This window comes from Pseudazoarcus sp. NS20, assembly GCF_059703745.1.
On record NZ_BAAKIY010000001.1, the window covers coordinates 1 to 56,564 of the forward strand.

At 65.5% G+C, this 56,564-nt stretch carries 50 protein-coding genes, 3 tRNA genes and 2 riboswitches (1 of these 55 running past the window's edge); of the genes, 26 read left to right on the forward strand and 27 right to left on the reverse strand.

The genetic code is table 11. The annotated features are described in order from the left end of the window. The 4 genes from AC6H0W_RS00005 to AC6H0W_RS00020 all read right to left on the reverse strand — a co-directional run. Positions 1-111: GTP-binding protein (locus AC6H0W_RS00005; protein WP_211342506.1), on the reverse strand; the 111-nt coding region annotated here is incomplete at its 3' end. A gap of 70 nt (positions 112-181) precedes the next feature. Further along, positions 182-256 (reverse strand) — tRNA-Thr (locus AC6H0W_RS00010). Positions 257-287: 31 nt separating this feature from the next. Further along, positions 288-361 (reverse strand) — tRNA-Gly (locus tag AC6H0W_RS00015). A 61-nt stretch (positions 362-422) separates the two neighbouring features. Then, a tRNA-Tyr gene (locus tag AC6H0W_RS00020) sits at positions 423-507 on the reverse strand. Between the two features lie 124 nt (positions 508-631). Between AC6H0W_RS00020 and AC6H0W_RS00025 the strand changes: the two genes are divergently transcribed. Together AC6H0W_RS00025 and AC6H0W_RS00030 are read left to right on the forward strand one after the other, a co-directional pair. Then, the gene (locus AC6H0W_RS00025; RefSeq protein ID WP_497575057.1) at positions 632-1,411 is read left to right on the forward strand and encodes a class I SAM-dependent methyltransferase; all 780 of its coding nucleotides are present in this window, start codon (positions 632-634) and stop codon (positions 1,409-1,411) included. 92 nt (positions 1,412-1,503) lie between these two features. Further along, positions 1,504-2,199 carry a hypothetical protein gene (locus AC6H0W_RS00030; protein WP_497575058.1) on the forward strand — a complete coding sequence of 232 codons (696 nt, stop codon included), beginning with the start codon at positions 1,504-1,506 and terminating at the stop codon, positions 2,197-2,199. A 7-nt stretch (positions 2,200-2,206) separates the two neighbouring features. On the opposite strand, the gene AC6H0W_RS00035 is transcribed toward AC6H0W_RS00030, so the two are convergent. Next, positions 2,207-2,836 (reverse strand): response regulator, encoded by a 630-nt coding sequence (locus AC6H0W_RS00035; protein ID WP_497575059.1) that lies wholly within the window; start codon positions 2,834-2,836, stop codon positions 2,207-2,209. 152 nt (positions 2,837-2,988) lie between these two features. On the opposite strand from AC6H0W_RS00035, the gene AC6H0W_RS00040 reads away from it, so the two are divergent. Both AC6H0W_RS00040 and AC6H0W_RS00045 read left to right on the forward strand, forming a co-directional pair. Further along, positions 2,989-4,926 (forward strand): ATP-binding response regulator, encoded by a 1,938-nt coding sequence (locus tag AC6H0W_RS00040; protein ID WP_497576168.1) that lies wholly within the window; start codon positions 2,989-2,991, stop codon positions 4,924-4,926. After that, complete coding sequence (locus AC6H0W_RS00045) at positions 4,923-5,315, forward strand: PhaM family polyhydroxyalkanoate granule multifunctional regulatory protein (RefSeq protein ID WP_497575060.1); 393 nt, start codon at positions 4,923-4,925, stop codon at positions 5,313-5,315. The genes AC6H0W_RS00040 and AC6H0W_RS00045 overlap by 4 nt, the downstream gene beginning before the upstream one ends. Positions 5,316-5,328: 13 nt before the next feature. On the opposite strand, the gene AC6H0W_RS00050 is transcribed toward AC6H0W_RS00045, so the two are convergent. From AC6H0W_RS00050 to cadR, 4 genes are all read right to left on the reverse strand, one after another. Next, positions 5,329-5,982 carry a DsbA family protein gene (locus AC6H0W_RS00050; protein ID WP_497575061.1) on the reverse strand — a complete coding sequence of 218 codons (654 nt, stop codon included), beginning with the start codon at positions 5,980-5,982 and terminating at the stop codon, positions 5,329-5,331. Then, positions 5,979-6,413 (reverse strand): disulfide bond formation protein B, encoded by a 435-nt coding sequence (locus AC6H0W_RS00055; RefSeq protein ID WP_497575062.1) that lies wholly within the window; start codon positions 6,411-6,413, stop codon positions 5,979-5,981. Before AC6H0W_RS00055 ends, AC6H0W_RS00050 begins: the two co-directional genes overlap by 4 nt. 147 nt (positions 6,414-6,560) lie before the next feature. Beyond that, on the reverse strand, positions 6,561-6,872 hold the full coding sequence (locus AC6H0W_RS00060; RefSeq protein ID WP_497575063.1) for a DUF2946 family protein: 312 nt from the start codon (positions 6,870-6,872) through the stop codon (positions 6,561-6,563). Positions 6,873-6,924: 52 nt separating this feature from the next. Then, positions 6,925-7,356: a Cd(II)/Pb(II)-responsive transcriptional regulator gene (gene cadR / locus AC6H0W_RS00065; protein ID WP_497575064.1), complete on the reverse strand. Its 432-nt coding sequence runs from the start codon at positions 7,354-7,356 to the stop codon at positions 6,925-6,927. A gap of 183 nt (positions 7,357-7,539) precedes the next feature. Between cadR and AC6H0W_RS00070 the strand changes: the two genes are divergently transcribed. Beyond that, positions 7,540-9,690, forward strand: a complete 2,151-nt coding sequence (locus tag AC6H0W_RS00070; RefSeq protein ID WP_497575065.1) for a heavy metal translocating P-type ATPase — start codon at positions 7,540-7,542, stop codon at positions 9,688-9,690. On the opposite strand, the gene AC6H0W_RS00075 is transcribed toward AC6H0W_RS00070, so the two are convergent. Further along, positions 9,687-10,577, reverse strand: coding sequence for an AEC family transporter (locus AC6H0W_RS00075; RefSeq protein ID WP_497575066.1), 891 nt, complete (start codon positions 10,575-10,577; stop codon positions 9,687-9,689). The two genes, AC6H0W_RS00070 and AC6H0W_RS00075, sit on opposite strands and share 4 nt — an antisense overlap. 98 nt (positions 10,578-10,675) lie before the next feature. On the opposite strand from AC6H0W_RS00075, the gene AC6H0W_RS00080 reads away from it, so the two are divergent. Beyond that, positions 10,676-11,179, forward strand: a complete 504-nt coding sequence (locus AC6H0W_RS00080; protein WP_497575067.1) for a VOC family protein — start codon at positions 10,676-10,678, stop codon at positions 11,177-11,179. A 15-nt stretch (positions 11,180-11,194) separates the two neighbouring features. Here the strand turns inward: AC6H0W_RS00080 and accC are convergent, their stop codons facing one another. From accC to AC6H0W_RS00105, 5 genes are all read right to left on the reverse strand, one after another. Then, positions 11,195-13,183: an acetyl-CoA carboxylase biotin carboxylase subunit gene (gene accC, locus AC6H0W_RS00085; RefSeq protein ID WP_497575068.1), complete on the reverse strand. Its 1,989-nt coding sequence runs from the start codon at positions 13,181-13,183 to the stop codon at positions 11,195-11,197. Positions 13,184-13,420: 237 nt separating this feature from the next. Further along, positions 13,421-14,953, reverse strand: a complete 1,533-nt coding sequence (locus AC6H0W_RS00090; protein WP_497575069.1) for an acyl-CoA carboxylase subunit beta — start codon at positions 14,951-14,953, stop codon at positions 13,421-13,423. Between the two features lie 155 nt (positions 14,954-15,108). Continuing rightward, positions 15,109-16,086 carry a methylmalonyl Co-A mutase-associated GTPase MeaB gene (gene meaB / locus AC6H0W_RS00095; RefSeq protein WP_497576169.1) on the reverse strand — a complete coding sequence of 326 codons (978 nt, stop codon included), beginning with the start codon at positions 16,084-16,086 and terminating at the stop codon, positions 15,109-15,111. Further along, positions 16,083-18,245 carry a methylmalonyl-CoA mutase gene (gene scpA, locus AC6H0W_RS00100; RefSeq protein WP_497575070.1) on the reverse strand — a complete coding sequence of 721 codons (2,163 nt, stop codon included), beginning with the start codon at positions 18,243-18,245 and terminating at the stop codon, positions 16,083-16,085. Before scpA ends, meaB begins: the two co-directional genes overlap by 4 nt. 343 nt (positions 18,246-18,588) lie before the next feature. Continuing rightward, a complete protein-coding gene (locus AC6H0W_RS00105) occupies positions 18,589-18,864 on the reverse strand; it encodes a DUF5666 domain-containing protein (protein WP_497575071.1) in 276 nt (91 codons plus the stop codon). Between the two features lie 284 nt (positions 18,865-19,148). Between AC6H0W_RS00105 and trkA the strand changes: the two genes are divergently transcribed. Together trkA and AC6H0W_RS00115 are read left to right on the forward strand one after the other, a co-directional pair. After that, a complete protein-coding gene (gene trkA / locus AC6H0W_RS00110) occupies positions 19,149-20,537 on the forward strand; it encodes a Trk system potassium transporter TrkA (protein ID WP_497575072.1) in 1,389 nt (462 codons plus the stop codon). Beyond that, entirely contained in the window at positions 20,534-21,982 is a 1,449-nt protein-coding gene (locus AC6H0W_RS00115) for a TrkH family potassium uptake protein (protein WP_497575073.1), read from the forward strand. The genes trkA and AC6H0W_RS00115 overlap by 4 nt, the downstream gene beginning before the upstream one ends. 18 nt (positions 21,983-22,000) lie before the next feature. Here AC6H0W_RS00115 and AC6H0W_RS00120 read toward each other — a convergent pair whose 3' ends face one another. The 4 genes from AC6H0W_RS00120 to AC6H0W_RS00135 are packed head-to-tail and all read right to left on the reverse strand — an operon-like array spanning position 22,001 to position 27,027. Continuing rightward, positions 22,001-23,104 carry a DUF1513 domain-containing protein gene (locus tag AC6H0W_RS00120; RefSeq protein ID WP_497575074.1) on the reverse strand — a complete coding sequence of 368 codons (1,104 nt, stop codon included), beginning with the start codon at positions 23,102-23,104 and terminating at the stop codon, positions 22,001-22,003. Continuing rightward, positions 23,104-24,213: an imelysin family protein gene (locus tag AC6H0W_RS00125; RefSeq protein ID WP_497575075.1), complete on the reverse strand. Its 1,110-nt coding sequence runs from the start codon at positions 24,211-24,213 to the stop codon at positions 23,104-23,106. The genes AC6H0W_RS00120 and AC6H0W_RS00125 overlap by 1 nt, the downstream gene beginning before the upstream one ends. Positions 24,214-24,220: 7 nt before the next feature. Continuing rightward, positions 24,221-25,711 (reverse strand): di-heme oxidoreductase family protein, encoded by a 1,491-nt coding sequence (locus AC6H0W_RS00130; RefSeq protein WP_497575076.1) that lies wholly within the window; start codon positions 25,709-25,711, stop codon positions 24,221-24,223. Positions 25,712-25,755: 44 nt separating this feature from the next. Beyond that, entirely contained in the window at positions 25,756-27,027 is a 1,272-nt protein-coding gene (locus AC6H0W_RS00135; protein WP_497575077.1) for an imelysin family protein, read from the reverse strand. Between the two features lie 168 nt (positions 27,028-27,195). Here AC6H0W_RS00135 and AC6H0W_RS00140 point away from each other — a divergent pair, with 168 nt between their 5' ends. Next, positions 27,196-28,395: an MFS transporter gene (locus AC6H0W_RS00140; RefSeq protein WP_497575078.1), complete on the forward strand. Its 1,200-nt coding sequence runs from the start codon at positions 27,196-27,198 to the stop codon at positions 28,393-28,395. A 27-nt stretch (positions 28,396-28,422) separates the two neighbouring features. Here AC6H0W_RS00140 and AC6H0W_RS00145 read toward each other — a convergent pair whose 3' ends face one another. Continuing rightward, entirely contained in the window at positions 28,423-29,766 is a 1,344-nt protein-coding gene (locus tag AC6H0W_RS00145; protein ID WP_497575079.1) for a carbonic anhydrase, read from the reverse strand. Between the two features lie 124 nt (positions 29,767-29,890). Next, positions 29,891-30,063, forward strand: a riboswitch (yybP-ykoY riboswitch). A gap of 45 nt (positions 30,064-30,108) precedes the next feature. Here AC6H0W_RS00145 and AC6H0W_RS00150 point away from each other — a divergent pair. Both AC6H0W_RS00150 and thiD read left to right on the forward strand, forming a co-directional pair. Beyond that, positions 30,109-30,699, forward strand: coding sequence for a TMEM165/GDT1 family protein (locus AC6H0W_RS00150; RefSeq protein WP_497575080.1), 591 nt, complete (start codon positions 30,109-30,111; stop codon positions 30,697-30,699). A 60-nt stretch (positions 30,700-30,759) separates the two neighbouring features. Then, a riboswitch (TPP riboswitch) is annotated at positions 30,760-30,861 on the forward strand. A gap of 56 nt (positions 30,862-30,917) precedes the next feature. Further along, entirely contained in the window at positions 30,918-31,751 is an 834-nt protein-coding gene (thiD, locus tag AC6H0W_RS00155; protein WP_497575081.1) for a bifunctional hydroxymethylpyrimidine kinase/phosphomethylpyrimidine kinase, read from the forward strand. 71 nt (positions 31,752-31,822) lie between these two features. Here the strand turns inward: thiD and AC6H0W_RS00160 are convergent, their stop codons facing one another. Next, positions 31,823-32,554 carry a S1 family peptidase gene (locus AC6H0W_RS00160; RefSeq protein WP_497575082.1) on the reverse strand — a complete coding sequence of 244 codons (732 nt, stop codon included), beginning with the start codon at positions 32,552-32,554 and terminating at the stop codon, positions 31,823-31,825. Between the two features lie 67 nt (positions 32,555-32,621). Then, a complete protein-coding gene (locus tag AC6H0W_RS00165; RefSeq protein WP_497575083.1) occupies positions 32,622-34,421 on the reverse strand; it encodes an SLC13 family permease in 1,800 nt (599 codons plus the stop codon). Between the two features lie 184 nt (positions 34,422-34,605). On the opposite strand from AC6H0W_RS00165, the gene AC6H0W_RS00170 reads away from it, so the two are divergent. The 3 genes from AC6H0W_RS00170 to AC6H0W_RS00180 are packed head-to-tail and all read left to right on the forward strand — an operon-like array spanning position 34,606 to position 35,970. Beyond that, the gene (locus AC6H0W_RS00170) at positions 34,606-35,127 is read left to right on the forward strand and encodes a DUF2478 domain-containing protein (protein ID WP_497575084.1); all 522 of its coding nucleotides are present in this window, start codon (positions 34,606-34,608) and stop codon (positions 35,125-35,127) included. A gap of 7 nt (positions 35,128-35,134) precedes the next feature. After that, positions 35,135-35,389, forward strand: coding sequence for a YkgJ family cysteine cluster protein (locus AC6H0W_RS00175; protein ID WP_497575085.1), 255 nt, complete (start codon positions 35,135-35,137; stop codon positions 35,387-35,389). After that, entirely contained in the window at positions 35,389-35,970 is a 582-nt protein-coding gene (locus tag AC6H0W_RS00180) for a YqiA/YcfP family alpha/beta fold hydrolase (protein ID WP_497575086.1), read from the forward strand. The genes AC6H0W_RS00175 and AC6H0W_RS00180 overlap by 1 nt, the downstream gene beginning before the upstream one ends. Before the next feature lie 4 nt (positions 35,971-35,974). On the opposite strand, the gene AC6H0W_RS00185 is transcribed toward AC6H0W_RS00180, so the two are convergent. Further along, a complete protein-coding gene (locus AC6H0W_RS00185; protein ID WP_497575087.1) occupies positions 35,975-36,613 on the reverse strand; it encodes a Z-ring associated ZapG family protein in 639 nt (212 codons plus the stop codon). A gap of 61 nt (positions 36,614-36,674) precedes the next feature. Further along, on the reverse strand, positions 36,675-37,196 hold the full coding sequence (locus AC6H0W_RS00190) for a DsrE family protein (protein WP_497575088.1): 522 nt from the start codon (positions 37,194-37,196) through the stop codon (positions 36,675-36,677). Positions 37,197-37,360: 164 nt separating this feature from the next. Between AC6H0W_RS00190 and AC6H0W_RS00195 the strand changes: the two genes are divergently transcribed. The 5 genes from AC6H0W_RS00195 to mgtE all read left to right on the forward strand — a co-directional run bounded on the left by AC6H0W_RS00195 (position 37,361) and on the right by mgtE (position 43,420). Next, entirely contained in the window at positions 37,361-39,274 is a 1,914-nt protein-coding gene (locus AC6H0W_RS00195) for a ribonuclease catalytic domain-containing protein (protein ID WP_497575089.1), read from the forward strand. Positions 39,275-39,281: 7 nt separating this feature from the next. Beyond that, a complete protein-coding gene (locus tag AC6H0W_RS00200; protein WP_497575090.1) occupies positions 39,282-40,355 on the forward strand; it encodes an energy transducer TonB in 1,074 nt (357 codons plus the stop codon). Between the two features lie 2 nt (positions 40,356-40,357). Continuing rightward, complete coding sequence (gene aroE, locus AC6H0W_RS00205) at positions 40,358-41,191, forward strand: shikimate dehydrogenase (RefSeq protein ID WP_497575091.1); 834 nt, start codon at positions 40,358-40,360, stop codon at positions 41,189-41,191. Next, positions 41,188-41,883 carry a monofunctional biosynthetic peptidoglycan transglycosylase gene (mtgA, locus tag AC6H0W_RS00210; RefSeq protein WP_497575092.1) on the forward strand — a complete coding sequence of 232 codons (696 nt, stop codon included), beginning with the start codon at positions 41,188-41,190 and terminating at the stop codon, positions 41,881-41,883. The genes aroE and mtgA overlap by 4 nt, the downstream gene beginning before the upstream one ends. A 91-nt stretch (positions 41,884-41,974) precedes the next feature. After that, a complete protein-coding gene (gene mgtE / locus AC6H0W_RS00215) occupies positions 41,975-43,420 on the forward strand; it encodes a magnesium transporter (protein WP_497575093.1) in 1,446 nt (481 codons plus the stop codon). A gap of 21 nt (positions 43,421-43,441) precedes the next feature. On the opposite strand, the gene hemL is transcribed toward mgtE, so the two are convergent. Continuing rightward, complete coding sequence (hemL, locus tag AC6H0W_RS00220) at positions 43,442-44,728, reverse strand: glutamate-1-semialdehyde 2,1-aminomutase (RefSeq protein ID WP_497575094.1); 1,287 nt, start codon at positions 44,726-44,728, stop codon at positions 43,442-43,444. A gap of 13 nt (positions 44,729-44,741) precedes the next feature. Next, positions 44,742-45,365 carry a thiamine phosphate synthase gene (thiE, locus tag AC6H0W_RS00225; RefSeq protein WP_497575095.1) on the reverse strand — a complete coding sequence of 208 codons (624 nt, stop codon included), beginning with the start codon at positions 45,363-45,365 and terminating at the stop codon, positions 44,742-44,744. Positions 45,366-45,518: 153 nt separating this feature from the next. Here thiE and AC6H0W_RS00230 point away from each other — a divergent pair, with 153 nt between their 5' ends. The 6 genes from AC6H0W_RS00230 (at position 45,519) to AC6H0W_RS00255 (ending at position 54,795) form a co-directional block, all read left to right on the forward strand. Further along, positions 45,519-45,671 (forward strand): rubredoxin, encoded by a 153-nt coding sequence (locus tag AC6H0W_RS00230; RefSeq protein ID WP_497576170.1) that lies wholly within the window; start codon positions 45,519-45,521, stop codon positions 45,669-45,671. 150 nt (positions 45,672-45,821) lie between these two features. Next, positions 45,822-46,211: a response regulator gene (locus AC6H0W_RS00235; RefSeq protein WP_497575096.1), complete on the forward strand. Its 390-nt coding sequence runs from the start codon at positions 45,822-45,824 to the stop codon at positions 46,209-46,211. Positions 46,212-46,234: 23 nt separating this feature from the next. Further along, the gene (locus AC6H0W_RS00240) at positions 46,235-46,600 is read left to right on the forward strand and encodes a response regulator (protein ID WP_497575097.1); all 366 of its coding nucleotides are present in this window, start codon (positions 46,235-46,237) and stop codon (positions 46,598-46,600) included. A gap of 3 nt (positions 46,601-46,603) precedes the next feature. Further along, entirely contained in the window at positions 46,604-47,119 is a 516-nt protein-coding gene (locus AC6H0W_RS00245; protein WP_497575098.1) for a chemotaxis protein CheW, read from the forward strand. Between the two features lie 46 nt (positions 47,120-47,165). Further along, positions 47,166-49,295, forward strand: coding sequence for a methyl-accepting chemotaxis protein (locus AC6H0W_RS00250; protein WP_497575099.1), 2,130 nt, complete (start codon positions 47,166-47,168; stop codon positions 49,293-49,295). 13 nt (positions 49,296-49,308) lie between these two features. Next, positions 49,309-54,795 carry an Hpt domain-containing protein gene (locus AC6H0W_RS00255; protein WP_497575100.1) on the forward strand — a complete coding sequence of 1,829 codons (5,487 nt, stop codon included), beginning with the start codon at positions 49,309-49,311 and terminating at the stop codon, positions 54,793-54,795. Positions 54,796-54,833: 38 nt separating this feature from the next. Here AC6H0W_RS00255 and AC6H0W_RS00260 read toward each other — a convergent pair whose 3' ends face one another. Then, complete coding sequence (locus AC6H0W_RS00260) at positions 54,834-56,285, reverse strand: cryptochrome/photolyase family protein (RefSeq protein WP_497575101.1); 1,452 nt, start codon at positions 56,283-56,285, stop codon at positions 54,834-54,836. Positions 56,286-56,377: 92 nt separating this feature from the next. On the opposite strand from AC6H0W_RS00260, the gene AC6H0W_RS00265 reads away from it, so the two are divergent. Next, positions 56,378-56,564 carry the beginning of a YqgE/AlgH family protein gene (locus AC6H0W_RS00265; RefSeq protein WP_497575102.1) on the forward strand. It continues 380 nt past the right edge of the window, so 187 of the gene's 567 nt are visible here — the first part of the coding sequence; it begins with the start codon at positions 56,378-56,380; the stop codon falls past the right edge of the window.

A 56,564-nucleotide genomic window follows, 5' to 3' on the forward strand; every position in this document is an offset into this window, starting at 1 on the left:
CGACAGAATCGTCGTGATCGCAGCCGTCAGCGTCGTCTTGCCATGGTCAACGTGGCCAATCGTGCCTACGTTCACGTGCGGCTTCGTACGTTCAAACTTGCCCTTAGCCATGTCAACACCTCTTGTACAGAATCAGAATTAACGGACAACGCCGTGGCGACCCAACCGGATCGATAAAACGTGGTGCCCTTGACGTGGATTGAACACGTGGCCTCTCCCTTACCAAGGGAGTGCTCTACCACTGAGCTACAAGGGCTCTTCAAAACTTAAAACCATTACGCCCGTTTTGGAGCGGGTGAAGGGAATCGAACCCTCGTCGTAAGCTTGGAAGGCTTCTGCTCTACCATTGAGCTACACCCGCACACGACGCGAACGACTCGCATCACTTGCAAACCGCAAGAATCACTTCATGCGGCAAAAACTGGTGGAGGGAGAAGGATTCGAACCTTCGAAGGCTGAGCCGTCAGATTTACAGTCTGATCCCGTTGACCGCTTGGGTATCCCTCCGGGCGACAAGCCGCGCACTATAGAGCCTATCCAAAGGGATGTCAAACACGATTGCACGCTAATCGCACGACACGCAATTGCCCTTCTGCTAAGGTTTCCAGCTTCTCATCACCGACACCCGCCAATGCCGCACCCAGCGATCGAACGTCGGCGCATTCCCAGTTGGCTTGCCGCACTGGGCGCGCAACTGGCAGGCTGCGGGCTGGCAGTCGCACTTGCCTTTGCAGGCACACCGGGGGCGCCGTGGTCATTGCTGGCGGCACAGGCGATCGGGGCGGCAGCCACATCACAGCTGATGCGGCGCGAGTATTGGTGGGCCCTCATCCATTTGTGCTTCGTACCGCTGGTGGCTGCCACCCTGGCAACGGATGTCGACCCGCGCTGGTATCTGGGCGCATTCATTTTGCTGCTGCTGACGTTCTGGGGCACGCTCGGCACACGCGTACCGCTCTATCTATCCGGAAGCGATGCAGTGGATGCCGTAGAGACGTTGTTGCCACCGAGACGCCCTCTGAAAGTGCTCGACATCGGTTGTGGCACCGCTGCCTTGCTGGCGCCACTTGCCCGTCGCCACCCCGACGTGCTTTTCTTCGGACGTGAATCGGCCCCACTGCCTTGGGCAATTGCCCGTATGAGCACGTACGGCCAGCGCAATCTGCATATCGCACGCGGAGATTTTTTCAGGATCGACTGGAGCGGCTACGACGTGGTGTACGCCTTTCTGTCACCCCATCCGATGCCCCAGGTGACCGACAAGGCGCGCCGTGAATTGCACCCGCAAGCCATGCTTATCAGCAAAGACTTTCCCGCACCAGAGCTCACCCCCGTGCGCACCATCGACCTGCCGGGCGGCGGCACACTGTATTGCTACCAGCCGGGCGCCCGCCCTGCCGAAACCGATTAAAGGGGCAAATCCACCGTTTTTCCGGAATTCACCCGCGACGCCGGCCCGGATAATGCACAGCATGGAAAACTCCTCTGAGGCAACGGGGCAGCATGGCTCACATCATTTGCGTCATCGGTAACAAAGGCGGCACAGGCAAGACCTCGATCTCGCACATGCTGAGTCAGGGCCTGGGGCTGCTCGACCATCGGGCTGCCTGCGTACTGACCGACACCTCTCGCGAACCGCTAAATCCGGCAGGCCGGCGCTACATCACGGCGGACGCACGGACACGCGAGGCGCTCACCAAGGTGGTCGACAAGCTGCGTACCTTAGAGAACTGGATCGGAGTGATCGACGGCGGCGGAAACCGCACGGAGATGGATCGCAAGCTGTACGCGATGTCCGACATCGTGCTGCTGCCGTTCCGCGAATCTCATGAAGACATCCGCACCGTCCTGCGCGATCTGGAGATGTTTCCGCGTGCCTATGCCGTGCCGTCACAGTGGCCTAACAACGCCTGGCAACGCGAAGCGGCTGACCGCAACGTGCGCACGCTGATGCGCCCGTACCGTCACCGCATCCTGAACCCGGTGAATGCTCTTTCGGCCAGCAAGCTGCTGCTGCAGAAAGACGCGCCGGAGCAATTGCCCACACCATTGGCCAACGCCTGCCGAGCCTTGGCCCGTCAAGTACTGGAGGTGCTGGAGATCGATGTACCGACGCAGGACGTGAACGCGCTGGCCGTGGTCAGCGCCGAGAACCGCATCGCTTCGGACGAAATGCCGCTGCGCCTCGGACGCCGCTGAGCCGCCTTCAGGCGCGGGCGGAGCCGCGCGACAGTGCCACCAGCGCCTGGGCACGATTACGCACGTTCATGGCGCGAAAGATGGCCGACATGTGTACCTTCACCGTACCTTCGGACAAACCCAGCAGATCGGCAATTTCGCGATTGGTCTTGCCTTGCCCGAGCAGTTCGGCCACCCGGGTCTGCGCCGTCGTGAGGCGGTAGCGCTGTTCCAGCGTGCGGCCCGCTCGCCGCCCTTCCTCAGGCACGTCCTGCGGGGTGAAATACGCGCCACCGTCGAGCACCGTGCGCACGGCCAGTCGTAGCTCATCGCCCGAACTGCTCTTGGAGACGAAACCCGAAGCGCCGACCTTGATGGCGCGGCGCAGCGTGGCTGGATCGTCCAGAGCCGAGACCACGATGGTCGGCATGTCCGGGAAGCGCTTTGCCAGCACCCCCAGCAAGGAAAAGCCCGACATGTCAGGCAACATCAGATCGATTACAGCCAGATCCCAGTCTCCCCCTTCGCCGAGCAGCGACAAGGCCTCTTCCGATCCGCGCGCCTCCACGCATTGCAGGCCTTCCTCAACACGGTTCAAGGTCTGCGCCATGGCTTCTCTTACCAACGCGTGGTCTTCGACGATCAAAACCTTTGTCACCTTGCCGTGTTCTCCTGCGGGTGGGTTTGCTTGAATTGCAACCAGCATAGCATCGCCGGATGCCGCACACGCGTCGCGAGCGAGGCAGAAACATTGCACAATCGCGAACTGTGGCCACCGACGTGGTGCGTGCGGAGAATTGAGGCGTGGCAATGAACTGGGGGGTCAGATCGCGGGTTCTGCTCGTAGCGGTACTGCCGATGCTGGTGGTCGCGCTGCTGCTGACCGCGTTCTACACCAGCTCGCGCCTTGCCGACTTCGAAGAAGCCCACGTCGCGCGCGGCAAGGCCTACGCCCGACAACTGGTTGCCGCCAGCGAATACGCCGTGTTCTCCGGCAACCACGATGCGCTGCAGAGGCTCACCGAAGCCAGCCTGGCCGAAGAAGGCATGACCGGGGTCATGATCATCGACCTGTTCAGCGAGGTACTCGCTCGCAGCGGCCGACTGGACCACACCCTCCCCACGCGCCAGGAATTGTTCGACACCTCGTTCTATGCGAGCAACGGCGCGACCATCCGCATCATCGAGCCGATCTACGCCAGCCAAGCCTCGCTCGGCATCGAATTCGCTCAAGAAGACGACGGTGCCAGCACTCCTCCGCCGGCGCCGATTCTGGGCAACGTCATCGTCGATCTCGGCCGTGACGCGGTCGAGAACAAACGACAGGACTTGCTGCGCACCGGCATGCTCACCGTTTTCGCCGCTTTGCTGATCACGCTGCTGTTGGCCACGTCGATGAGCCGCAGCGTCAGCGGGCCCATCCGCCGCACCGCCGCTGCGGTGTCGCGTATCGGCAAGGGGCAGTTCGATGAACGCTTGCCGCTCGAAGGCGGCGGCAGCCTGCGCATGCTGGCCGAGGGCGTCAATCAGATGGGCTCGGAGCTCGCCAGCATGCACGCGCAGATGAGCGCCCGCATCGACGAGGCCACCGCCGAACTGCGCCGACGCAAGAACGAAGCCGAGCGCGCAAACACCGCCAAGTCGCGCTTTCTCGCCGCCGCCAGCCACGACTTGCGCCAGCCCATGCACGCCCTGGGGCTGTTCATTTCCGAACTGACGCAAGTACCTCTGGACCCGCCTGCACGCCACCTCGTCAGCAAAGTGGCGGCCTCGGCCGAGGCCATGGAAGATCTGCTCGACAGCTTGCTCGACATCTCTCGCCTGGATGCCGGCGTACTCGAACTCAACGTGCGCGCCTTTGCCTTGCAACCGATTTTCGAGCGCATCAGCACCACACAGCGCGCGGCGGCAGTTGAAAACGGCGTTCAACTGCGCGTACGTCCGACCTGGGCATGGTGCATCAGCGACCCGATTCTGCTGGAGCGCGTGCTGACCAACCTGGTGAGCAACGCAGTGCGTTATTCACCGGGCGGCAGCGTGCTGCTGGCGTGCCGCCAGCGCGACCGGCAATGGCGCATCGAGGTGCGCGACAGCGGCATCGGCATTCCCGCCCACGCGCAGGGCATCGTCTTTCAGGAGTTCGTGCAACTGCAGAACCCCGAACGTTCGCGCGACAAAGGCCTCGGGCTGGGCCTGGCGATCGTGCGCCGTCTCACCGACATGCTGCATCACCCGCTGGACCTGCGCTCAGCCCCGGGCAAAGGCTCCTGCTTCAGCCTGACCGTGCCGGCGGGCAAGGTCGAAGAGCTTGATCCGCGGGAAGAAGAAGGCCGCGAACCCGGCTATCTGGGCGGGCTGTGCGTTGCTATTGTGGATGATGACCCGCTGGTGCTGAGCGCCATGGAGAGCCTGCTCGCATCATGGGGCTGCGACGTCGTGGCCGCGCCCGATCTGCGCTTCGCGCTTGCGCGCTTCGAAGCACTGGACAAGGCGCCGCAAGCCATCATCAGCGACCATCGCCTGGCGCGTGGCGCCACCGGGGTAAGTGTCATCCGCGGTCTGCGGCAACGCTTCGGGCTGGAGTTGCCGGCGGCGCTGATCACCGGCGACACCGGCGCCGACGCGCTGGGCATGGCCGAGCGGGAAGGTTTTCCGGTGTTGCACAAGCCGGTCCGCCCGGCGCGCCTGCGTGCCCTGCTCAACCGCTTCGCCGCAAGCCACCAGCACAATCAGGAGGACGCACCATGAGCGACAAGCAAGGCAACGCCACCGACCCCCTCGAAATGCTGCATCAGATGTGGAGCGCCGCCGGCGTACCACTGCCGGGCATGGTGGCCCCCACGCTGGACATCGACGACCTAGACAAACGCATCAAGGACCTGAAGACCGTCGAGAACTGGCTGGCCATGAACCTCAACATGCTGCAGGCCACCATCCAGGGGCTGGAGGTGCAGCGCTCCACGTTGACGGCACTCAAGGCCATGAGCGAACAGACCGCGGCCGGCGCCCCTGCGGGCACGCCGCCCAATCCCTTCGCGCAGGCCATGTGGCCATGGAACCTCACACCGGCTGAGCCTCCCTCTGCCGCCGACACAGACAAGGACGGGACGCCCCCCGCCGGCAAGAAGGGCAAGTGACGCCCTTGGCCGTTCAGCGCGAAAGCACTTCCGTGACCTGGGCATTCAGCCCTTCCGGCCCGAAATTTCGCAGCGGCTGGCCGTTCACGAAAAAGGTCGGTGTCTGGCGGATATTCAGTGCCGTGATATCGGCCTTGTCCTGAGCAATCAGCGCGGCGATGCGCGGGTCGTCCATATCCTTGCGCGCACGCTCGACATCCAACCCCGTACCCCCAAGAAACTCCCACACCCGACGCGCTTGCGGGCGGGCGTGATCAGCCCAGTGCGGCTGTGCGGCGAGCACCGCTTCGAGCACGCGCCAATAAATGTCATCCCCTTGCATGCGCGCCGCCTCAAGCACTTTCACGACGTACTCCGAGCCCTCGTGAAAGGGCGCGTAACGCACGATCAGACGCGCCTTGCCGGCGTGCGCATCAAGAATCTGCTTCACGTACGGATGAAAGGCGCGGCAGCTTTCGCAGGCCGGATCGAAGAACTCCGTGATCTGGGCGCGCGCCATCAGCGGCCCCATGGAAGGCGCACCGGGACGGTGAAAGACGTTCTCGTTGCGCGCTGCCGCCTCCACCTTTTGCGCCACTTCCTGATCCTTGTACCACCACGCGGCAGCGATGAAGGCCACCAGCAGTGCAGCCACGGTGCCGAATACCAACCAATACTGTTTTTTCATTTTCGAGATCCTGTATGCACCGCCCACAGCAAGGCAGTGATGGAGAAGAAGGCAAAGAGGGAGAGCAGCGGGATGGTCACGAAGCCCGCCAGCTCAATGCTGGTTTCGGCGCATGACACACCTTGCGTGCACGGCTGCATGCCGGCCGGAATGAAGCCGAGATAGAGCAGGCAGTGATACACCGCAATCGCCAAGCCGCACACGGCAAGCGGCAAGGCGTAGCGCACGCAGCGCGGATCGGACGACAGCAGCCCCACACCAAGCACGAGCGGCAACGGGAACATAAAGATGCGCTGGTACCAGCACAGCACGCACGGAATGCGCTCCATCACCATGCTGAAGAACAAGGCCCCCAGCGTAGCCACGCACGCCAGCAGCCATGCGGCAAACAACGGCGCCAGCCAGCGCCGTGAATCAATGGCGGCGCTCATGCGGCACCGCCAGCAAGATGCTCGGCCATGCGGCACGGAGCACCATGAATCGGAATGTTCATGATTTATCCGGAAGGAAAGCTTACGGAGCGCCGCAACACCTCGGTGCGTGGCGCACGTCGACATCGGCCGCAAAAGCGGGCCGGATCAGCTACCTGGAACGGGCACCCATTTCGGGCGTTCGGGACGGGAGGGTGGCACACTCGGCAGGGCGCCGTGCGCCAGAAGGGGCAGACCAATGGAAGTCTTGGGCGGCAGGGGCAAGGTGACATTGCCGAGCAATTTGGCTTGGCAATACGGGCACGCATGACGCTCGTGCGAGGAAGCGGCCGAATCATCGTCACTGACTGCATCGGCGCAGACCATGACACCACCCGCACATGGCATGTCACCGCCTGCAAGCACGGCCGGCACAGGCAACAGCAGCAACACGAGGAAGACGATGAGCAGGCGTTTCATGACTGGCGCAGGCTAGCAGAGAGCGCCTTGCCGAGGCAACGGCGCTCGTGCTTCAGCCCAGGTGCGTGTGACGCTCAGGCCGGGTCTCGCTTTCCATCTCGGCGATGCCCTGCAGGATGCCGCAGTCACCCACCGGCTGCTCGTGTTCGCAACGACGGCGCAGCGCCGCCAACGAGACGCGCAACTGCTCCAATTCGCGAATACGCTCATCCACGTGAGCAATGTGTTGATCAAACACCGCATTCACCGACCCGCATCCGGCGGCCGGCTGGTCGGCCAGCGTGAGCAGGCTGCGGATTTCCTCGTGACTCATGTCCAGCGCGCGGCAGTTGCGGATGAAGCGCAGCCGCTCGGCATGCTCGTTGCGGTAATCACGGAAGTTGCCCGCAGTTCGCCCCGGCGGCGGGAGCAACCCCTCCCGCTCGTAGTAGCGCACGGTCTCGACCGTGCAACGCGCTGCATTCGCCAGATCACCGATTTTCATCTCGCTCTCCCGAGGTGTTGACCCTGTAGGCACTACAGGGTGTCGAATGGTTCCACACCTGTATTGGAACGCACAATGAAGTACGCACAATCCTCCCGAAAGCCTTCGCACACAGGCTGCTGCGGGCACGAGCACACACCTGCGCACGCTCACGTCGCGCACAGCTCAGCCCGCCACGACGGCGTGACGGCTTTGCCCGCCGACGATGCCGATCTCGCGCCCGCAATGGGAGAGGTGCAGACGCGTATCCGCATCCTGCAGATGGACTGCCCCACCGAAGAAGCCCTGCTGCGCAAGAAGCTCGGCGGCATGGAGGGCGTAGGCGGGCTGGGTTTCGACCTGATGCAGCGCGTTCTCACCGTCAATCATCAGCCTTCCCGGCTGGAGGCCGTGCTGGCCGCCATCCGCACGCTGGACTTCACGCCCGAGCCGGTCACTGGCGATCAACCGCCTACGGCCGCCGACACCCCGCACAAACCCTGGTGGCCGCTGATTCTCGCTGGCGTGGCCGCGCTCGGCTCGGAAGCCACGCATTGGCTCGAAGCCCCTGACGCACTTTCCGTCGCGCTGGCCGTGCTGGCCGTGTTCGCCTGCGGCACGACCACCTTCCGCAAGGGCTGGATTGCCGTGCGCAACGGCAACCTCAACATCAACGCCTTGATGAGCATTGCCGTAACCGGCGCACTGCTCATCGGCCAATGGCCGGAAGCCGCCATGGTCATGGTGCTGTTCACCATCGCCGAGCTGATCGAGGCACGCTCGCTTGATCGTGCGCGCAACGCCATCCGCGGCCTGCTCGATCTGGCGCCCGACCAGGCCACCGTGCAGCAGCCCGACGGCGAGTGGCTGCGTGTGGCCGCGGCCGATGTAGCCGTGGGCGCACTCGTACGCGTGCGCCCCGGTGAGCGCATCGCCCTCGACGGCACGATTCGCGAGGGGCACTCGAGCATCGATCAAGCCCCCATCACCGGCGAAAGCCTGCCGGTGGACAAATCCGTCGGCGACGTCGTGTTTGCCGGCACGATCAACCAGACCGGCTCATTCGACTACGCAGTGACGGCGCCGGCCAGCAACAGCACGCTGGCGCGCATCATCCACGCCATCGAAGCCGCGCAGGGTGCGCGGGCACCCACGCAGCGCTTCGTCGACGCCTTTGCCCGCATCTACACCCCCGCCGTGCTGGTCATAGCGCTGGCCGTGGCGGTGCTGCCTCCGCTGCTGGCTGGCGGCGAATGGCTGGCCTGGATCTACAAGGCGTTGGTGCTGCTGGTCATCGCCTGCCCGTGCGCGCTGGTGATCTCGACACCTGTCACCATCGTCAGCGGCCTCGCCGCCGCAGCCCGGCAGGGCATCCTGATCAAGGGCGGCGTGTATCTGGAACTCGGACGCAAGCTCGACTGGATCGCGCTCGACAAGACCGGCACGCTGACCCACGGCAAACCCGCCCAGACCGACTTCGCGGCGCTGTCGGAGCAAGACGCTGCGCGCTCACGTGCGCTGGCCGCCAGCCTGGCCGCGCGCTCCGACCATCCGGTGTCGCTCGCCGTGGCCGAAGCCGCGCGCCGGAGCGACATCGTGCTGCGCGATGTGACGTCTTTCGAAGCCTTGCCCGGCCGCGGCGTGCGCGGCCAGATCGAAGGGCGTGATTGGTGGCTCGGCAACCACCGTCTTATCCACGAACGCGGCCTGTGCGACGACACGCTCGAAGCCCGCCTCGCTGCGCTCGAGGCACAAGGCAAGACCGTCGTGCTGCTGGCCGACGACACGCGCGTGCATGCCTTGTTCGCCGTGGCCGACACCGTGCGCGAGCACAGCCGCGAAGCGGTCGCGGATCTGCACCGACTCGGCATCCGCACGCTGATGCTGACCGGCGACAACCAGCTCACCGCCTCCGCCATCGCCGGGCAGGTGGGCATCGACGCGGCCCACGGGGAGCTGCTGCCCGAAGACAAGTTGGCGCATATCGAAGCCCGAGTCACCGGCGGTGAAGCGGTGGGCATGGTCGGCGACGGCATCAACGACGCACCTGCGCTGGCGCGCGCCGACATCGGCTTTGCGATGGGTGCCGCCGGCACCGGCACGGCCATCGAAACCGCCGATGTCGCGTTGATGGACGACGATCTCAGAAAGCTGCCGCAGTTCGTGCGCCTGTCACGCCGCACGCATGCCTTGCTGGTGCAGAACATTGCCTTTGCGTTGGGCATCAAGGCCGTGTTTCTGGCGCTCACGCTGATCGGGCTGGGCACCATGTGGATGGCGGTGTTCGCCGACGTCGGCGCCAGTCTGCTGGTGGTCGCAAACGGCCTGCGCCTGCTGCGCGGGACGTACCGTTAGAGCAGTGCGATCCAGAACGCCAGCGTGGGCACGGCCAGGATGGTTGTGGCCGAAATCAGCCACGCCACGCCCGCGCCGTCGCCGCCCATGCGCATCGCCAGAATGTAGGCCGAGCTGGCCGACGGCATGGCGGCGAACAACACCAGCATGTCGAAAGTGATGCCGGTCATGCCCAGTTGCCGCCCGAGCCACCATGCCAGCACAGGCAGCAGCATCAGCTTCACCGTCACCAGCCAGGCCGAGCCGAGCATGCTGCCGCCAGCCGACCCCCAGCGCAGCGCAGCGCCCACCGCCAGCAGCCCCAGAGCCACCGCGGCATCACCCAGCCTGCGCAGGAAAGCGTCCACGGGCACCGCCAGCTCACCGCCGAGCAGATTGAAGGCCAGCCCCGACAGTGTCGCGATCACCAGTGGATTGCGCACCAGTTCACGCACGATGCCGCCCTGCCCGTGGCGCGCCAGCATGCCCACCGCCATCACGTTGGCGAACGGCACCATCATGCCGCACAGCGCGCCCATCAAGGCCAGCCCGGCCGGGCCGTGCACCTGGCCGGCAATCGCGATGGCGATGTAGGTGTTGAAGCGATACGCGCACTGCAGACGCGAGGCGAAAGCGATGCCCGACAGCCCCATCAGCGGGCGCCCCGCAAGACCCAGCAGAAAACCCGCGAACATCACCAGCACGCCACTGCCGACCAGCGGCAGGGTCGAGGCCATGTCGATGGGCACCGAAGCCAGCGCGCGGAAAAGCAAGGCCGGGAACAACACGAAATAGACGATCTTCTCGACGCCGGTCCAGAAACCGACATCGGTCACCAGCCAGCGGCGCAGCAAGACCCCGAGCAGGATCAAGGAAAAGTCGGGAAGGAGAAGGAGCAGACTTTGCATGGGCCGCTAGCTTAGCGAGTTGCGGCGCGCCGACCTATCAGTGTCGACCGCAAGAGCGGCTCACCGCACAATGGGCGCATCTACAGCAGGAGCTTTCGATGAGCACCCGCCCTTTCCGCATTCTCGGCATTCAGCAGGTCGCCATTGGCGGCCCCGACAAGCAGCGCCTGGCGAAGTTGTGGGTCGAACTGTTCGGCCTTGAGCGCGTCGGCACTTTCCAAAGCGAGCGCGAGAATGTGGACGAGGACACCTGCGCCATCGGCACCGGCCCGCTGCGCGTCGAAGTCGATCTGATGCAGCCACTCGACCCCGAGAAGAAACCGGCCGTGCACGCCACGCCGCTGAACCACATCGGGCTGTGGGTGGATGACCTGCGCGCCGCCGTCGCCTGGCTCAGCGCGCAAGGCCTGCGCTTCGCGCCGGGCGGCATCCGCAGCGGCGCAGCCGGTCACGACATCGTCTTCGTACACCCCAAGGCCTGCGACGAATTCCCGATGAGCGGCGAAGGCGTGCTGATCGAGCTGGTGCAGGCACCGCCGGAGGTTATCGACGCTTTCTCAACACTTGCTGCCTACAACCGCCCGCGTGGCGAAACGCTCTGAGGTCACAACGGCGCATCACTCGAATTCGAGGATCAGCTCATCCACCGCGAGGCTGGCACCGACCGCGACATGAATGCGCTTCACACGTCCGTCGCGCTCGGCACGCAAGACGTTCTCCATCTTCATGGCCTCGATCACGGCCACTTTCTCGCCGCTCTTGACGTCCTGCCCCTCGCCCACCGCCAGCTCGCGCAGCAAGCCGGGCATGGGTGACAACACGCGGGACGACAGATCCGGCGCCTCCTTCCGCGGCATGCGGGCGAGCATGGCTGCCGCGCGCGCGCTGATCACCAAGGCCTCGATCTGCAGCCCGAAGTGACTGATGGCGTAGCGCAGCCCGCGGCGCTCGACCTGCATGCACACGGCACAGCCGTCGATCAGCCCGACGAACAGCACGTCATTGAAGCCCCAGGCGGATTCCACACGCAGCGTGCGCTCGCCCTCGCGCACCTGCAGCGCGCCGTCCGCGCATTCGGCCGACAAGCGGTACTCGCGCTCACCCACCACCACCGACCAGTCACGCGGCGGCGTGTAGTGCGCGCCGTCCAGTTGGCCGCTGATCGAGGCATCGCGCTCGGCACGCCGCCAGTGCACGAACATTGCCACCACCACGAGCTGCAACGGGTCGGCGTGCGGCACGTTCGAGGCATCGAAGCCGCCGCCGTACTCCTCTGCGATGAAGCCGGTGTTGAAGTTGCCCGAGCAAAAGCTCGGATGCTGCAGCAGCGCGGCCTGAAACGGGATGTTCGACGAGATGCCGCGGATCACGAAGGCATTGAGCGCGTGGCGCATGCGGGCAATCGCCTCGGCGCGGTCGCGCCCATGCACGATCAGCTTGGCGATCATCGAGTCGTAGAACATCGGAATCTCGCCGCCTTCATACACGCCCGTATCGACGCGCACCTCGCCCGGCACTTCGACTGGCAGACGGAACTTCACCAACCGCCCGGTCGACGGCAGAAAGCCGCGGAACGGGTCTTCGGCGTTGATGCGGCACTCGATGGCCCAGCCCTCAAGCCGCACATCGACCTGCGTGAAGGACAGCCTTTCACCCGCCGCAACGCGGATCATCTGCTCGACCAGATCCAGCCCGGTGGTGAGTTCCGTCACTGGATGCTCGACCTGCAGCCGCGTGTTCATTTCCAGGAAGTAGAAGGACTTGTCCGCACCGACCACGAACTCCACCGTGCCGGCGGACTGGTAGCCCACGGCCTTGGCCAGCGCCACCGCCTGCTCGCCCATGGCCTTGCGGGTGGCCGCATCGAGGAAGGGACTGGGCGCTTCCTCGATGACCTTCTGGTGGCGACGCTGGATCGAGCATTCGCGCTCGTTCAGATACACCACGTTGCCGTGCGCGTCGCCCAGCACCTGAATCTCGATGTGGCGCGGTTCGACGACGAATTTCTCGATGAACACCCGATCGTCGCCGAAAGCGTTGGCCGCCTCCGAGCGGCACGAGGCGAAGCCTTCGCGCGCCTCTTCGTCGTTGTTTGCCACGCGCAGGCCCTTGCCGCCCCCGCCGGCCGAGGCCTTGATCATCACGGGGTAGCCGATGTCGCGTGCGATCTCCACCGCGCGCTCGGGCGTTTCGATGGCGTCGTTCCAGCCGGGAATGGTGTTCACCCCTGCCTCGGCCGCCAGCTTCTTGGAGGCGATCTTGTCGCCCATCGCCGCAATCGCCGCGTGCTTGGGGCCGATGAAGACGATGCCGGCCTCTTCCAGCCGGCGCGCGAACGTCTCGTTCTCCGACAGGAAGCCGTAGCCGGGATGCACGGCTTCGGCGCCGGCCTCGCGACAGGCCGCGATGATCTTGTCCATCACCAGATACGACTGCTTCGACGGCGCGGGGCCGATGCACACGGCCTCGTCCGCCAGCTCCACGTGCAGCGCGCCGGCGTCAGCCTCGGAATACACCGCAACCGTGGCGATGCCCATGCGGCGGGCGGTCTTGATGACGCGGCAGGCGATTTCGCCGCGGTTTGCGATCAGGATTTTCTTAAACATGCCCAGCCTCCGCGGCGAAGCCGCCTGCGTCCGCTTCGCGTAGGCGGCGATGTGACTTCGTCGCTGCGCCGCTTCGCGGCTGGTCGCCGCGGTTTGCGATGAGGATTTTCTTGAACATTGGCCAACCTCAATCGAAGTGAAGTGCCTCAGGTCGCGATGAGCGCAGCAACTTGCGACAGCAGCCGGTGCATCGTCGGCGTCGCAATTCGCCTCCGGCTCATCGCGACCTACGCTCCGTCACAGGGGCATATTGCCGTGCTTGCGCCACGGGTTATCGAGCTGTTTGTTCTTCAACATCGCCAGCGACCGGCACACGCGCTTGCGCGTCTCGTGGGGCATGATCACGTCGTCAATGAAGCCTCGACTGCCCGCCACGAATGGGTTGGCGAAGCGCGCCTTGTACTCGGCCTCGCGCGCGGCGATCTTCGCTGCATCGTCCTTCTCACCGCGGAAGATGATCTCGACCGCGCCCTTCGGCCCCATCACCGCGATCTCTGCGGTAGGCCACGCAAGGTTCACGTCGCCGCGCAGGTGCTTGGAGCTCATCACGTCATACGCCCCGCCATAAGCCTTGCGCGTGATGACGGTGACCTTGGGCACGGTGCATTCGGCATAGGCGTACAGCAGCTTGGCGCCGTGCTTGATGATGCCGCCGTACTCCTGTGCGGTGCCGGGCATGAAACCGGGCACGTCGACGAAGGTCACCACCGGGATGTTGAAGGCGTCGCAGAAGCGCACGAAGCGCGCGGCCTTGATGCTGCTCTTGATGTCGAGGCAACCCGCCAGCACCAGCGGCTGATTCGCGACGATGCCGACCGTCGAGCCGCCCATGCGCGCCAGGCCGATGACGATGTTCCTGGCGTAGTCCGGCTGCAGCTCGAAGAAGTCGCCGTCATCGACGATCTTGGCGATCAGCTCCTTCATGTCGTAGGGCTGATTGGGGTTGACCGGCACCAGGGTGTCGAGCGATTCGTCGCAGCGATCCGCCGGATCGGTGAGCGGCAGTGCAGGCGGCGCCTCGCGGTTGCTGGCCGGCAGGTAGTCGATCAGCCGGCGCGTCATCAGCAACGCCTCGACGTCATTGTCGAAGGCCAGATCGGCCACGCCGGATTTGGCGGTGTGCGTGCCCGCGCCGCCCAACTCCTCGGCGGAGACCTCTTCGTGCGTGACCGTGCGCACCACCTCCGGGCCGGTCACGAACATATACGACGAGTCGCGCACCATGAAGATGAAATCGGTCATCGCCGGGCTATACACCGCACCGCCCGCGCACGGCCCCATGATCAGCGAGATCTGCGGGATCACCCCGGAAGCCAGCACGTTGCGCTGGAACACGTCGGCGTAGCCGCCGAGCGAATCCACGCCCTCCTGAATGCGCGCACCGCCCGAGTCGTTCAGGCCAATCACCGGCGCGCCGACCTTCATGGCATGGTCCATCAGCTTGCAGATCTTTTCGGCGTGGGTTTCGGACAGCGAGCCGCCGAACACCGTGAAGTCTTGCGAGAACACGAACACCAGCCGGCCGTTGACGGTGCCGTAACCCGTCACCACGCCGTCGCCGGGAATGGTCTGGCCCGCCATGCCGAAGTCGGTGCAGCGGTGCTCCTTGAACATGTCCCACTCTTCGAAACTGCCGTCGTCGAGCAGCAGTTCGATGCGCTCGCGCGCGGTGAGCTTGCCCTTGGCGTGCTGCGCGGCGATGCGCTTTTCGCCGCCGCCCAGACGCGCACGTTCGCGCTTCTCTTCGAGTTGCCGGATGATTTCCTGCATCTTCCCTCCCCCGCTTCAGCACCGCTTCAGACAGCGTCCAGACGTTCAAGCTGCTCGTAGGGCGGATTAGCGCAGCGTAATCCGCCGGATGCTCGGCCCGATTCGGCGCAATGCGCTTTGCTTATTGCGCCCTACGGTTGGCTTCCGCACTACACTTAGCCATCGAGATGCCCCAACAGCCGCGCCGCCGCCACGGCTGGCGTCACGTTTCCGTTCTCCACATCGGCCTGCAACTCAGGCAGAGCCGCATGCACCTTGCTGTTGGCGCGGAAGCGCGCGCGCAGTTCGTGATCGATCAGCTCCCACATCCACGCGCCCGCCTGACGCCGCCGGCGCGCTTCGAAGGCGCCGTTGGTGGTCATGGTGTCGCGGAATTTCAGTACGGTGCTCCAGAAGGTATCGATGCCCTCGGCCTTGAGCGCCGACACCGGAATCACCGGCGGCGTCCAATCCGGGTGGGCGTGTCGCACCAGCGCCAGCGCGCCCCGCATCTGAGATTGCGCGCGGTGCGTGGCGGCCTTGTCGATATCGGCCTTGTTGATGGCCACCAGATCGGCGATCTCGACGATGCCTTTTTTCATGCCCTGCAGGTCGTCACCGGCGTTGGGCAATTGCAGCAGGCAGAAGATGTCGGTCATGCCGGCCACGGCGATCTCGCTCTGGCCGACGCCGACGGTTTCGACCAGCACCACGTCGAAGCCGGCGGCTTCGCACACCAGCATGGCTTCGCGCGTGCGATTGGCCACACCGCCCAGCGCGCCGGCCGACGGGCTGGGGCGGATGAAGGCTTCGGTGCGGCGCGACAGCAACTCCATGCGCGTCTTGTCACCGAGGATGGAGCCGCCATGCACCGACGAGGACGGATCGACCGCCAGCACCGCAACGCGATGGCCCTGCTCGATGAGGTACAGCCCGAGCGCCTCGACAAAGGTGGATTTGCCCACGCCCGGCACACCGGAGAGGCCGACGCGCAGCGCGCGGCCGGTATCGGGAAGCAGCGACTCGACCAGCGCGCGCGCTTGCTCGCGGTGATCGGCGCGCGTGGATTCGACCATGGTGATGGCCTTGGCCAGCGCACGGCGCTTGCCGGCGCGCACGCCTTCTGCGAGAGCCTGCGTGTCGCTCACGGTCAGGCCTTCAGGGCCTTGCGGATTTGCTTGAGCACTTCGCGCGCGGCGTCGGGAATCGGCGTACCCGGCCCGAAGATGCCGCTGGCGCCGGCGTCATACAGCATCTGGTAATCCTGCTGAGGAATCACGCCGCCGACAAAAACGATGATGTCGTCGGCCTCTTCGGCGCGCAGCGCATTGACCAGCTCCGGCACCAGCGTGCGGTGCGCGGCGGCCAGCGTGGAGATGCCGACGGCGTGCACGTCATTCTCCACCGCGTGGCGCGCGGCCTCCTCGGGCGTCTGGAAGAGCGGGCCGATGTCCACGTCGAAGCCCAGATCGGCGAAGGCCGAGGCCACCACCTTGGCGCCGCGGTCGTGGCCGTCCTGGCCGAGCTTGGCGATCATGATGCGCGGCCGGCGGCCGAAATCGGCCACGAAGGCGTCGATGTCTTTCTGCAGCACCTGCCAGCCCTCCTCGTTCTCGACCACCTTGCCATACACGCCCGATACGGTCTGCGTGTCGGCGCGGTAACGGCCCCATACCGCTTCGAGTGCATCGGAAATCTCGCCCACCGTGGCGCGCGCACGCACGGCTGCGATGGACAGCGCCAGCAGGTTGCCTTCGCCACCCTTGGCGCATGCGGTCAGCGCCGCCAGCGCCTGCTCGACGGCAGCGGCGTCGCGTGTGTCTCGAATCTTCTTGAGCCGCGCGATCTGCGACTCGCGCACCGCGTGGTTGTCGATGGCGAGGAAGTCGATGGGCTCTTCCTTGTCCAGCTTGTACTTGTTCACGCCGACGATGACGTCCTTGCCCGAATCGATGCGTGCCTGCTTCTCGGCGGCGCATTCCTCGATCTTCATCTTGGCCCAGCCGGATTCGACGGCCTTGGTCATGCCGCCCATGGCCTCGACTTCCTCAATGATGCTCCAGGCCTTGTCGGCGAGATCCTGCGTGAGCTTCTCCATCATGTACGAGCCGGCCCACGGATCGACCACGTTGGTGATGTGTGTCTCTTCCTGAATCACCAGTTGGGTGTTGCGCGCGATGCGTGCGGAGAACTCGGTCGGCAGCGCGATGGCTTCATCCAAAGCGTTGGTGTGCAGCGACTGCGTGCCGCCGAACACGGCTGCCATGGCTTCGATGGTGGTGCGCACGACGTTGTTGTACGGGTCCTGCTCGGTCAGCGACCAGCCGGAGGTCTGGCAGTGCGTGCGCAGCATCAGCGAGCGCGGGTTCTTCGGCTCGAACTCCTTCATGATGCGCCACCACAGCAGGCGCGCCGCGCGCAGCTTGGCCACTTCCAGATAGAAGTTCATGCCGATGGCAAAGAAGAAGGACAGGCGCCCGGCGAAATCATCCACATCCAGCCCGCTGCCCAGTGCGGTGCGCACGTACTCGCGCCCGTCGGCCAGCGTGAAGGCCAGTTCCAGCGCCTGCGTCGCCCCCGCTTCCTGCATGTGATAGCCGGAGATCGAGATCGAGTTGAACTTCGGCATGTTGCGCGCGGTGTAGCCGATGATGTCGGCGATGATCTTCATCGACGGCGCAGGCGGGTAGATGTAGGTGTTGCGGACCATGAACTCCTTGAGGATGTCGTTCTGGATGGTCCCCGAGAGCTGGTCCTGCGCCACGCCCTGTTCCTCGGCCGCGACGATGTAGCCCGCCAGCACTGGCAGCACGCCGCCGTTCATGGTCATCGACACCGACACCTTGTCGAGCGGAATACCGTCGAACAGGATCTTCATGTCCTCGACCGAGTCGATGGCCACACCGGCCTTGCCGACGTCGCCCACCACGCGCGGGTTATCCGAGTCGTAGCCACGGTGCGTGGCCAGATCGAAGGCCACCGACACGCCCTGCCCGCCGGCGGCCAGCGCCTTGCGGTAGAACGCATTGGAGGCCTCTGCGGTGGAAAAACCGGCGTACTGGCGAATGGTCCACGGCCGCACAGCGTACATCGTGGGTTGCGGCCCGCGCACGAAGGGCTCGAAGCCCGGCAGCGTGTCGGTGAAGGGCAGCCCCTCAAGGTCGGCTGCGGTGTACAACGCTTTCAGCTCAAGGCCTTCGGGCGTGTACCAGGTGAGGTTCTTGACGTCGCCCGCCGGAGCGTGGCGTGAGGCGGCACGCGCCCACTGCGTGGGGTCGGACGGCGGGCACGGCGGAAAATCGGATTTCGGCATTTCTGTCTCCGGTAGTCATGGCGCGGAGCCATGCCGCCGGCTCCGATCCCGCGTTCACTCTGGGTTGAACTGCTGACATGTTACACCAGCGACTGCCGCCCCACATTGCGCCGCAACATGCTGGTGCCAAGGAGAAAATGCACGAGCGCAATGCGCGCAGTGCGCACTCGCCAGAGGCTTTTGAAGCCAGTACTCAAGCCCGGAAAACGGGAAACGCCCGAGCACAAAAACATCACCCGCAGCGCGGTGCCTTCACAGGGAAGGCACATTCGCAAACTGCGGGTGATGCGGGGGTAGGCAGAGCACCGCCACAAGGGCAGGGCTTCACGCTGACATCAGTCGATCAGTTCTTGAGCTCGATGTCGTCGGCGATGTGGCGACCGTCTACGAAGTCGAAATCGATTTCGATGCGCTGGCCGACTTTCATGTCTTCGAACTTCTTCAGACCGTCGTCGTAGTCGGTGCGGTCGGTGGTGTGGAACACGATGCCCTGCACGGTCACCGTACGCGCGTGGCTATCCACTTTTTCGATGACGCCCGTGAGGTCATCCGCCTGAGCTACACCGGCGGCGAGAGCCAGACTTGCGGCAGCGACGAAATATCGGAATTTGCGTTTCATGAGAGCTCCTTTTCTTTCTTATCGAGGGCTGTTTCAGCCCGGGTTCATCATGGCCGCGGCTCGTTCCCGAGCGGCTTGCGACGAGCTCATCTTCCACGACAAATGCCTGAACAGTCGTTTCGGAACGTATCCATGGCGATGCGCCGACGCAACGCACAGCGCGCAAACTTGCGGCCTGACGATGCAATTCACATGATCTGCGCTATCGTTGCGAAGCTCTTCGGCATCTTCCGCCACAACGTCTGCTCTGCCCGTCGCGAGAGCGCTTCCGCAGGACGCTGGCCGTGAAAATCATCATCCTCGGTGCAGGGCAGGTAGGCACTTCGGTGGCCGAAGATCTGGCCTCCGAAGCCAACGACATCACCTTGGTCGACACCGATGCCGACGTGCTGCAACTCGCCCATGAACGCTTCGAACTGCGTGTGGTGCGCGGCAGTGGCGCCTCGCCCACGGTACTGCGCGAAGCCGGCGCCGACGATGCCGATCTGCTGGTGGCTGTGACGGCTTCGGACCAGGTCAATCTGAGCGCCTGCCGCGTCGCCAAAACCCTGTTCAACGTTCCCACCCGCATCGCCCGACTGCGCTCAGGCGATTTCATCGACTATCCGCAACTGCTGGCGCGCGACAATTTCGCGGTGGATTTCTCGATCTGCCCGGAACAGATCGTCACCGAATACATCCAGCACCTCATCGCCTTCCCCGAAGCGCTGGACGTGCTCGAGTTTGCTGGCGGGCTGCTCAGCCTGATCTGCGTGCGCGCCGTCGAAGGCGGCCCGCTGGTGGGCCACCCGGTCGGCGATCTGCGCCGCCATCTGCCGCAGATCGAGGTGCGTATCGCGGCCATCTATCGCCACGGCGAGGCGCTGATCCCCGACGGCGATACGGTGATCGTGGCGGGTGACGAAGTCTTCTGCCTGTCCGCCACCGTGCATGTGCGCAAGGTGATGCGCGAACTGCGCCAGCTCGACAACCGCATCCGCCGCGTGATGATCGCGGGCGGAGGCAACATCGGGCTGCGGCTGGCCCGCGCCATCGAGCCGCACTGCAACGTCAAACTGCTCGAGCGCGACAAGCGCCGCGCCCAGTTTCTCGCCATCAACCTCAACCGCACGCTGGTGCTGCGCAGTGACGCCACCGACGAGAATCTGCTGGAGAACGAGAACATCGACGGCATGGATCTGTTTGCGGCGCTGACCAATGATGAAGAGGCCAACATCATGGCCGCCTCGCTGGCCAAACGCATGGGTGCGCGGCGCACGCTGGCGCTGATCAACCGCAAGCGTTATGTCGAGCTCGTGCAGGGCGGCCTGATCGACATCGCCATCTCACCAGCGCAGATTTCCATCGGCTCGTTGCTCGCCCATGTGCGGCGGGGCGACGTGGTGGCGGTGCACAGCCTGCGCCGCGGCGCCGCCGAGGCGCTCGAGATCATTGCCCGCGGCGACCGCCGTCATTCACGCGTGGTGGGGCGATGCATCGACGAAATCGCCCTGCCGCCGGGCGCCACCATTGGCGCCCTGGTGCGCGAGCGCGCGGGCGTTTCGAGCGTGGTCATGCCGCACCACGACACGGTGATCGAGCAGGACGACCACGTGGTGGTGTTCTGCACCAGCAAGGCTGTGGTGCGCGAGGTAGAGGTGCTGTTCCAGGTCACGCCGGGCTTTCTCGGATGAGCAATCTGCTGTCGGTCCTCAACGTGCTGGGCCGCCTGATGGCCTTTTTCGGGCTGGTGTACGCCATTCCGATTGCTGCCTCGATGCTCTTCGACGACGGGCTGGTCATCGACTACGTCTACGCCATGGTGCTGACTTGCGGCGGCGGCACGGCACTGTTCCTCGCCACCCGACGCCATTACCGTGAATTGCGCGCTCGCGACGGCTTCGTGCTGGTGTTTGCCGCCTGGGTGCAGATGGCGGCCATCGCCACCATCCCGCTGCTGCTGGTACGCGACATGTCGTTCACCGACGCCTTCTTCGAAACCATGTCGGCGCTGACCACCACCGGCGCCACGGTGATGACCGACCTCGATCGCACTGCGCCGTCGCTCAACCTGTGGCGCCATCTGCTGCAATGGCTGGGCGGAATGGGCATCATCGTGCTGGCGGTGGCGGTGCTGCCGCTGCTCGGCGTGGGCGGGCGCGAACTCTACAAGGCCGAAACCCCCGGCCCGGTGAAGGATGCACGCCTGACCGCGCGCATCGGCGACACCGCCAAAGCGCTGTGGTTGGTGTACTGCCTGTTCACGCTGGCCTGCATGCTGGCGCTGAAGCTTGCCGGCATGAGCTGGTTCGATGCGCTGTGCCATGCTTTTTCAGCGCTCAGCCTGGGCGGTTTTTCCACGCGCGACGCCAACATCGGCGCCTTCGAAAGCGTATGGATCGAGGTGGTGCTGACTCTTTTCATGGCGCTGGCGGCGCTCAACTTCGCCTCGCATCTGGCGGCATTGCAGCGCCGCAGCCTGCGCCCCCTGTGGCGTGACGTGGAGGCGCGCGGCACCTTGCTGCTGCTGGTGCTGTCGGTGCTCGGCGTGGCCGTCTACCTGTACGACAACGGGGTGTATGCCGACTTCGCTTCGGCGCTGCGCCACACCAGCTTCAATCTGGTGTCCATCGCCACCGACACCGGCTACATGACGCAGAATTTCGATGCCTGGCCACCGTTCGCCACCATCTGGATGTTCTACCTGTCGTGCATCACGGTCAGTTCCGGCTCCACCGGCGGCGGCATCAAGATGATCCGCACGCTGGCGCTGGCCAAGCAGGGGCATCAGGAGCTGATGCGGCTCATCCACCCGGCCATCGTCAATCCCATGCGCATCGGCGATCTGGTGCTGCCGGTCAGCGTGGTGCAGGCCATGCTGGGCTTCATCTTCCTGTACTTCGCCACGGTGATGGCATCGACCTTCCTGCTGATGCTGGGCGGGCTGGATTTCGTCAGTGCGCTGGCGGCCACACTGGCCTGCGTGAACAACATGGGTCTCGGCCTGGGCGAGGTGGCCGTCACCTTCGCCGGTCTGAGTGATTTCCAGAAGTGGGTGTGCACCGCCACCATGCTCATCGGCCGGCTGGAGGTGCTGTCGGTGCTGGTGCTGTTCACCACCGGTTTCTGGCGGCGCTGAGGGGCTGCGACGTCTCGCTCAGGCGCCCGGCAGATCGAGCAGGTGATTGTCCCAGCGCGCTGCATCCAGTAAGGCTTCGCCCGTCATGCGGGTGGCGACACCCTCGCTCACGCGGCGCATGCCGCCCAGCCCGCTGCCCACCACGAAGCCGCCGCTCCCGTCGCTGCCCAGCGCACAGCCATCCGCCACGTCCACCAACGCTACCGGCCTATCGGCCTCCACGTCGTGAAACAGCGCCACACCGCCGCGCGGGCTGGTCAGGCCGAGGATGCGGCCCGAGCCGTCGAAGGCCACGCTGCCGACATAGTTCGCCAGCCGTGACTGCAAGGCCAGCTCCAGCGGCTGCAGCGCCTTGCCGGGGCGCAGCAAGGCCACCAGCGGCACGTCATCGGCGCGCGGGCCTTCGTACTGGATGCCCACGGCGATGGTGCCGCCGTGGCCGGCAGCCATGTGGCGCAAGCCCAGCCGCTGCAGCTCCGGCGCCAGGCGGTGAACGGCCTCCAGCCGGCCATCGCGCGCATCCATCAAGGCCAGCGAAGAGTTCATGCTGTCCGGGTTGAGCACCACGCCGGGCGCATCGGGGTGCGTCAGCAGCCCCCCATTTGCTATGGTCAGCGTGTCGCCGATGGCCAGCAACTGATGCGGATCATGCCCGCCGGAGGGAAACTCGCCGACGCGCGCATAGCCCGCAGCCGGGTCGTACACGCCGATCAGGCCGTTGCCGATCTCGGGCGGGTCGTCGGCCACCAGCGTTTCGGTGGCGAACATCAGCCCACGCGCGAAGACGGCATGGCCGTTGAAGAAGCGCTGCGGCGCGGCGGCCACGCGATGGCGCAGCACACCGCTGCGCGCGTCCACCACCAGCAGGTAGTCACCTGGCCGGCGCGACACCACGACGATTTCGCTGCGTGCAGGCGAATACGCCGCGCCGTGTGCGCGCGCAGGCAGGGGGATGTCGAAACGCAGCTCGCCATCGGCGTCGAAGCGCAGCGCGTGCGCGCGCCCTTCAGCGTCGAGCCGCGCACCGATCCAGCCGTGCGAGCCAGCGGCGGCGAAGGCCTGCGGCCAGACACCGACGGCCAGAGCCGCCAGCGATGCGCCGAGGAAGTCGCGACGCCGCATCAATCGCCGTCCATCGAATTGAAACCCAGCGGAATGCCCAGCGCGACGGTGAGGCGCTGGGCCAGCAGCGTCTTGAGTGCAGCAGCCTCACGTGCCAGCTTGGCGACTTTCTTGCGCTCGACCGCGTCACTCACCGCCTCTTCGAGCGGCATCGCAATGCTGTCGGCCGTGGCGCGCGTTTGCTTGAAGGCACGGCGCAGCAGATCGTCAAGCGCGACGTCACCGGCCACTTCGCGCACCATCTGCGAGAAGCCCCCATCCTTCCCTGCCTCGCCCAGATACAGGGCTTCGGCCGAGGCCAGATTCACACGGATGTTGTCGAGCGAGCGCTTGCTGCGCCACGACTCGGCCAACTGCGGCCGGGCGGCCTGGGGCGAATCGCCCAGCGGACGCATCAGCTTGTGCTCGGCGACGAGCTCCATCAGGCCATGCAGGCTCTTGAACAGCGCCTGCGTGACTTCGCTGTCGTTCTGGTAGTGCGAAGTGCCCTCGGCCACCGTCGCCACCACCTCGCGATAGGGCTTGTCGCCCGCGCTCCAGTCGTGCGAGATGTCGGCCGCCATGGTCGCCACGTTTGCTGCCACGGCCTGCAGCACGCCGCAGCGGTATGCATCGCTGGCGGGCTCGGCGGCGTCGGTGAGCAGACGTTCGATCACCGGAAAGCCCTGCACGCCGATGCTCAGGCGCGCGACACGCTCGGGCGTCAGCACGCTCTCGTCGCGCGCGGCCAGTACCTCGTCAAGTTGCCGACTCACGGTATTGCGCGGATCAGGCCAGAACTGCATGCGCATGCTGCGCATGAACAGCTCGCTCGGGCCGAAACGCAGGTGCTGCACGCCCTGCCACGCATCGAAGGCCTGCGCCCAGGCCGCGCGCAACGGCTCGACGCCTTCGGCCCCCGGCGCGCGGCAGTAGCGCGTGACGCTCTCTTCAAAGCGCGCCGTGGTAGCCGCTAGGGTGGCGTAACGCGGCAGCACGTATCCATCGACCACGTTCAGGTTGAGCGTGCGGTAATCGGCCGCCGCAGGCTCTGCAGCATGGGCACCCAGGCAGGCGCCCACCGTCACGGCAGCCAGCGCAAGTTGAGCGAGACGAGTCGTCGATTTCATGTTTGCCTCACAGGGAATTGAGGAAGGTGAGCAGCGCTTCGCGCTCGGCGCGGGGCATGGCCACCACGCGGTCGCGCGCGGCCTGCGCTTCGCCGCCGTGCCACAGGATGGCTTCCAGCGCGTTGCGGGCACGGCCGTCGTGCAGCAGGAAGGTGTGGCCGCTGACCGTTTCGGTCAGGCCCAGCCCCCACAGCGGCGCCGTGCGCCATTCGCGACCGCTGGCATCGCCTTCGGGGCGGTGGTCAGCCAGCCCTTCGCCCATGTCGTGCAGCAGCAGGTCGGAGTACGGCCAGATCAACTGGAAGGATTGCTCGGGCTCGATCGAGTCGCGCTGGGTGACGAACTTAGGCTGATGGCACGACACGCAGCCGCTCTCGTAAAACGCCTTCTTGCCGGCCAACACATCGGGCGCATCGACATCGCGGCGCGCCGGCACGCCAAGGTTGCGCGAGTAGAACACCGTCAGGTCGAACATCTGGCGGGTGACTTCCACGCCCTCGTCGGGGTGCAGACCGTGCGGTGCTTCGCGGCAGGCCGTCTGGGCTGCGGTGCAATCCCCCCACGGCGAATTGACCAGATGCGAAGAGATGCCGATGTCGCCGGCGAAGGCGTGCGCGCTCTGGTCGGCAATGCCGGCCTTGCCGGCCTTCCAGCCAAAGCGGCCGAGCGCCACACGGCCAAGCTCATCGCTCCACACGAAGTTGGGGCGGCCGGAAATGCCGTCGCCGTTGGCGTCGTCCGGGTCGGCATTGGCCAGAATCGCGGCCTCGGGAATAGCCTCCAGCAAACCCATGCCGATCATCGGCGGCGCCACGCGCGGCGACAGCATCGCCTCGGGATGCATCGGACCGTAGTTGAGGTCAGTGGCGCGGTAGCTGGGTTTGCGCAGATGCACCACTTCACCGTCGGCAAGCGTCACGGCCACTTCGTCGTACTCGATGGCCATGCGCCCCTCGGCCGGCACACCCTGCACGGAGAAATTCTGCAGTTGGCCGCCGTAAGTCGGCTCGGGGATGACGGCCTTGCGGCGGCTCTCCAGCGCGGCGCGATCGGCGTCGGTCTGCGGCGGAATCGACAGGCGCAGGAACATCGACACGGCGGCCTCGTCACCCTGCGGCGGTGCGCCGCGCCCGTCCTTCACGTGGCATGACTGACAGGAACGGGCGTTGAACAACGGCCCGAGGCCGTTGGACGACTGAGTGGAACTAGGCGCCGACACCCACAGCTTGCGGAAGATGCCATCGCCGATGCGGAAGTCGAGCTGCCGCTCGAAGCTCATGTTGCCCGAGGGGTGCGAAAAGCTGCTGGTATTGATGATCCCGGAAACGGTTGCAGCGCCGGCAGGATTGCGCTCGAAGGCTTCGGCGCTGGAAAAGTCGGTGGTGGGCGCCGTGACGCGCGCGATGCGCGCCGCCTCTTGCGGGTCCACGGCGGTTGGGGAAGCCTGCAGGGCACAGGCAACGAATACGGCTACAAACGGCAGGGTATGGAGTTTCATGCGTGCGAACGAAAACGGGCGCGACTTGCGCGCCCGTGAATGGATTACTGGAATACGGCTTCCGGGTCGTCGAGGCTGTCGGAGCCCTCGAAGGCGATCGGCTGCAAACCCAGCGTCGCAACCACACGCTCGATGCTGCGTGTTTGCTCGGTCAGCGCGTCGATGGCGGCTTGCACCACGGCGTTGCCCTCGGCATTGCCCTCACCGATCATCTGGTCATAGGCCTCGACCGTTTCTGCGCGTTTCTTCATGGCTTGCATCGCGGCATACGTGGCGTCGAGGCGCGCCTTCAATTCCTCGGCCAAGGCCTTGTCTTTCGCTGCCACCAGGTCCGCCAGCGCCGGCCCCTTGAGTTGGCTGCCATTGATGCGCTTGTAGTTGCCGAAGTACATCGCACGCATGCCGACGACGTTGTAGTAGTGCGCGTTGTGGGTGTTGTCGGAGAAGCAGTCGTGCTCCTCTTCCGGGTCGTGCAGCATCAGGCCGAGCTTCATGCGCTCGCCCGCCAGCTCCCCGTACGACAGGCTGCCGAAACCGGTCAGCATGGCAGCCAGCGCCTTGTCGACGCCGCCTTCACTCAGCGCGCTGCGCGCTTCGCCCTTGGCACCCCACTGCGCGGCCATCCACTCAAGGTCGTCGATGAGCAGTTGGGTGGCGACCTCCAGATAACGCGCACGGCGGTCGCAGTTGCCGTTGGTGCACTGCTTGCCCTGAGCGAAGTCGGTCCACGGCCGATCTCCGGCGCCCGGCCCGGTGCCGTTCAGATCTTGGCCCCACAGCAGAAACTCGATGGCGTGATAACCGGTGGCCACGTTGGCCTCGACGCCGCCGATCTCGTGCAGATCTTCGCTCAGCAGTTCGGCAGTGATCTCGCTGGCGTCGATCACATCTGCGCCGAAGCGGATCTGCTTGTTGCCGATGACGTTGGCGATGTACAGGGGGTTTTCGTCCGATGCCGTGCCGTACGAAGCATCGACGTAGTCGATCAGACCTTCGTCGAGCGGCCAGGCATTCACGCTGCCTTCCCAGTCGTCCACGATGGGGTTGCCGAAGCGGAACACTTCGGTCTGCTGATACGGCTCACGTGCCGTGATCCACGCCTTGCGCGCCGCAGCCAGGCTCTTCTCGCTCGGCTTGGCAGTCAGTTGCTTCACGGCCTTCTGCAGGCTCTGCGCACTGGTCAGGGCGTCGGAGTACATGGCCTGAGCGGTGTCGGCGTAGTGGCTGACCACCGCCTCGCGCGTGTCGGCGGCCAATGCGGGGGTCATGCACAACAGCGCGGCGGCAAAGACGCCACCTGAAAGTCGGAGCTTCATCGGATGGGGATCTCCCTGAAAAAGCACCGCAGGCAGCACGGCGCGTCTGAAATGAGCGCGGATATTATCACACTAGTGATACGCATTCTCATTACGATGCGCGTTTGCACAAACCTCCGCTCAGAACACGCGCGCTAAAATGCCTCGTCCCCTTCAGGCGTAGCCCTCGTGCCCCCCTCCTCCCCCCCTTCGCCCAGCAGTGACGGCCCGTTGTGGGCGCCCGTGGCCATGCTTGGCACGACGCAGATCATCGCCTGGGGCACGCTCACCTATGGCATCGCAGTGCTCGCGCCCTCCATTTCGACCGAGCTCGACATGAGCACCGGCATGGTGTTCGGCGCGTTCTCGCTGGGGCTGGGCTTTTCCGGCCTGGCCGCTCCGACGGTCGGCCGTGCCATCGACCGCATCGGTGGTGGCAAGGTGATGGCGGGCGGCTCGGTGCTGGCTGCGCTGGCCATGGCGCTGGTGGCGCTGGCGGATGGGCCGCTGCTGTTTTTCCTGGGCTGGATCATTGCCGGCCTGGCAATGTCCGCCAACTTGTACGACGCTTCATTCGCCGCTCTTTCGCAGTTCGCCGGCACGCGTTATCGCCAGGCGCTTACAGCCTTGACGCTGATGGGCGGGCTGGCCAGCACGGTATTCTGGCCGCTGGCCTGGTGGATCGAGGGGATTGCCGGCTGGCGTGCAGCGTTCTGGGTGTTCGCGGCCTTGCACCTTGTGGTGTGCCTGCCGCTGCACTGGCTTCTGCCCAAACCGAGGCCACTGCCCACTCCCGCAGCCACTGCAGCGCCGTCGGCCGAGGCCAGCGCTGCCCAGCGCACACAGCTGCTGTGGCTGGCGACGGCGTTCACCCTGGCAGCCTTCGTGGTGTCGGGCATGGCGGCGCACGTGGTGGGCGCGCTGCGCGCAAGCGGGCTGGAGGCGGCAACGGCCATCGCCGCTGCTTCGATGATCGGCCCGATGCAGGTGGTCGGCCGTATTCTGGAATTCAGCTTCGCGCGCGAGCTGCCAGCGGTGCGCGTGGGGCTGGCTTCATTGGTGGTGATGCTGCTCGCCATGCTGCTGCTGAGCCTGGCCGGCGCGGCTCCCATGCTGGCCTTTGCCTGCGCATGCGTCTATGGCCTTGCCAATGGCGTGTTGAGCATCGTGCGCGGCACCGTGCCCGCGGAGCTGTTCGGGCGCGCCACCTACGGCAGCCTGATGGGCCGGCTGGCCCAACCGGCATTCTTCGCCAAAGCCGTGGCACCACTGGCAGTGGCTTTGCTGATCGGCGCAAACGAGGCCTATGGTCGCATGGCTTGGTTGTTCATGCTGTTGATGGCCGCGGCCATCGCGGCCTATCTGATGGCCACCACAAAGCGCCGTTGAAACGGCACCCGAGCCACACACTGCCGCTCAGCGCGACTCCAGCACGCGGCGGTCGAAGCCGTCCTGCAGCGGACGGGCGCTGGGCGGATGCAGACGCGAAATCACGCCAAGCTGCTCCCACGAAACCTCCATCGGCTGCTTCATCACCACGCGCAGCACGCCCTCGGTGCACGGCGGTGAAGTCAGCGAACCCGAATACATGAAATGCGCCGGGTCAGCCGGTAACAAGGGGCGCAGGTCGATGCTGAAATCCGGCCCGTACTGAGCGCCGCGCTCCAGCGGCAGCGCCGACAGCAATGTGGTGAGCACCGGATTGGGCGCCGTGCCGGCTCGGAACTGGACCGACACCACGGCCATGCGTCCGTCGGCCGAACGGTGATGCAGATCCACCGACAGGTCGTGCACAACGCCATCCACACGCTCTTGCCCGGGGCGATGCACCTCGACGTAAATCAGCTCGTAACGCTCGCCGCGGATACGTGCCCCCAGCCCCGCTCCGGTCTGGACGCGCAGCAACCGACCGGTGTCGATGACGCGGAACAACGTCGGCGCATAGTCGAACTCGACCGGCTCGAGTTGCACCACCAACCCCGACTGCAGCTCGATCGGCGACTGGCGCTTGCCCTCCCTGCACACCGCCCAGTCCGGCCGCATCAGCCCCCACTGCTGGGGGCCGTACAGGTCACCGTAATCCCAATCCGGCAGCGGATGGCGCGGGGCAACCCGGGGGGAGCTGGACGGCGCTGGAGGCGCTGCAGGTTGAGGAGGCGCGGGCGGGGGCACAGCCGCGGCAGGCGGCACGACGGCCGGCGCTGCAGGCGCGGAAACGCCTGGCTCGGGCGCGGCGGGTGCCGGGCCGGCAACCGGCACCGGAGCGGCCGTTGCAACGGTCACCGGCTTCGCAGACGGCAATGTTTCGAGTGCGGCGGCGATGCGGTCGGCCTCGCCGGCCAGCGACACCAGATCGCTGCTGGACGGCGGCCGGCAGATCTCCCGCCACAGCCGATCATCCACCCCACCGCGAGCCACCGGACGCATGGTCTGATCACGCACCTCTTCCTCGCGCAGCACCACATTGCGCTCGTCGATGTAACGACGACGCACCGTGAGGAAGCCCCGATTCAGGCAATCAAAGCGGTTCAGCGCCAGCACCGCGGTGTAGCCGGCACGTTCGGCTTCCTCGGGCGCCATCACCATGCGCGCCCAGGCGATCTTGGTGCCCGCATCCGACGGAATCACGCTTGCCCGGTCCACCTGGATCTCCCGACTGCCGTCGCGCGAGATCGTCACCCAGTCGTCGTCGACGGCTGAGGCAGCAAGCGGCAAAGCCAGCGCTAACGCCGCAAAGGCACGGCCGAGGCAAGAGTGCATGTCGATTCGTCGGTGAATGAATTGGGTACCCGAGTGCTACAACGGCGCGAAGCGCGCATTTCTTTAACGCAACGCATGGATTCGAAAGATTCCGTGCGCACGAATTCATTCCTCGGATAGAATTCGCACCGTCATCGGGGAGTAGCCGCTTCCGCCCCGGCGGAAGGGACGCGTCAACATACTTGTCCATCGGACATGGCGCATTCAGCCCGAGGTGTCGCCTCCGCAGTTTTCAACTACTGCGAGCGCCCTCCAGCCTGGCAAGACCGCTGACCGACGCACTCCGCTGTTCGGGCCGGGAGCGCGCCGGTCATCGGTTAACGCTACGGCCCGGAGGACATCATGAATTTCCCTGACTTTCCGTTCGAAGCCTTTCTCGTTTCCACCGGCATCGTTGCGCTGGCCGAAATCGGCGACAAAACCCAACTGCTCGCCTTCATGCTCGCCGCTCGCTACCGGCGTGCCGCGCCCATCGTGCTCGGCATCTTCGTGGCGACGATCGCCAACCATGCCTTCGCGGGTGCCGTCGGCACCTGGCTCACCAGCGTCATCGGGCCGGACACGCTGCGCTGGATCCTCGGCATCGGCTTCATCGCGATGGCCATCTGGACGCTGATCCCCGACAAGCTCGACGACGCAGACGTGCAGGTCAAAAGCGGCCTCGGCATCTTCGGCACCACCCTGATCGCCTTCTTCCTCGCCGAAATGGGCGACAAGACGCAGGTCGCCACGGTTGCCCTCGCCGCGCAATACGAAGCTTTCGTGGCGGTCGTGGTGGGCACCACGCTGGGCATGATGATCGCCAACGTGCCCGCCGTACTGATCGGCGACCGACTGGCGCACCGCATGCCGACACGCCTGGTGCATGGCATAGCCGCCTGTCTTTTCGCGGTACTCGGCGTGATCGCACTGTCCGGCGTGTGGAGCAGCTGAGCTTCGCCGCGCAGCGGGCCGCCTGCGGTTGTCACGACGGGGCGGCTGCGCTAACCTGCGCAGCTTCGTTGGGGGTGCCCGCCGTCGCTGCGGCAGGCTGAGAAAATACCCTTGGAACCTGACCCGGTTAGCACCGGCGTAGGAAAACGCTCCATGCGCACCTGCACCTGTCGGCCCGGCAGCACCCCACAGACTGTCTCTAACCGGGGAGCGCGCTCATGAGCCGCAGCATTCCGAACGTAGTCAGCATCGCCGGCGTCGACCCCAGTGGTGGCGCCGGCGTGCTGGCCGACCTCAAGGCTTTCTCGGCGCTGGGCGCCTATGGCTGCGGCGTCATCGCCGCCTTGACCGCGCAGAACACGCAGGCCGTCACCGGCGTGCACACGCCGCCCGTCGACTTCCTCAAACTGCAGATCGACACGCTGTTTGCCGATGTCGCCATCCATGCCGTCAAGATCGGCATGCTCGGCACCGCCGACATCGTGCGCACCGTGGCCGACCGTCTGGAGCAGCACAAGGCGCCGTTCGTGGTGTGCGACCCGGTCATGGTGGCCAAGAGCGGCGACCACCTGCTGGCGCGCGAAGCCGTGGCGATGCTGCGCGAGGCACTGATGCCGCAGAGCTTCATGATCACGCCCAACCTACCCGAAGCCGGCGTGCTGCTCGAATGCAGTGAGCCCGATTCGTTGAAGAGCATGTATCGCGCCGCAGAACGCCTGCGCGACATGCTGCCGACTTCGTCCGAGCGCTGGGTGCTGCTCAAGGGTGGCCACCTGCCCGGCGGCGATCTGACCGATCTGCTGTTCAACGGCGACCGCATGATCGAACTGCAGGCGCAGCGCATCGAAACCAAGAATACGCATGGCACCGGCTGCACGCTGTCTTCCGCGATTGCCGCACTGCTGCCGCAGTCGGCTGACACCCTCGCGCCGGTGGAGAGCGCCGTGCGCGTGGCACGCGACTACCTGCTGCGCGGCATTGCCGCATCCGGCCAGCTCACGGTGGGCAGCGGACACGGCCCGGTGCATCACTTCCACGCATTGTGGCGCTGAGCACCCGAACCTGAGAGCACACTTGAAACGGGCTGCCTTGCGCAGCCCGTTTTGCTTCAGACACCGCCCTCTCAGGACGCCGTAAGCGCCATCACCACATCGGCGTACCACGCACAGTTGAGGCCCAGCGCCTCATCCAGCTCGGTGTCGCGCGAGCCCACATCGAGGCGTGCCGAGTGCACACCCAGCAACCGCCACGGCAGGCTTTGGCCCGCAGCGTCGGCATCCGGCTTGCGCATCACCACCGGCGCGCCGCTGGCGCCGCGGTGGGTGCGCGCATCGGTCAGGAAATAACCCTCACCCTGAAAGCGCAGGCCGAACGACGAGGCGATGCCGGCATGGCGCACCACGGGCAAGTGATGCAACGTGTCGTGGAAACCCAGCGGAAAACCCACCACCAGCACCGACGAGCCGACCTCGACGCGATCTTCGGGCTGCCACAGGTGCTCCGGCCCGAAGGCTTCCAGCACGGCGCTGGGCGGCAAGGCCGGGCGTTCGATCTCGATGACGGCCACGTCGATCTCGCCGGCCTCGTCCTCACCCTGGCGCCACAACGATGCGCCGTCCCGGTACAGCGGAATCGAGTATTGAACGGAATCCGCGACGTTGTCGGCATCCACATGAACTTCGATCTCGATGCGATCCGGCGCGTGCCCGCTCGGCCCGTCGAAGAACACGTGCCGGCTCGACACCAGAAACAAGCGCCCGTCGCGCTCGAAGAAAAAGCCGGTGGCGTTGGTCAGCGTAGTTGCACCGTTGAAGGTGAGGATGCGCGCGACGCTGAGCAGTATGGAATCGATCATGCGGGATGTTCTCCTGAAAGCCGGGCTCTTCGAACAATGCCCACAGCCGCTCTCCGGCTGGCCCCGATCACACCGGCTGCAGCGGCCAGAACACGGGAATCAGCACGCTGGCCAGCACCCACACGACGAGGTTCATGGGAATGCCGATGCGCGCGAAATCGGTGAAGCGGTAGTTGCCGGCGTTGTACACCAGCGTGTTGGTCTGATAGCCGATCGGCGTGGCGAAGCTGGCACTCGCCGCAAACATCACCCCGACCACGAACGGACGCGGATCGACGCCGAGTTGCTGCGCCACGCCGATGACGACCGGAGTGAACAGTACCGCGACGGCGTTGTTGCTGACGAATTCCGTGGCAATCGAAGTCAGCAGAATCACCAGCGCCAGCATCATCCACGGATTCATGCCGTCGCCTGCCCACACCAGACCGCTCGCCATCAGGTCCGCCAGACCCGATTCACGCATGGCGATCGACAAGGCCAGCATGCCGAAGATCAGCACGATGATGGGCCACTCGATGGCCTTCCAGGCCTCGTCCGAGCGAATGCAGCCGGTGGCGATCACCACCGCCGCACCGATCATCGCCAGGCCTTCGATGGGCATCACGTTGAAGGCCGCCAGCAGCATCACGCCGACGATGGTCGCCAGCGCGATGGGGGCCTTGGCCTGACGGTTGGCCGGCGCCTTGCCGTCGGTGATGGCGAACAGATCGCCGTTGTCGCAGAAGCGCTTGATTTGCGCCGGCGTGCCTTCGACCAGCAGCACATCGCCGAACTGCAGTTGGAAGTCGTCACCGATGTCTTCGATGGAGGCGTCCTTGCGGTGCACGGCAATCAGGTGAATGCCGTAACGCGCCGCCAGATCGAGATCGCGGATCGGGCGCTGCACATAGCGCGAAGTCGAGCCCACGATGGCCTCGACCATCACCACGCCACGGCGGCGCAAGGTCTCCAGATCGTGTTCGCCGCCGCCTGCCGACTGCAGCCCGACCAGATCGGTGCTGCGCAGGTCCATCATGCCCTTGCTGCGGCTGTGCACCACCAACCGGTCGCCGGTTACCAGCAACATGCCGGGCGAAGGCGCGGAGTATTCGTCGTCCCCGCGGAACAACGTCAGCACCTTGATGGTGCCGTTGGACAGGCGCGCGTCCTTGAGCGTGCGCCCGGCCAGCCGCGAGCCTTCGGGCACGAACAGCTCGGTCATGAACAGGCGATCACCACTACCGGTGAATTGCTGCGTCAGCGTCTCGCGCGAAGGCAGCAGCCGCGGCGCAAAGAAGTACATGAAGATGCAGCCCACCAGGGCCAGCACGATGGCCGGCGCACTGATCTCGAACATGTGGAAGGGCTCGAGCCCCATGTTGCGCGCCACGCCGTCGACCAGGATGTTGGTCGAGGTGCCCACCATGGTGATCAGCCCGCCCAGAATCGTCGCGTAGGACAGCGGGATCAGCAGGCGCGAGGGCGCGATGCCACGCCGCGCACAGATGGCGATGACGGCAGGAATCATCACCATCACCACCGGGGTGTTGTTGATGAACGGCGACACCAGCACGCCGACACCCAGCATGGCCAGCAGCAGACGCCGCTCGCTGTTGCCGGCCAGCGCGGCGAGCCAGTCGCCCAGACGGTCCACACAGCCGGTGCGCGACAAGGCTCCGCTGATGATGAACAGACAGGCGATCGTCACCGGCGCACTGTTGCCGAACACCCCCAACACCTGCCCCGGCTGCAGCAACCCCAGCGCCAGCAGCAGCGCCACCGCGCACATCACCGCCACTTCCGGCTTGAGCCATTCGCGCACGAACGCGACGAACAGTGCGATCAGGACGAAACCGACAAAAGCAGCGTGCAAGGATTCGGGCAGCATGAGGCGCCTGCAAGGCGAGTGTTGGGCAGGATTGGCACGGTACCCGCAGCGCCTCAGCTTTCAAAAGAATTTGATATTCAGTTTTTATGCTTTAAACGACATATGAAAGAAACCCCACTCACAAGCAGTCGCGCGCACTGCGCTGCAGTGCGACAATCCTCACATCCGACGCCCACACACGGCCATGAACGAAACCCCTGCCCCGCTCGCTGCCATTCTGTACACACCAGAAGACGCGCTGGAAGACCTGATGCTGGAGGTGGCACACGCCCTCGCTCAGCAAGGCGTGAAGCTCGGTGGCGTGCTGCAGCATGATGTGGGCATGGCCATCGACGACCCGTGCGGCATGGAACTCGAGAACCTCAGCGATGGACAACGCTTTTCGCTGTCGCAAGCGCTTGGCAAGGGCTCGGAGGCGTGCCGGCTCGACCCGGCCTCGCTGGCGCACGCCGCAGTAGCCATCCGCCGCGCCGTCGATGAAGGCGCCGAGCTCATCTGCGTGAACAAGTTCGGCGCGCAGGAAGCGCTCGGCAGCGGTTTGCGTGAAGAAATCGGCCTGGTGGTGGCCGCCGGGATTCCGCTGCTCACCGCGGTGGGCGAACGCTTCATGCCGGAGTGGCAGGAGTTTTGCGGCGGCTACGGTGAATTGCTGCCGCCCGAGCGTGAGGCCATTCTGGCGTGGTGGGCACGCGTCAGCGCAGCCTGAACCGGGCATGGAGTGCCGACCCGGCTGCGCCGCCTGCTGCACGGCGCCCTCGATTTCCAGCCCCATCCCCGGCATGCCGCACGGCAAGCCGGCCGGCATCGCCTGCGTTCAACTCGATGAAGAACTGCGCTGTCGCATCTTCGGCCAGCCCGAGCGCCCGGCCTGCTGCAGCGGGCTCTCGCCGTCGCCCGAAATGTGTGGCGAGCAACGCGAATACGCCATGACCTGGCTGACCCGTCTCGAATCCTTGACCCGACCCTGATGATCATCTACCTGCACGGCTTCCGCTCCGCCCCCGCCTCGCACAAGGCGCAAGCACTCAAGCGACGCATGGAACAGCGCGGCCTCGGCCACGCCTTCTGGTGCCAGCAATTGCCACATGTACCGGCCCACGCCATCGCGCTGATCGAGCGCGCCATTATGGAGGCGCCCGAGCACACGCCCGGCATCGCGCCCACGCTGGTCGGCAGCTCTCTAGGGGGCTACTACGCCACCTTCATGGCCGAACGCCACGGGCTGCGTGCCGTGGTGGTGAACCCGGCGGTGGTCGCGCCGCTGGATCTGGCGCCGTGGACGGGCGTGCAGACCAATCTGTATTCAGGGGAAAGTTTTGACTTCACGATGGAGCACGTCGATCAGTTGCGCGCCATCGACACCACGACGCTGAGCGATCCGACACGCTACTGGCTGCTGGCAGAGACCGGCGACGAGGTGCTGGATTACCGCCATGCAGTGGCGAAATACCGCGGCGGCCGCCAGACCGTGCTGGAAGGCGGCGACCACGGCTTTTCACGCTGGAACGACTATCTCGACGAAATCATCGAGTTCGCCGGACTGAACTGAACGCTCAGCCCTTGCGCACCGGCTCGGCCGGTGGAACTTCAACGTCGGATGGAGCATCAGCAGCTTCCGGCAACGCATGCTCCGCCGGCTCACGGCGCTCGGCGTCCATTGCCGCAGCCGCCTCGGCATCGGCCTGCACCGGATCGACCTTCTGCGCTTCGCGCTCTTCGGATTCGGCCATGTCGGCCGGCGCCACCGGGCCGGACTCAGGCTCCTTGAGGAAAGCCTCCGCCTCGGACTCGGGCTGGGACTCGGGCACTTCATCGGGCACTGCCGTGGCAACGAAGTCTGCCGGCTCCGGGGTTTCCGCGACCACGGTGGCGGCCGGCGGACCATCGAGCAGCAGCGTGGCGACACGCTCGCGGAAGAGGTCGCGTGAAGATTGATCGGACAGACGCTCGTAGCCAGTCGACAAGTGCTCGAACAAGGATTTGTACGACCCCGCCATCGACATGAAAAGGGTGGCGGTCTTGTCGAAGTGGGCATCCACTTCCTGCTTGTAGCTGGAGATCTCGGCATCCTTGCGCGCCAGTTCGTGCTCGGTTTCACGCAACTTCTGCTGCATGCCCTTGGTGCTCACACGCCCGAAGAAAAATCCCAGCAGCGCAGCGGTGATGACCGCAACGATGATCAGTGCCCACATGGCTTGTCCAGACATACTCTTCCCTTTTTACTTGAAAACCTGACAATCGACGGGCCGGCCGTCACTCGATCTTGATGTAGGCAAAACCCTCTTTCTGCTGCAGCTCGGCAATGCGCACCACGCCCGACTTCACCATCGTCACGCCCTCATAGAGCTTGTCCTCGGCCAGTCCGATCTGCGCGCGGGTGATGTCGCACAGCTCCAGCCTCACGCCCTGCACACTGTTCAGCGCCTTGAGGCGGCTGGCGTTGTTCTCGCGCCGTTCGGCCATCTCGGCATCTTCCTCGAACGGCGTACCGGCCAACTTGTCGTCCGTCACGAAGCGGATGCCATGCGCCACGAAAACGATGCGCACGTCGTAATCGACGAGTTCGTTCTGATAATGCGTCACCATGTTGTTGATGCTCGTGAGCATCGCGCTGAAGCGCCGCGGGTCGGAAAAATCGGCGTGATAAACCACTTTGGGCTCATCGTCGGCATGCGCCGGCTGGGCCAGCAAGGTCAGCGCCAGCAACATGCCGGCAAACACCACGAACAGGCTGCGTTGCAAGGGGGTCGCGGAAACGGGGCGACAGGCGGGCATGGGCTTCTCCTGAACGAATCGACGGTGTTTTGCGGCGCGGGTTCCCGCAGCAGGCTGGGTGGGCGGCAATACGCAGTATACGTGCGCAAATACGGGGCTGGCGCGCCGGGCGGACGGCAACGACCCTGCTAAACTAGCACGCTCATTTCCTCTCGGCGACCCGGATGTTTGTCCTTTTCGAAGACAGCGGCGCGTTCAAGGCAGGCACGATCCTGACCGACAACGACGCCTCCCTGCAGATTGAAACCACCCACGGCAAGCGGCTCAAACTGAAGAGCTCGCACGTGTTGATGCGCTTTCGTGAGCCGGCTCCGGGCGAGCTGATGGAACGTGCCGAGCGCGATGCCGAAGCGCTGGAAACCGATTTTCTGTGGGAAGTCTGCGGCGACGATGAATTCGATTTCGCCACCTTCGCGGCCGAGTATTACGGCCACACGCCGTCCGCGGTGGAGTCCGCCGCGCTGCTGCTGCGCCTGCATTCGTCGCCCATCCACTTTCACCGCAAGGGCCGTGGCCGCTTCCGCAAGGCACCACCGGACATCCTGCAAGCCGCGCTGGCCGGGCTGGAGAAAAAGCGCCTGCAGGCCGAAGCCATCGAGCGCATGCGCGCCGAGCTGGTCGCCGGCACGCTGCCGGCCGAGCTGCAGGGCATGGTCGAGCAAGTGCTGTATCGCCCGGACCGCAACCGCTCCGAGGTAAAAGCACTGGAGGCCGCCTGCGTCGACACCGGCCTTTCGGCGCCACGCCTGCTGCTCAAATGCGGTGCGCTGCGCTCGAGCTACGACTTCCACTACAAGCGCTTCCTGTTCGAGAACTTCCCCGAAGGCGAAGCCTTCCCGGAGTTCGAACTGCCCGATGTCGATCTGGCCGAGCTGCCGCTGGCCCAGGTGGCCGCCTTCTCCATCGACGACGCCACCACCACCGAGATCGACGACGCCTTCTCGGTCACGCCGCGTGACGGCGGCGGCTGGCGCATCGGCATCCACATCGCCGCGCCGGGCCTGGGCTTCGAGCGCGGCTCGGCGCTTGACGCGATTGCGCGGCGGCGCCTGTCGACGGTGTACATGCCGGGCAACAAGATCACCATGCTGCCCGACGCCGTGGTCGAGCGCTTTACGCTGGCCGCCGGCCGCGAGTGCCCGGCGGTTTCGCTGTATCTCGACGTCAGCCCGGCGCTGGCCGTCACCGCCTTCGAAAGCAAGGTCGAACGCATTCCGGTGGCGGCCAACCTGCGCCACCACGACATCGAGCCGTTCTTCAACGAAACCACGCTGGCTCAGGAGAACGTGCCCGACTTCCCGTGGAAGCGCGAACTGGTGCTGCTGTGGGAGTTGGCCACGGTGCTGGAAGCTGGCCGCGGCAAGCCCAGCGCCAATTCGGATCAGGTCGACTACAGCTTCTTCGTGGACTGGACGCTCGACACCGCCGACGGCCCCGGCCGCGTCACCATCAGCGATCGCAAGCGCGGCTCACCGATGGACAAGCTCGTGGCCGAGCTGATGATTCACGCTAACGCCACCTGGGGCAAGATGCTCGACCAAGCCGGCGTGCCCGGCCTGTATCGCGTGCAGAACGGCGGCAAGGTGCGCATGAGCACGCACGCCGAGCCGCACGACGCGCTGGGTGTGGATTGCTACGCATGGTCCAGCTCGCCGCTGCGCCGCTACGTCGACCTCGTGAACCAGTGGCAGATCATGGCGGTGATCCGCTCCGAAACGCCCACCTTCGCGCCGCGCTCGACCGAATTGATGGCGGCCATGCGCGACTTCGAGTTGACGTATTCGGCCTACGCCGAATTCCAGCGCATGATGGAGCGTTACTGGTGCCTGCGCTGGCTGCGTCAGCGCGAAGAGCCCGACATCACCGCCCGCGTGCTGCGCGACAATGTGGTGCGCATCGACCACACACCGATGGTCGTCAAGGTGCCCTCCATGCCACTGCAGATGCCGGGCGCGCAGGTGCGTCTGGCGCTCGAAGGCAGCGACCTGGTCGACCTGGAGCTGGACGCCCGCCACCTCGAAACGCTGTCCGAGCCGGACCCCGAGGAAGTGGGCGAGGCTCTTTTCGAAGGCAACTGATCCGTCCATGACGCTCCTGGCCCGTGTCCCGCTGCTCTCGCGCTCGCGCGCGAACACCCGCGACCACGGGGCCGGCCTGCCTCTGCCCATCGCGCTGCTCATTTCGCTGCTGCTGCATGTCGTCGCGCTGAGCATCCACTTCTCGAAGCCCGCGACGCCGCCACAACGCCAACAAGCGCAGCAACTTGAAGTCGTGCTGGTAAACGCCAAACGCGAGCGAGCGCCCGACACGGCCGACGTCCTCGCACAGGCCAACCTCGACGGCGGCGGCACCAGCTCCGAAGAGGCACGCCCCTCGACCCCCACGCCACCGCGCCAGCAAGACGCACCCGGCGACGCGCTGGCCGATGCACAAAGCGCAGCCCCGGCGCCGGCCGCGGCATCCGACCTGCCCGAAAGCACGGCCCCGGAATCCGCCGCCGCCCCGGCGACACCGTCGGAGCCGACACCCGTGCTGACAAACCCGGATCGCCCTGCACGTGCACCCGCAACCGCCGAAACACCGCAACCGGAAACCAGATCCGAGCCTCCGTCCGCGACCAAACCGGCCACGGCCCCGGCGCCCAAGCCGGCACCAAAGTCCCCGCCCGCCCCGACGCCGCAACCCGAGGCCGCCCCCAAGCCCGCGCCGCGCTCGCTGTCCGGCCTTGATCTGCAGGATTCGGTGGCTGCCATCGCGCGCCTCGAAGCACAGATCGACCGGCGCCTGGACGAGTTCTCGAAGCGCCCGCGCAAGGTTCAGATCGGAGCGCGCGCGCGCGAGCACCGCTTTGCCCAGTACGCCGAAGACTGGCGTCAGAAGGTCGAACGCATCGGCACGCTCAACTACCCGGAAGCTGCGCGCGGCCAGACCTACGGCACACTGGTGCTGACCGTGGCGATTCGCGCCGATGGCACGGTGGAGCGTGTCGAGGTGGACCGCTCCTCGGGTCACGACGTGCTCGACAAGGCGGCCGTCAACATCGTGCGCATGGCCGCGCCTTACGCCCCGTTCCCACCCGACATCCGCGCCGACACCGATATCATCGAGATCACCCGCACCTGGTCCTTCACCAACTCCAACCAGCTGAGAACACGCTGACCATGGACCGCTACGCAGTCATCGGCAACCCGATTGCCCACAGCAAATCACCGCAGATTCACGCCGCATTCGCGGCCCAAACCGGCCAGCGCCTGAGTTACGAGGCGCTGCTCGGCCCGCTCGACGGCTTCGTTGCCACGGTCGAAGCCTTCGCCCGCAATGGCGGCCGTGGCCTGAACGTGACCGTGCCCTTCAAACTCGAAGCGCACGCGCTGGCCCGCACGCTGTCGCCGCGTGCCGAGGCCGCCGGTGCGGTCAACACACTGCGCTTCGACGCCGAAGGCATCTACGGCGACAACACCGACGGCGCCGGGCTGGTGCGCGACCTGATGCACAACCTGGGCCACCCGCTGACCGGCACACGCGTGCTGCTGCTGGGTGCGGGCGGTGCGGCGCGTGGCGCCGTCCTGCCACTGCTCGCCGAGCAGCCGGGCGCGCTGGTAATCGCCAACCGCACCGTGTCGCGCGCGACGGAACTGGTCGAGCGCTTCACGGCACACGCCGGCGACACGGCCTTGTCGGGCTGCGGCTTCAGCGACCTTGCCGGCCAAAGCTTCGATCTGGTCATCAACGCCACCGCTTCCAGCCTGTCCGACCAGGCGCCGGAACTGCCAGCCGGCGTGTACTCACCGCAATCGCTGGCCTACGACATGATGTACGGCCGCGGCGACACGGCGTTTCTCGCCGCCGCACGATTGGCCGGCGCCGCACGATTGGCCGACGGACTCGGCATGCTGGTCGAGCAGGCCGCTGAAAGCTTCCTGCTGTGGCGCGGCGTTCGCCCACTCACCGCACCGGTGCTGGCTGCCCTGCGCAGCCAGCTCGACGCGCGATGAAACGCAGCCTGCGCCGCGTGGCGCTCGCCTTCGGGGCCATCCTGCTCGCGCTGCTGCTGATACAGGCGTGGTTCTTTGCGCAGGTGTTGTGGTGGCGCACCAACGACCCGGACACGACCAGCTTCATGCGTATCCGCCTTGCCGAACTGCGCGAGCAGAATCCGCGCGCCACGCTCGACCACCGCTGGGTTCCCTACCGCGGCATCTCGACGCATCTCAAACGCGCCGTGGTGGCCGCCGAAGACGACCGCTTCATGGAGCACTACGGCTTCGATTGGACCGGCATCCAGCGCGCCATCGAGCGCAATCGCTCGCGCGGCACCCGCGCCTCGGGCGGCTCGACCATCACGCAACAACTGGCCAAGAACCTCTTCCTGTCGCCCAAGCGCAGCTACGTGCGCAAAGTGCAGGAAGCCATCATCACGGTGATGATCGAAACCACCTGGAGCAAGCAGCGCATTCTCGAGGTGTATCTCAACACCGTCGAATGGGGCGACGGCGTCTTCGGCGCCGAGGCCGCCGCGCGCGCGCATTACGGCATATCGGCCGATCGCCTGGGCCCGGTCGAGGCCACTCAAATGGCCGTGATGCTGCCCAACCCGCGGCGCTATGCCGATGCCTTCGGCCCGCGGCTGGCCTCGCACGCCGAAAGCGTGCGCAGGCGCATGATCTACACCCGCGTTCCCGACTGAGCGCACGCGAGACCCGCAACATTCTGCGGTCGCTTCGCAACGCACAAGTCCGTAAAATCGCGCCTGCAGCCACGCACGCGCCGAGAGCCTCATGTCCGCTGAAGAGCAGCAGCACTACCCTGATGACGTCCAGCAGCATCTGCGCGCGGTGCAGGAGCTGCTCGCGCGCCATCGGCTGGTCGAAAATCTGGTGCACCGCCAGGACATGGCTCGGCAGGACATCGTCGAAGGGCTGATCCACCGCCAGCATCTGGGCGAGTTGCAGGATCTGCTCGAGGGCATGCACCCTGCCGACATCGCTTACATCCTCGAGGCGCTGCCGCTCGAAGACCGCCTGTTCGTGTGGAACCTGGTCAAGGCCGAGCGCGACGGCGAGATCCTGCTGGAAGTCTCCGATGCGGTGCGCGAGTCGCTCATCGAGACGATGGACTCCGACGAGCTCAAGGCCGCGGCCGAAAGCCTCGATGCCGACGAGCTTGCCGACCTCGCACCGGACCTGCCACCGGAAATCATCCAGGACGTCTATCAGTCGCTCGACACCGAAGGCCGCGAGCAACTGCGCGCGGCCATGTCCTACCCCGAGGACACCGTCGGCGCGCTGATGGACTTCGACATGGTGACGGTGCGCGAAGACGTCTCGCTCGAAGTGGTGCTGCGCTACCTGCGCCGCTTCGAAGAGCTTCCCGACCACACCGACAAGCTCTTCGTGGTGGATCGCGACGAGCACCTGCGCGGCATCCTGACCCTCGAGAACCTGCTCATCCACGACCCGGAAATGGAAGTCTCGGAGGTCATGGGCACCGAGCCGGTGATCAGCTTCGTTCCGGAAGATGACGCTGGCGAGGCGGCCCAGGCCTTCGAGCGTTACGACCTGGTTTCGGCGCCGGTGGTGGATTCCGAAAAGCGCGTCATCGGCCGCCTCACCGTGGCCGACGTGGTGGACTACATCCGCGAAGAGAGCGAGCAGGAAATCCTCAGCAACGCGGGTCTGCGCGAAGAAGAAGACATCTTCGCCTCGGTGTGGGATTCGGTGAAGAACCGCTGGGCCTGGCTGGCCATCAACATGGTCACCGCCATCGTCGCCTCACGCGTCATCGGCATGTTCGAAGGCTCGATCGAAAAGCTCGTGGCATTGGCCGCGCTGATGCCCATCGTCGCCGGCATCGGCGGCAACTCGGGCAACCAGACCATCACCATGATCGTGCGCGCCATCGCCATGGGTCAGGTCGAGCAGAGCGCCATGCGCCGCCTGCTGCGCAAGGAAATGGGCGTGGCGCTGTTCAATGGCGTGGTATGGGGCGGCTTTCTCGGCGTGATGGCCTGGTGGCTGTACGAGAGCTGGCAGCTCGGCGTGGTCATGACCTCTGCCATGACGCTGAACCTGCTGCTCGCCGCCAGTGCCGGCGTGCTGATTCCGATGATCCGCATGCGCCTGGGCAAAGACCCTGCGCTGGGCGGTTCGGTGATGGTCACCGGCCTGACCGACTCCGGTGGCTTCCTGATCTTCCTCGGGCTGGCGACGATCTTCCTGTTGTGAGCGGCGCCAGCCGCTGCAGCTTCAGCCCGCCATCTGCTCGAACACGCGGGCAGCCTGCCCCAGCGTGGCGTCGATGTCCTCATCGCTGTGGGCGATCGACACAAAGCCAGCCTCGAATGCCGACGGCGCAAAGTAATGGCCGGCGTCGAGCATGGCATGGAAGAAGCGGTTGAACGCTTCCTTGTCGCACGCCATGACTTCAGCGAACGAGGCCGGCACCGCGTCGGCAAAATACACGCCGAACATGCCGCCCACACCATCGGCAGAGAAACGCAGACCGACGCGATTAGCCGCCGCCTGCAAGCCCGTGACGAGACGATTGGTGCGCGCTTCGAGGCGCTCGTAAAAACCCGGCTCACCAAGAATCTTCAGCGAGGCCAAGCCGGCTGCCACCGCCACCGGGCTGCCCGACAGCGTGCCGGCCTGATAGACACTGCCCAGCGGGGCAATGCACTGCATGATGTCGCGCCGCCCGCCGAACGCGCCCACCGGCATGCCACCACCGATGACCTTGCCCAACGTGGTGATGTCCGGCGTCACGCCGGTAAGGCCCTGCACACCCTGGGGGCCTACGCGAAAGCCCGTCATCACCTCGTCGAAGATCAACACGGCGCCGTACTGCGTGCACAGCTCGCGCAGGCCTTCGAGAAAACCGGGGCGCGGTTTGATCAGGTTCATGTTGCCGGCGAACGGCTCGACGATGATCGCGGCGATTTCGTCGGCGCGCGCCTTGAACACTTCCTCCACCTGATCGAGATCGTTGTAGTCGAGCACGATGGTGTGCTTGGCGAAATCGGCCGGCACGCCCCCCGAAGACGGGTTGCCGAAGGTCAGCAGACCCGAACCGGCTTTCACCAACAGGCTGTCGGCGTGGCCGTGGTAACACCCTTCGAACTTGATGATGGCGTCGCGCCCGGTGAAACCGCGGGCCAGACGGATCGCGCTCATCGTGGCTTCCGTGCCCGAGCTGACCAGCCGCACCATCTCCACCGACGGCAAGCGCTCGCAGATGGCCTCGGCCATCTCGATCTCGCCCTCGGTCGGCGCACCGAACGACAAACCATTCAGGGCGGCTTCACGCACCGCTTCGACGATGGCCGGATGGGCGTGGCCGGCAATCGCCGGCCCCCACGAGCCCACGTAATCGATGTAGGCCTTGCCGTCGGCATCCCACACTTTCGAGCCTTCTGCGCGGGCGATGAAACGCGGCGTGCCGCCGACCGACTTGAAGGCCCGCACGGGTGAATTGACGCCGCCGGGGATGGTGCGCTGGGCGCGCTCGAACAGGTTTTCGTTTTGCTTGGTCATGGCTCTCGCAGAATCAGTCGTACAGGGCCTGGATGGTGGCCGCGCGCGCGGCGGGGTCCGGCGCCTTGAACACATCGGAAATCACTGCCAGCAGGTCGGCACCGGCTTCGACCAGCTGCGGCGCGTTGTCGAGCGTGATGCCGCCGATGCAGCACACCGGCACGGCCAGCTCGGCCTTGGCACGGCGTACCAGATCGATCGGCGCCTGCACCGCTTCGGGCTTCACGGAAGACGAGAACATCGCACCGAAGGCCACGTAATCGGCACCGGCTGCCACGGCCTGCTCGGCACGCGCCCATTCGTTGTAACACGACACGCCCAGAATGCGATTGGCCCCAAAGGCGCTGCGCACGGCAGCGATGTCGCCATCGTCCTTACCGATGTGCACGCCGTCGGCCCCGACATCCAGCGCCAGCTCGACACTGTCGTTGACGATGAACAGGGCACCAGCGGCATGCGCCAGCGCCGCAGCGGCAGCCGCCTGCTCGCGCTTGGCTTCTTCGCTGGCAAGTTTGTTGCGGTACTGAACGATGGCTGGGTGACCGCCCAGGGCGTCTTGCAGGCGGGCGAGCAATTCACCGGTGTCACGGCAATCGGGGGTCACGAGGTAGAGGCCTCGGGCGAGAATTTCAGACATGAGGAAACTCCGGAAACCCCGCGCAACATGGCGCTTTTCCATGGTTCTGGCTGCGCTGGCGGGGGCTGGAAAATACGGTAAGATGCCCCGGATTCTACCGTCAAACGCCACGGAGCACCCCGCCCGATGAGTAATCCCGAGTTCAAGAAATACATGTGTCTGATCTGCGGCTTCATCTACGACGAGGAAGCCGGTCTGCCGGGCGAAGGCATCGCCCCCGGCACCCGCTGGGAGGATGTCCCCCCCAACTGGACCTGTCCCGAGTGCGAAGCGCGCAAGGAAGACTTCGAAATGGTGGAGATTTAAGGCGCTTCCTCACGCCTGCGTTGCTAATTCACAGCAACTTGTAGCAAGACATTGCGGAGGGGGCGTTTCTGCCGCATAGTCGTGTCAAAGCTGACGGCATATGCCGTTGCCCGTAAGGCCTTCCAGCCAACGTGTGACGAGGATTTGTACATGGATCTGACCGGCCTGAGGGTAATGGTCATTGACGACAGCAATACCATCCGCCGCAGCGCCGAGATCTTTCTCGGCCAGGCTGGCTGTGAAGTCGTGCTGGCGGAAGACGGCTTCGACGCGCTTGCCAAGATCGCCGACCACCACCCAGATGTCATTTTCATGGATATCATGATGCCGCGCCTGGACGGGTATCAGACCTGCGCATTGATCAAGCGCAATGCGCGCTTCTCTGCCACTCCGGTGATCATGCTTTCCTCCAAGGACGGGCTTTTCGACCGCGCACGCGGGCGCATGGCCGGCTCCGACGAATACCTCACCAAGCCATTTACCAAGGACAGCCTGCTGAAGACCGTCGCTCAGCATGCCGGCCAGAAACAAACCGACTGAATGTCAGTAGTGGGATGAATGAAATGCCGATCAAGAAAATCCTCGTCGTCGACGACTCCCCGACCGAACGCTTCGCACTGACCGAAGTGCTCACCGCCAACGGATACGAAGTGGTCACCGCCGAAAACGGCGAAGACGCCATCGTCATCAGCAAGGCCGAGTTGCCCGACCTCATCCTGATGGATGTGGTCATGCCCGGCATGAACGGCTATCAGGCCACCCGCACGATTTCGCGCGACGAAGCCACCCGCGCCATCCCGATCATCATCTGCACCACCAAGGGTCAGGAAACCGACCGTATCTGGGGCATGCGCCAAGGCGCTCACGACTACCTCGTGAAGCCGCTGGATCACCCCGAACTGCTGTCCCGCATCAAGAGCCTGGGCTGACGCATGGCACGGCGCGTCAGCCTGCGCGAATTCCAGGAGAGTCTTGCGCGACGGCTCGCGGAATCCCGCGATAGCGAGCGCCGCACGCTGCTCGGCCTGCAGACCCCTTCCGAAAACTGGCTGATCGACCTCGCCGACACCGGCGAAGTACTGCCCGTGCCGCCGATTGCCGGCGTGCCGATGACGCAGCCGTGGTATCGAGGGCTGGTCAACGTGCGTGGCAACCTGTGCGGCGTCATCGATTTCTCGCTGTTCCAGTCAGGCGAGGCGATCGCCCCCGGCGGCAGCGCGCGCGTGCTGCTGGTCGGCGCGAGTCACGGCAGCGGCATGGCCCTGCTGTTCACCCGCGCCGCCGGCCTGCGCAGCCCCGAAGAATTCACCCCCGAGGATGAAGCCGACCCGAGACCCTGGGTGAGCACCGTCCTCAGCGACGTGCAGGGTCATCGCTGGCTCAAGCTCGACGTCGCAACACTCGTACGCAATCCGGCCTTCCTCGAGGCCGGCATCCTCGAATCCTGAGGTATCCACGCATTTCCTGAGCACCTTTTCGCTGCGGAGCAAAAACATGGGATTCACGTTTTCGAAACTCTCTTCGGGCAGCGCTGCGAAGAAAGACGCCGACTCGTCCGACGAGACCATCCTCGAAACCGGCAGCAAACCCCGCGCGGCAGCCAAACCGGCCGGAGCGCCTGACGAGCGCCCGGTGTCGGAGCGGATGCGAAACCATTTCATCCTGTTCGCCCTGCTGGTGGTCGGCGCCGCAGCGCTGCTGACGCTACAGAACCGCCAGGCCAGCCACGCCACCCTGTACGTCGCGGCGGCAGGCGAACTGCAGATGCTCTCCCAGCAGATTGCCAAAGCCGCCCAGCGCGGCATCCAGGGCGACCCCGACGCCTTTGCCGAACTGCGAACCGCCAGTCAGCAATTCACCTCCACGCTGCAAACCCTGCGTCGCGGCGGCGTACTGCAGGGCAGCCGCGTCCCGGCCAGCCCGGAAAGCGTACAACCGGCACTGGTCGCACTGAGTGAGCGCTGGACGCCGATCGAGCAGGACGTGCAATGGCTGCTCGAAGGTGAAGAAAGCATCACCACGCTCGACCGCTCGGTGGCCATGATCAACGCCTTCAACCCGCTGCTGTTCGACCTGACCCAGGCCATCGCACGCCTGAAGGCCGAAAGCAACGCCTCGATCCGCGAGATCACGCTCGCCAACAACGCCGTGCTGCTCACCCAGCGCATCGCCAAGAACGCCAACACGCTGCTGGTCGGCGAGGCCGTCGACCCGGAAGCCGCCTTCCAGCTCACGCAAGACCCGGACGGCTTCAACAACACCATGGCCGAGTTGCTGCGCCTGTCGTTCGCCGATGCAGCCACCCAGCAACGTCTGCGCGACATCGAGTGGTACGCCGAAGAAAGCCTGGCAGCCGTCGCGCGCATCAACGACAACATCCAGAACCTGACGCAGGCCAAACAGACCGGCACGCGCATGTTCAGCGCATCGCCCGCCCTGCTGCAGGACACGCGCAACGTATCGACCGCCTTCGACAGCAGCTACCGCGGCGCCAACCCGCTGATCATCGGCATCATCTTCACCAGTCTGGCCGCGCTGCTCGTCATCGCGCTGATCGTCAAGGCATACAACGCCGACCTTCTGCGCCGCCGCAGCGCTGCCGAACAGCAGCGCCAGGAAGCCCAGGACGAACGCAACCTCGCCCAGCAGGCCATTCTGCGTCTGATGAACGAGATGGGCGACCTCGCCGACGGTGACTTGACCATCCGCGCCACGGTGTCGGAAGACATCACCGGCGCCATTGCCGACTCGGTGAACTACACGATTGAAGAACTCTCGGTGCTGGTGCGCCGAATCAACGATGCGGCCACCCGAGTCACCGCGGCCACCGAATCCGCCCAGAAGATTTCCGGCGAACTGCTCGACGCTACCGAGCGCCAGTCGCAGGAGATCGAGGAAGTCGGCTCGACCGTCGAGCGCATGGCCGCGTCGATGACTTCTTCGTCCGAGCGTGCGCTGCAGTCGGCGCAGGTTGCGCGCCAGTCACGCGACGCTGCCCAGAAAGGCACGACCGCCGTGGAAGACACCATCCGCGGCATGAACGACATCCGCGAGCAGATTCAGGAGACCTCCAAGCGGATCAAGCGCCTGGGCGAATCCTCGCAGGAGATCGGCGAAATCGTGGAGCTGATTTCGGACATTACCGAACAGACCAACGTGCTCGCGCTCAACGCCGCCATTCAGGCCGCTTCGGCCGGCGAAGCAGGCCGCGGCTTCACCGTGGTTGCCGAAGAAGTGCAGCGCCTGGCCGAACGCTCGGCCGAGGCGACCAAGCAGATCGCCTCGATCGTGAAGTCGATTCAGACCGACACCAAAGACGCCGTGGCCGCCATGGAAACAGCCACCCGCGACGTGGTCGAAGGCGCCCAGCTGACCGACGCCGCCGGCCAGGTGCTGTCGGAAATCGAGCGCGTTTCGACCGAGACCGCCGAGCTGATCGAACAGATTTCGGGCGACATCCAGGAGCAGGCCGCCACCGCCGGCCGTGTCGCCGGCACCATGAAGGAAATTCTCGCGATTACCGACCAGACCACGCGCGGCACGCAGCAGACGGCCGTTTCCGTCGGCGAGCTCGCAGACCTTGCTGTTGAACTGAAAGGCTCAGTGTCGGGCTTCAAGGTCTGAACGGGGCAAGCTCATGACGCAATCGCAGGAACTGGACATCGGGCCGCTCAGTTGGGTGCGTGGTGAAATCGATCAGGCGCTGAGCCTCGCGGCAGAAGCCATCGACCGCGCCGAAGCCGACCCCGAGCAGAGCGGGCAACTCCAGTTCGCCCGCACGCACGTGCACCAGGCGCGCGGTGCGCTGTCCATCGTCGGCCTGGACGGCCTGTGTCATTTCATCAGCACGCTCGACGACCTGCTGGTGCGCATGTCGGCGGCTCAGCCGCTCGACCCCGCACACGCCAAACTCGCCCGCCGCGGCTGCTCGGCGGTCGCCAACTATCTGGGGGAACTCGTCGGCGGCTCGGGCGATCAACCACTGCGGCTGTACGCGCTGTACCGTGAGATCGCCACCGCCAATGCTCAGGAAGAAATCAGTCCGGCCGATCTCTTCTACCCCGACCTGAGCAGACGCCTTCCGCGCCGCAAACTGCACAACGCCCCAAAACCCGACAGCGAAGCCGGCACCAACGCCATGCGCGGCGCGCGCGCAGCGCTCGAGCGGGGCTTGCTGCAATGGCTCAGGAGCCCGGCCGACCGCACCGGCCCGGACACCATGCGCGATGCCGCCATCGCGCTCGAATCCCAGCAATCCAGCCCGGCGTCATACACGCTGTGGCGCGTTGCCCAGGCCTTTTTCGAGGCCCTCGCCAATCAAGACCTCCCGTCGTCCGAGATGCGCATCAAGCAGTTGTGCACCGGTCTGGCCCGGGAAGTCCGCAATCAGGAAAACGCGGCTCACCGCCCTTCCGAACGGCTGATGCGTGATCTGCTTTTCGAGATCGGACAAGCCCCCGTACGCACGCCCGCGCAACGTCAGGTGCGGCAGGCATGGAATCTCGACGCATGGTGGGCCGACCCCGGCGAAGTCGTCACCGACATCCCGCTCGGCCCGCTGCTGCGCAAACTGCGCACCGAGCTTTCCGCCGCGAAAGCCGACTGGGACGCCTTCGGCAGCGGCAATGCTGCGGCATTGCAGGCCTTCGATGAGCGCATTGCGAGCATTTTGGATGAGGCCAGGCGCCTGGGCCGCCCGCCGCTGCAGGAGCTACTGGCCAGCGTGGCCGAAGTGTCGCAATGGCTGCGGGCCGACCCGGCCCACAACGGCAACGACAACCTCGCGGTTGAAGTGGCCACTGCGCTGCTGCTGGCCGAACTGAGCGTGGAGGGCGGCATTGCCGACAGCGAGCTCGCCGCGCAGGGCAAGTCCTGCCGCGCGCGCTTCGAAAGCATGATGCGCGGCGCCACGCCCACCCAGCCCGAAACCCTCGAAGGGGCTCGACGAGCGCACGAGTGGGACGCACGCCAGCAGGTGGCACGCGAAATCGCCTCCAACCTCGGCCATATCGAGCAGACGCTCGACGACTTTTTCCGCAATCACGACAAGCGCGGCCCGCTGGCGCAGCTGATCATGCCTCTGCGCCAGATCGAAGGCGCGCTGGCCGTGATCGGCGGCGAGCAGGCCATGCCGCTGGTGCGCGAGGCAGCACGGCGCGTCGGCGAGCTGGCCAACTCCACCTTCGAACCCGACAGCGAAGAGCTCAACCAACTGGCCGACCAGATATCCACGCTGGGTTTCTTCGTCGCGGCGCTGCAGCACGGCCAGGCCGACCTCGACGACTTCCTGCCCCCGGATCAGCGCACGCCGTCCAACGAACTCGACCCGAGCTTCGAGCTGGACTTCGACGAGACCATCGAAGCCCATGCCGTGGCTGCAGAACAAGACCCGCCGCCGGAAGCGCCGCAGCGCGCAGCCGCCCCGGCCATGGCGCCGCCGCCCAGCACGGACGCCGAGGTGGACGCAGAACTGCTGGCCATCTTCATCGAGGAAGCCCACGAGGTGTTGGGCGCCATCGAAGAAGGCCTTGCGGGCATTGCCCCCCACGGCGAGGCCGAAGCGCTGGTGGACATCCGGCGCGGTTTCCACACGCTCAAGGGCAGTGGCCGCATGGTCGGCCTGAGTGAGTTCGGTGAAGCCGCTTGGTCGGTCGAGCAGACCTTGAACCGCTGGCTGCAGCTCGAGCAGCCTCTCAACGACGAATTGTGCGCCTTGCTCGCCGGCGCACACCGAAGCTTCTCGGCCTGGGTTTCTCAGATCGAATCCGGTGGCAGCCACTCGTTCGACTTTGCAGAGCACGCCGCCCGCGCGGAGCGTCTGCGCACCGACGGCGAAGCCGAGCCCGCAGCCACCGAGCCGGTGCCCCCCGCAATTGAAGCGGTAAGTCCCCCGCCAACTGGAGCGGCCATCGAGGCCATCGAGCTGCCGGAGTTGCCCGAACTGGAAGTGCCGGACAGCTGGAACGAGCCCGCCTCCTCGGCGCCGGACGATGCCGACGACGACGCTCCGCTTGCCACCGCACCGCCTTTACCGCCGTTCGACTTCGGTGACTTGCCGTCACTCGAACTGGACGAGATCAAGGCGCCGCCGGAGCCCGACGACACCGTCACGGTCGAGCCGCTTGCGCAAACACCCGCCGGCCCCGTGGAAGAGCCGGTGCTCGATGTAGCGTTCACCGAGCTCACGGCGGATGCCCTGCCGGTCGAGTTTGTCGCGCCAGACGCCGCGAGCCCTACGCCTGCAGAGTCTTCCACCGAAACTCCTGCTGCGGCCTCACAGAGCGTCACCGTGCGCATCGGCGAGCACGAGTTGTCGCGTCAGCTGTACGAGCTGTATCTGAACGAAGCCCGCGAGCATCTGGACACGCTCAACAGCGATCTCAAACCGCTGCGCCGCAACCCCGGCAAGCCGTCAGACAAACTTCAGCGCACGGCCCACACGCTGGCCGGCATCTCCGGCACAGCGCGCATCCCGGCGATGCAACACCTCGCCCGCGCGCTGGAGTTCGCCTTCGAACGCCTGCGCGAGAACGAACTCACGCCCACGTCCGAACAGATCGACCTGCTGGCCGCCACGGTGGACACGCTGCAGGCCATGCATGCGGAAGTAACGCGCCAGCAGTTGCCACTCGAAGTCCCCGAACTCGAACCGCAACTCGACAGCGTCGGCCGCCCGCAGGCCGAAGACACCGCCGACATCGCCCCGGCCGACTCACCCTCGCCGGCACTGGAAGTCACTGCGACGCCGCAGGACGAGGTCGAGCCGCACGCCATCTCGCCCGCACCGGTCGAAGCCCCTCGCGCCGCGCCTGCGCCGCAGATGGCCGGCACGGAAACGGACGAAGCCCTCAGCAGCTCGGTGCATGACGACCTCGACGAACAGCTGCTGCCGGTCTTCCTCGAGGAAGCCGACGAACTGATGTCGGCGCTGAGCGAGCGCACGCGCCTGTGGCAGACCGACACCGGCAACCCCGAGCACGCGCGCATGGCCGCGCGCGATCTGCACACGCTCAAAGGCAGCGCGCGGATGGCCGGCGCCATGCAACTCGGCGAACACGTACACCGCATCGAATCACGCCTTGAATCCAGTCTGGCGCGGCACTACGACGCCGAGCATCTGATCGATGAACTCACCAGCGGGCTTGATCACGCTGCGCACATGATCGCCGCACTCAATGGCGAAGGCGCCGCGGAGGAACAGAGCACCTCCACCGAAGCCAGCGCCGAGCGCACATTGACGACGACACCCGCCATCACCGTGGAAGCCGGTGAAGCGGCCGAACCCGCACAATCGGGTGGCACCTTGCGGGTGCGCGCCGACACGCTTGGCGGCTTCATCAACACCGCTGGCGAAATCGGCATTGCACGCACACGCATCGAAGGTGAATTGCGTGTGCTGCGCCGCTCGCTGCTCGACCTCACGGAAAACGTCATCCGCCTGCGCAACCAACTGCGCGAAGTCGAGCTGCAGGCAGAAACCCAGATGCAGACGCGCATTGCCCAGGCCGACTCGGCCGAGGGCGATTTCGATCCGCTCGAGATGGACCGCTACACGCGCCTGCAGGAACTCACCCGCATGATGGCCGAGAGCGTGGGCGACGTCACCACGGTGCAGCAGCAACTGCTGCGCAACCTGGACGGCGCCGAACTCGCCCTGCACAGCCAGGCCCGCTTTGCACGCGACCTGCAGCAGTCGCTGATGCAGGTGCGCATGGTGCCGTTCGACAGCCTGGCCGACCGCCTCCACCGCGTCGTACGCCAGAGCGCGAAAGACCAGAGCAAACGCGTCAACCTCGACATCCGCGGCGGGCGCATCGAAATCGACCGCAGCGTGCTCGAACGCATGACCATCGCCATCGAGCACATGCTGCGCAACGCGGTGGCCCACGGTATCGAGCCCACCGAGCAGCGGCGCGAAGCCGGCAAGCAGGAGATCGGGCAGATCACCCTGTCGGTGGTGCAGATCGGCAACGAAATCGCCATCGACCTTGCCGACGACGGGCGCGGCCTGGACTACGCTGCCATCCGTGCCCGCGGCATCGAACGCGGCCTGCTGCTGGGCGACGAAGAAGCCGACGAACGCAAGCTCATCAACCTCATCTTCGCTTCCGGCTTCAGCACGGCCGAAACCGTCTCGGCCTTGGCCGGTCGCGGTGTCGGCATGGACGTGGTGCGGGCCGAGGCCGCCGCGCTCGGCGGGCGCATCGACGTCAATGCGCGTGAAGGCGAAGGCACCAACTTCCGTATTTACCTGCCGCTCACGCTGGCGGTAACACAGGCCTTGCTGGTGCGCGCCGGCCTCGCCAGCTACGCCATTCCGTCGAGCATGATCGCGCAGGCCATGGAGCTGCGCGCCGACGCCATCAACAAGGTGCGCGCCGACGGCCATATCGAATGGCAGGGTCAGCGCTTCAACTACCGCTACCTGCCGGAGCTGCTGGGCGACCGCCGCACGCAGGCCGAGATCGGGCGCTTCAACTGGCTTCTGTTGCTGCGCGCCGGCAGCGAGAGCCTGGCGGTGCATGTCGACTCCCTGCGCGGCAATCAGGAAATCGTCGTCAAATCGGCGGGGCCGCAGCTCTTGCGCATCGTCGGCATCTCGGGTGCCACCGTGCTGGGCGACGGCGAAATCGTGCTCATCCTCAACCCCATCGCGCTGTCTAGCCGCCTCGCGGCACCGGGTGTGACCATCGCCGGTGAAGACAGCGCAGCGCCGCACGCCGAACTGCCGCAGGTCGAAACCGCACACGTGCCGACCGTGATGGTGGTGGATGACTCGCTCACCGTGCGCAAGATCACCGGCCGCCTGCTCGAACGCGAAGGCTACCGCGTGCTCACCGCCAAAGACGGCACCGACGCACTCGATCAGCTGGAAGAAGGCTTGCCCGACGTGATCCTGTCGGACATCGAAATGCCGCGCATGGACGGCTTCGAGCTCGTGCGCAACCTGCGTGCCGACGAGCGCACGCGTGAGGTACCGGTGTTCATGATTACCTCACGTCTGGCCGACAAGCACCGCGAATACGCCGAAAAGCTCGGCGCCAACGAGTACCTCGGCAAGCCCTACGACGAGGAAGAGCTGCTGCGCCTGCTGCAGCGTTACGTGCACGCGACCGCCCAATAAGACCAGCCCCCGGAGCCCTGTGCCACCGGGAGCTGGTTTCATTCACGCGCGTTTTTGGTGACCTCGAAACGCGCCAGCGTGCGCTCCCGCGCAGCGGCGTGATCCACCACCGGCCCCGGGTAATCGTGGCCGATCTTTACGCCGCTCTGCTGCTGCAGGTCGGCATTCATCTTCCACGGCGCATGAATGTAGCGCTCCGGCACCTTCGCCAGTTCCGGCACATAGCGCCGAATGAACGCGCCCTGCGGGTCGAAGCGCTGCGACTGCGTCACCGGGTTGAAGATGCGGAACCACGGCTGCGCGTCGCAGCCCGTCGATGCCGCCCACTGCCAGCCGCCATTGTTCGACGCCAGATCATAGTCGTTGAGCAGTTCGGCAAAATGCCGCTCGCCCTCGCGCCAGTCAATGCCCAGATCCTTGGTCAGGAAAGACGCCGTGACCATGCGCAAGCGGTTGTGCATGTATCCCGTGTTCGCCAGTTGCCGCATGCCCGCATCCACCAGCGGGTAGCCGGTCATGCCCTCTTTCCAGGCCTTGAGCAGCGCCGGCGCATGGTCCCAGCGCACGGCGTCGAACTCGGGGCGGAAATTGGCCGAGACCACGCGCGGGTGGTGCCACAGAATCATCTGATAGAACTCCCGCCAGATCAGCTCGTTGAGCCAGGTCCGTGGACCATCGCCGACGTGCCCGTGGGTAAAGCGCGCCAGCTCACGCACCGACACCGTGCCGAAACGCAGATGCACCGACAGATACGAAACCCCTTTCTTGCCGGGAAAATCGCGCGCCACGTGGTAATCGGCCATGCGTGCGCAGAAATCTTCGAACAGCTCATGCGCGCCGCTCATGCCAACCGGCAACTTCAGCCCCTTCAGCGTACCGATCTCGAAGCCGATGTCGGCCAATTCCGGGACGCCGCATTGAGCGCTACGCGGCGCGAGGTTGGCGGCATGCGGCGCAATCGACCACGAGGCCAGTTCGCCTTCGTCGAGGCGACGCATCCAGGCATTGCGGTACGGCGTGAACACGCTGAACGGACGCCCGTCCTGCGTGAGCACTTCGTCGCGCTCGAAGACCACTTGATCCTTGAAATCCTCGAACGCGATGTCGAGGTCGCGCAGTGACGCAGCCACCGTCTCGTCGCGCCGGATGGCATCCGGCTCGTAATCTCGGTTGGTGAGCACGGCATCCACCTTGAGCGATTTGGCCAGCCGCGGAATTTCCTCAACCGCCTTGCCGTGCCGCACGATCAGACCGGCACCGCGGCCACCCGCGTCGCGCGCCAGTTGATTCAGGCTTTCGTCGAGCTCGAGCAGGCTGGCATGAATGAACTCGACCCGGCGATCACGCCGCGAGGGCAAGGCATCGAGAATGTCGCGATCGAACACGAAAGCGCAGTGGACGCGATCAAAGCGGCGCAGCGCGTGATGCAGCGCGGCGTGATCGAAGCTGCGCAGATCACGGCGAAACCAGACGAGAGCGGCAGAAGTCATGAGATCCGGGGATTGAAAAGGGACGGCATTCGACGGTGCGGCCGCGGTCAGGTTCCTGCAACTCGAAGCCGCGAAGGCGTAAAATAACCCGCATGAGCGCCATCATCGCAAACCTGACGAATCATTTCCTGATCGCCATGCCGGCCATGGCCGATCCCAATTTTTCCCGCTCGCTGACCTACATCGCCGAGCACAACGAGCAAGGTGCGCTCGGCATCATCGTCAACCGCCCGCTCGACATGAGCCTGACCACGCTGTTCGAGCGCATCGACCTGCCGC

What these genes read in the sequence shown, in the direction of transcription:
- AC6H0W_RS00025 (WP_497575057.1), top strand. Translation starts at nt 632, where the DNA reads ATGCCGCACCCAGCGATCGAACGTCGGCGCATTCCCAGTTGGCTTGCC.
- AC6H0W_RS00030 (WP_497575058.1), top strand. Translation starts at nt 1,504, where the DNA reads ATGGCTCACATCATTTGCGTCATCGGTAACAAAGGCGGCACAGGCAAG.
- AC6H0W_RS00040 (WP_497576168.1), top strand. Translation starts at nt 2,989, where the DNA reads ATGAACTGGGGGGTCAGATCGCGGGTTCTGCTCGTAGCGGTACTGCCG.
- AC6H0W_RS00045 (WP_497575060.1), top strand. Translation starts at nt 4,923, where the DNA reads ATGAGCGACAAGCAAGGCAACGCCACCGACCCCCTCGAAATGCTGCAT.
- AC6H0W_RS00050 (WP_497575061.1), bottom strand. Translation starts at nt 5,982, where the DNA reads ATGAAAAAACAGTATTGGTTGGTATTCGGCACCGTGGCTGCACTGCTG.
- AC6H0W_RS00055 (WP_497575062.1), bottom strand. Translation starts at nt 6,413, where the DNA reads ATGAGCGCCGCCATTGATTCACGGCGCTGGCTGGCGCCGTTGTTTGCC.
- AC6H0W_RS00060 (WP_497575063.1), bottom strand. Translation starts at nt 6,872, where the DNA reads ATGAAACGCCTGCTCATCGTCTTCCTCGTGTTGCTGCTGTTGCCTGTG.
- cadR (WP_497575064.1), bottom strand. Translation starts at nt 7,356, where the DNA reads ATGAAAATCGGTGATCTGGCGAATGCAGCGCGTTGCACGGTCGAGACC.
- AC6H0W_RS00075 (WP_497575066.1), bottom strand. Translation starts at nt 10,577, where the DNA reads ATGCAAAGTCTGCTCCTTCTCCTTCCCGACTTTTCCTTGATCCTGCTC.
- AC6H0W_RS00080 (WP_497575067.1), top strand. Translation starts at nt 10,676, where the DNA reads ATGAGCACCCGCCCTTTCCGCATTCTCGGCATTCAGCAGGTCGCCATT.
- accC (WP_497575068.1), bottom strand. Translation starts at nt 13,183, where the DNA reads ATGTTTAAGAAAATCCTGATCGCAAACCGCGGCGAAATCGCCTGCCGC.
- AC6H0W_RS00090 (WP_497575069.1), bottom strand. Translation starts at nt 14,953, where the DNA reads ATGCAGGAAATCATCCGGCAACTCGAAGAGAAGCGCGAACGTGCGCGT.
- scpA (WP_497575070.1), bottom strand. Translation starts at nt 18,245, where the DNA reads ATGCCGAAATCCGATTTTCCGCCGTGCCCGCCGTCCGACCCCACGCAG.
- AC6H0W_RS00105 (WP_497575071.1), bottom strand. Translation starts at nt 18,864, where the DNA reads ATGAAACGCAAATTCCGATATTTCGTCGCTGCCGCAAGTCTGGCTCTC.
- AC6H0W_RS00115 (WP_497575073.1), top strand. Translation starts at nt 20,534, where the DNA reads ATGAGCAATCTGCTGTCGGTCCTCAACGTGCTGGGCCGCCTGATGGCC.
- AC6H0W_RS00120 (WP_497575074.1), bottom strand. Translation starts at nt 23,104, where the DNA reads ATGCGGCGTCGCGACTTCCTCGGCGCATCGCTGGCGGCTCTGGCCGTC.
- AC6H0W_RS00125 (WP_497575075.1), bottom strand. Translation starts at nt 24,213, where the DNA reads ATGAAATCGACGACTCGTCTCGCTCAACTTGCGCTGGCTGCCGTGACG.
- AC6H0W_RS00130 (WP_497575076.1), bottom strand. Translation starts at nt 25,711, where the DNA reads ATGAAACTCCATACCCTGCCGTTTGTAGCCGTATTCGTTGCCTGTGCC.
- AC6H0W_RS00135 (WP_497575077.1), bottom strand. Translation starts at nt 27,027, where the DNA reads ATGAAGCTCCGACTTTCAGGTGGCGTCTTTGCCGCCGCGCTGTTGTGC.
- AC6H0W_RS00145 (WP_497575079.1), bottom strand. Translation starts at nt 29,766, where the DNA reads ATGCACTCTTGCCTCGGCCGTGCCTTTGCGGCGTTAGCGCTGGCTTTG.
- AC6H0W_RS00150 (WP_497575080.1), top strand. Translation starts at nt 30,109, where the DNA reads ATGAATTTCCCTGACTTTCCGTTCGAAGCCTTTCTCGTTTCCACCGGC.
- thiD (WP_497575081.1), top strand. Translation starts at nt 30,918, where the DNA reads ATGAGCCGCAGCATTCCGAACGTAGTCAGCATCGCCGGCGTCGACCCC.
- AC6H0W_RS00160 (WP_497575082.1), bottom strand. Translation starts at nt 32,554, where the DNA reads ATGATCGATTCCATACTGCTCAGCGTCGCGCGCATCCTCACCTTCAAC.
- AC6H0W_RS00165 (WP_497575083.1), bottom strand. Translation starts at nt 34,421, where the DNA reads ATGCTGCCCGAATCCTTGCACGCTGCTTTTGTCGGTTTCGTCCTGATC.
- AC6H0W_RS00170 (WP_497575084.1), top strand. Translation starts at nt 34,606, where the DNA reads ATGAACGAAACCCCTGCCCCGCTCGCTGCCATTCTGTACACACCAGAA.
- AC6H0W_RS00175 (WP_497575085.1), top strand. Translation starts at nt 35,135, where the DNA reads ATGGAGTGCCGACCCGGCTGCGCCGCCTGCTGCACGGCGCCCTCGATT.
- AC6H0W_RS00180 (WP_497575086.1), top strand. Translation starts at nt 35,389, where the DNA reads ATGATCATCTACCTGCACGGCTTCCGCTCCGCCCCCGCCTCGCACAAG.
- AC6H0W_RS00185 (WP_497575087.1), bottom strand. Translation starts at nt 36,613, where the DNA reads ATGTGGGCACTGATCATCGTTGCGGTCATCACCGCTGCGCTGCTGGGA.
- AC6H0W_RS00190 (WP_497575088.1), bottom strand. Translation starts at nt 37,196, where the DNA reads ATGCCCGCCTGTCGCCCCGTTTCCGCGACCCCCTTGCAACGCAGCCTG.
- AC6H0W_RS00195 (WP_497575089.1), top strand. Translation starts at nt 37,361, where the DNA reads ATGTTTGTCCTTTTCGAAGACAGCGGCGCGTTCAAGGCAGGCACGATC.
- AC6H0W_RS00200 (WP_497575090.1), top strand. Translation starts at nt 39,282, where the DNA reads ATGACGCTCCTGGCCCGTGTCCCGCTGCTCTCGCGCTCGCGCGCGAAC.
- aroE (WP_497575091.1), top strand. Translation starts at nt 40,358, where the DNA reads ATGGACCGCTACGCAGTCATCGGCAACCCGATTGCCCACAGCAAATCA.
- mtgA (WP_497575092.1), top strand. Translation starts at nt 41,188, where the DNA reads ATGAAACGCAGCCTGCGCCGCGTGGCGCTCGCCTTCGGGGCCATCCTG.
- mgtE (WP_497575093.1), top strand. Translation starts at nt 41,975, where the DNA reads ATGTCCGCTGAAGAGCAGCAGCACTACCCTGATGACGTCCAGCAGCAT.
- hemL (WP_497575094.1), bottom strand. Translation starts at nt 44,728, where the DNA reads ATGACCAAGCAAAACGAAAACCTGTTCGAGCGCGCCCAGCGCACCATC.
- thiE (WP_497575095.1), bottom strand. Translation starts at nt 45,365, where the DNA reads ATGTCTGAAATTCTCGCCCGAGGCCTCTACCTCGTGACCCCCGATTGC.
- AC6H0W_RS00230 (WP_497576170.1), top strand. Translation starts at nt 45,519, where the DNA reads ATGTGTCTGATCTGCGGCTTCATCTACGACGAGGAAGCCGGTCTGCCG.
- AC6H0W_RS00235 (WP_497575096.1), top strand. Translation starts at nt 45,822, where the DNA reads ATGGATCTGACCGGCCTGAGGGTAATGGTCATTGACGACAGCAATACC.
- AC6H0W_RS00240 (WP_497575097.1), top strand. Translation starts at nt 46,235, where the DNA reads ATGCCGATCAAGAAAATCCTCGTCGTCGACGACTCCCCGACCGAACGC.
- AC6H0W_RS00245 (WP_497575098.1), top strand. Translation starts at nt 46,604, where the DNA reads ATGGCACGGCGCGTCAGCCTGCGCGAATTCCAGGAGAGTCTTGCGCGA.
- AC6H0W_RS00250 (WP_497575099.1), top strand. Translation starts at nt 47,166, where the DNA reads ATGGGATTCACGTTTTCGAAACTCTCTTCGGGCAGCGCTGCGAAGAAA.
- AC6H0W_RS00255 (WP_497575100.1), top strand. Translation starts at nt 49,309, where the DNA reads ATGACGCAATCGCAGGAACTGGACATCGGGCCGCTCAGTTGGGTGCGT.
- AC6H0W_RS00260 (WP_497575101.1), bottom strand. Translation starts at nt 56,285, where the DNA reads ATGACTTCTGCCGCTCTCGTCTGGTTTCGCCGTGATCTGCGCAGCTTC.